Origin of the sequence: Campylobacter sp. W0066.1 (genome assembly GCF_024723635.1) — a bacterium.
In the GTDB taxonomy this organism is placed as follows: Bacteria; Campylobacterota; Campylobacteria; order Campylobacterales; family Campylobacteraceae; genus Campylobacter_D; species Campylobacter_D lari_C.
Genome location: NZ_JANQCW010000015.1, coordinates 1 through 44,194 on the forward strand (window position 1 = coordinate 1; position 44,194 = coordinate 44,194).

Annotated in this window: 42 protein-coding genes, 4 tRNA genes and 1 other RNA gene; 22 read left to right on the forward strand and 25 right to left on the reverse strand. The window is 30.5% G+C overall.

Annotated features, from left to right (window positions below; genetic code table 11):
* On the reverse strand, nucleotides 1-4,627 hold a 4,627-nt coding region (locus tag CAMP18497_RS06305; RefSeq protein ID WP_337213238.1), incomplete at its 3' end, for an MG2 domain-containing protein.
* 72 nt (nucleotides 4,628-4,699) lie between these two features.
* Between CAMP18497_RS06305 and CAMP18497_RS06310 the strand changes: the two genes are divergently transcribed.
* Both CAMP18497_RS06310 and CAMP18497_RS06315 read left to right on the forward strand, forming a co-directional pair.
* Entirely contained in the window at nucleotides 4,700-5,062 is a 363-nt protein-coding gene (locus CAMP18497_RS06310; protein WP_263677494.1) for a hypothetical protein, read from the forward strand.
* Between the two features lie 31 nt (nucleotides 5,063-5,093).
* On the forward strand, nucleotides 5,094-5,408 hold the full coding sequence (locus CAMP18497_RS06315) for a hypothetical protein (RefSeq protein ID WP_337213241.1): 315 nt from the start codon (nucleotides 5,094-5,096) through the stop codon (nucleotides 5,406-5,408).
* Here CAMP18497_RS06315 and CAMP18497_RS06320 read toward each other — a convergent pair.
* Nucleotides 5,405-7,276: a mechanosensitive ion channel family protein gene (locus CAMP18497_RS06320; RefSeq protein WP_337213242.1), complete on the reverse strand. Its 1,872-nt coding sequence runs from the start codon at nucleotides 7,274-7,276 to the stop codon at nucleotides 5,405-5,407. The genes CAMP18497_RS06315 and CAMP18497_RS06320 overlap by 4 nt on opposite strands.
* On the reverse strand, nucleotides 7,273-7,911 hold the full coding sequence (locus tag CAMP18497_RS06325) for a carbonic anhydrase (RefSeq protein WP_337213244.1): 639 nt from the start codon (nucleotides 7,909-7,911) through the stop codon (nucleotides 7,273-7,275). The genes CAMP18497_RS06320 and CAMP18497_RS06325 overlap by 4 nt, the downstream gene beginning before the upstream one ends.
* A 158-nt stretch (nucleotides 7,912-8,069) precedes the next feature.
* Between CAMP18497_RS06325 and CAMP18497_RS06330 the strand changes: the two genes are divergently transcribed.
* The 10 genes from CAMP18497_RS06330 (at nucleotide 8,070) to CAMP18497_RS06375 (ending at nucleotide 15,219) form a co-directional block, all read left to right on the forward strand.
* Entirely contained in the window at nucleotides 8,070-8,771 is a 702-nt protein-coding gene (locus tag CAMP18497_RS06330; protein ID WP_039619421.1) for a Bax inhibitor-1/YccA family protein, read from the forward strand.
* Nucleotides 8,772-8,873: 102 nt separating this feature from the next.
* The gene (secG, locus tag CAMP18497_RS06335; protein ID WP_133319019.1) at nucleotides 8,874-9,218 is read left to right on the forward strand and encodes a preprotein translocase subunit SecG; all 345 of its coding nucleotides are present in this window, start codon (nucleotides 8,874-8,876) and stop codon (nucleotides 9,216-9,218) included.
* Between the two features lie 12 nt (nucleotides 9,219-9,230).
* On the forward strand, nucleotides 9,231-9,788 hold the full coding sequence (frr, locus tag CAMP18497_RS06340; protein ID WP_263677499.1) for a ribosome recycling factor: 558 nt from the start codon (nucleotides 9,231-9,233) through the stop codon (nucleotides 9,786-9,788).
* Between the two features lie 2 nt (nucleotides 9,789-9,790).
* Entirely contained in the window at nucleotides 9,791-10,399 is a 609-nt protein-coding gene (pyrE, locus tag CAMP18497_RS06345; protein ID WP_337213246.1) for an orotate phosphoribosyltransferase, read from the forward strand.
* The gene (locus CAMP18497_RS06350; RefSeq protein WP_337213248.1) at nucleotides 10,399-10,815 is read left to right on the forward strand and encodes an RDD family protein; all 417 of its coding nucleotides are present in this window, start codon (nucleotides 10,399-10,401) and stop codon (nucleotides 10,813-10,815) included. The genes pyrE and CAMP18497_RS06350 overlap by 1 nt, the downstream gene beginning before the upstream one ends.
* Nucleotides 10,812-11,834, forward strand: a complete 1,023-nt coding sequence (locus tag CAMP18497_RS06355) for a ribonucleotide-diphosphate reductase subunit beta (protein WP_173786944.1) — start codon at nucleotides 10,812-10,814, stop codon at nucleotides 11,832-11,834. Before CAMP18497_RS06350 ends, CAMP18497_RS06355 begins: the two co-directional genes overlap by 4 nt.
* A gap of 123 nt (nucleotides 11,835-11,957) precedes the next feature.
* Nucleotides 11,958-12,125 carry a disulfide bond formation protein Dba gene (gene dba, locus CAMP18497_RS06360; RefSeq protein ID WP_039619427.1) on the forward strand — a complete coding sequence of 56 codons (168 nt, stop codon included), beginning with the start codon at nucleotides 11,958-11,960 and terminating at the stop codon, nucleotides 12,123-12,125.
* 10 nt (nucleotides 12,126-12,135) lie between these two features.
* Nucleotides 12,136-13,653, forward strand: a complete 1,518-nt coding sequence (dsbI, locus tag CAMP18497_RS06365) for a disulfide bond formation protein DsbI (protein ID WP_263692707.1) — start codon at nucleotides 12,136-12,138, stop codon at nucleotides 13,651-13,653.
* Nucleotides 13,654-13,743: 90 nt separating this feature from the next.
* Complete coding sequence (locus CAMP18497_RS06370; protein WP_263664091.1) at nucleotides 13,744-14,373, forward strand: protein-L-isoaspartate(D-aspartate) O-methyltransferase; 630 nt, start codon at nucleotides 13,744-13,746, stop codon at nucleotides 14,371-14,373.
* A 105-nt stretch (nucleotides 14,374-14,478) separates the two neighbouring features.
* The gene (locus CAMP18497_RS06375) at nucleotides 14,479-15,219 is read left to right on the forward strand and encodes a carbonic anhydrase family protein (RefSeq protein WP_337213251.1); all 741 of its coding nucleotides are present in this window, start codon (nucleotides 14,479-14,481) and stop codon (nucleotides 15,217-15,219) included.
* Nucleotides 15,220-15,230: 11 nt separating this feature from the next.
* On the opposite strand, the gene CAMP18497_RS06380 is transcribed toward CAMP18497_RS06375, so the two are convergent.
* Both CAMP18497_RS06380 and typA read right to left on the reverse strand, forming a co-directional pair.
* On the reverse strand, nucleotides 15,231-15,863 hold the full coding sequence (locus CAMP18497_RS06380; RefSeq protein ID WP_337213253.1) for a poly(A) polymerase: 633 nt from the start codon (nucleotides 15,861-15,863) through the stop codon (nucleotides 15,231-15,233).
* Nucleotides 15,863-17,671 (reverse strand): translational GTPase TypA, encoded by a 1,809-nt coding sequence (gene typA, locus CAMP18497_RS06385; RefSeq protein ID WP_039629177.1) that lies wholly within the window; start codon nucleotides 17,669-17,671, stop codon nucleotides 15,863-15,865. The genes CAMP18497_RS06380 and typA overlap by 1 nt, the downstream gene beginning before the upstream one ends.
* A gap of 127 nt (nucleotides 17,672-17,798) precedes the next feature.
* Here typA and CAMP18497_RS06390 point away from each other — a divergent pair, with 127 nt between their 5' ends.
* The 4 genes from CAMP18497_RS06390 to CAMP18497_RS06410 are packed head-to-tail and all read left to right on the forward strand — an operon-like array spanning nucleotide 17,799 to nucleotide 22,509.
* Nucleotides 17,799-18,137, forward strand: a complete 339-nt coding sequence (locus tag CAMP18497_RS06390; protein WP_039619431.1) for a hypothetical protein — start codon at nucleotides 17,799-17,801, stop codon at nucleotides 18,135-18,137.
* A gap of 3 nt (nucleotides 18,138-18,140) precedes the next feature.
* The gene (gene fliK / locus CAMP18497_RS06395) at nucleotides 18,141-19,820 is read left to right on the forward strand and encodes a flagellar hook-length control protein FliK (RefSeq protein WP_337213255.1); all 1,680 of its coding nucleotides are present in this window, start codon (nucleotides 18,141-18,143) and stop codon (nucleotides 19,818-19,820) included.
* Nucleotides 19,821-19,871: 51 nt separating this feature from the next.
* The gene (locus CAMP18497_RS08340) at nucleotides 19,872-20,879 is read left to right on the forward strand and encodes a flagellar hook capping FlgD N-terminal domain-containing protein (protein WP_412175268.1); all 1,008 of its coding nucleotides are present in this window, start codon (nucleotides 19,872-19,874) and stop codon (nucleotides 20,877-20,879) included.
* A gap of 4 nt (nucleotides 20,880-20,883) precedes the next feature.
* Complete coding sequence (locus CAMP18497_RS06410) at nucleotides 20,884-22,509, forward strand: flagellar hook protein FlgE (protein ID WP_337213257.1); 1,626 nt, start codon at nucleotides 20,884-20,886, stop codon at nucleotides 22,507-22,509.
* A gap of 10 nt (nucleotides 22,510-22,519) precedes the next feature.
* On the opposite strand, the gene CAMP18497_RS06415 is transcribed toward CAMP18497_RS06410, so the two are convergent.
* Entirely contained in the window at nucleotides 22,520-22,963 is a 444-nt protein-coding gene (locus tag CAMP18497_RS06415) for a hypothetical protein (protein ID WP_337213259.1), read from the reverse strand.
* Between the two features lie 52 nt (nucleotides 22,964-23,015).
* Between CAMP18497_RS06415 and ffs the strand changes: the two genes are divergently transcribed.
* An RNA gene (gene ffs, locus CAMP18497_RS06420) (signal recognition particle sRNA small type) lies at nucleotides 23,016-23,113 on the forward strand.
* Nucleotides 23,114-23,117: 4 nt separating this feature from the next.
* On the opposite strand, the gene CAMP18497_RS06425 is transcribed toward ffs, so the two are convergent.
* The 5 genes from CAMP18497_RS06425 to CAMP18497_RS06445 form a co-directional block, all read right to left on the reverse strand.
* Nucleotides 23,118-24,341 carry an HD domain-containing protein gene (locus tag CAMP18497_RS06425; protein WP_263677509.1) on the reverse strand — a complete coding sequence of 408 codons (1,224 nt, stop codon included), beginning with the start codon at nucleotides 24,339-24,341 and terminating at the stop codon, nucleotides 23,118-23,120.
* 160 nt (nucleotides 24,342-24,501) lie between these two features.
* Nucleotides 24,502-25,110 carry a protein adenylyltransferase Fic gene (fic, locus tag CAMP18497_RS06430; RefSeq protein ID WP_263677511.1) on the reverse strand — a complete coding sequence of 203 codons (609 nt, stop codon included), beginning with the start codon at nucleotides 25,108-25,110 and terminating at the stop codon, nucleotides 24,502-24,504.
* Between the two features lie 62 nt (nucleotides 25,111-25,172).
* Nucleotides 25,173-26,153, reverse strand: coding sequence for an ABC transporter ATP-binding protein (locus CAMP18497_RS06435; protein WP_263677512.1), 981 nt, complete (start codon nucleotides 26,151-26,153; stop codon nucleotides 25,173-25,175).
* A complete protein-coding gene (locus CAMP18497_RS06440) occupies nucleotides 26,153-27,736 on the reverse strand; it encodes an ABC transporter permease (RefSeq protein ID WP_337213263.1) in 1,584 nt (527 codons plus the stop codon). Before CAMP18497_RS06440 ends, CAMP18497_RS06435 begins: the two co-directional genes overlap by 1 nt.
* Before the next feature lie 17 nt (nucleotides 27,737-27,753).
* Nucleotides 27,754-28,758: an extracellular solute-binding protein gene (locus tag CAMP18497_RS06445; RefSeq protein ID WP_337213265.1), complete on the reverse strand. Its 1,005-nt coding sequence runs from the start codon at nucleotides 28,756-28,758 to the stop codon at nucleotides 27,754-27,756.
* 190 nt (nucleotides 28,759-28,948) lie between these two features.
* Between CAMP18497_RS06445 and cgb the strand changes: the two genes are divergently transcribed.
* On the forward strand, nucleotides 28,949-29,377 hold the full coding sequence (cgb, locus tag CAMP18497_RS06450) for a single-domain globin Cgb (protein WP_337213267.1): 429 nt from the start codon (nucleotides 28,949-28,951) through the stop codon (nucleotides 29,375-29,377).
* Nucleotides 29,378-29,400: 23 nt separating this feature from the next.
* Here the strand turns inward: cgb and CAMP18497_RS06455 are convergent, their stop codons facing one another.
* Genes CAMP18497_RS06455 through CAMP18497_RS06495 form a run of 9 tightly spaced genes read right to left on the reverse strand, consistent with a single transcriptional unit; the run spans nucleotide 29,401 to nucleotide 37,916 of the window.
* Nucleotides 29,401-29,874, reverse strand: coding sequence for a GlcG/HbpS family heme-binding protein (locus CAMP18497_RS06455; RefSeq protein ID WP_039619439.1), 474 nt, complete (start codon nucleotides 29,872-29,874; stop codon nucleotides 29,401-29,403).
* 9 nt (nucleotides 29,875-29,883) lie between these two features.
* Nucleotides 29,884-31,512: a multidrug ABC transporter permease/ATP-binding protein gene (locus tag CAMP18497_RS06460; RefSeq protein WP_337213269.1), complete on the reverse strand. Its 1,629-nt coding sequence runs from the start codon at nucleotides 31,510-31,512 to the stop codon at nucleotides 29,884-29,886.
* A 2-nt stretch (nucleotides 31,513-31,514) separates the two neighbouring features.
* On the reverse strand, nucleotides 31,515-32,087 hold the full coding sequence (locus CAMP18497_RS06465; protein ID WP_337213271.1) for a type II secretion system protein: 573 nt from the start codon (nucleotides 32,085-32,087) through the stop codon (nucleotides 31,515-31,517).
* Nucleotides 32,084-33,091 (reverse strand): tRNA (adenosine(37)-N6)-threonylcarbamoyltransferase complex transferase subunit TsaD, encoded by a 1,008-nt coding sequence (gene tsaD / locus CAMP18497_RS06470; protein ID WP_337213273.1) that lies wholly within the window; start codon nucleotides 33,089-33,091, stop codon nucleotides 32,084-32,086. Before tsaD ends, CAMP18497_RS06465 begins: the two co-directional genes overlap by 4 nt.
* Nucleotides 33,088-34,476 carry a M99 family carboxypeptidase catalytic domain-containing protein gene (locus CAMP18497_RS06475; RefSeq protein WP_263727253.1) on the reverse strand — a complete coding sequence of 463 codons (1,389 nt, stop codon included), beginning with the start codon at nucleotides 34,474-34,476 and terminating at the stop codon, nucleotides 33,088-33,090. The genes tsaD and CAMP18497_RS06475 overlap by 4 nt, the downstream gene beginning before the upstream one ends.
* Nucleotides 34,473-35,552, reverse strand: coding sequence for a 1-deoxy-D-xylulose-5-phosphate reductoisomerase (gene dxr, locus CAMP18497_RS06480; protein WP_337213276.1), 1,080 nt, complete (start codon nucleotides 35,550-35,552; stop codon nucleotides 34,473-34,475). The genes CAMP18497_RS06475 and dxr overlap by 4 nt, the downstream gene beginning before the upstream one ends.
* Nucleotides 35,549-36,277 carry a phosphatidate cytidylyltransferase gene (locus CAMP18497_RS06485; protein WP_087700494.1) on the reverse strand — a complete coding sequence of 243 codons (729 nt, stop codon included), beginning with the start codon at nucleotides 36,275-36,277 and terminating at the stop codon, nucleotides 35,549-35,551. Before CAMP18497_RS06485 ends, dxr begins: the two co-directional genes overlap by 4 nt.
* Before the next feature lie 11 nt (nucleotides 36,278-36,288).
* Nucleotides 36,289-36,609: a hypothetical protein gene (locus CAMP18497_RS06490; RefSeq protein WP_263677523.1), complete on the reverse strand. Its 321-nt coding sequence runs from the start codon at nucleotides 36,607-36,609 to the stop codon at nucleotides 36,289-36,291.
* 2 nt (nucleotides 36,610-36,611) lie between these two features.
* The gene (locus CAMP18497_RS06495; protein WP_337213279.1) at nucleotides 36,612-37,916 is read right to left on the reverse strand and encodes an NFACT RNA binding domain-containing protein; all 1,305 of its coding nucleotides are present in this window, start codon (nucleotides 37,914-37,916) and stop codon (nucleotides 36,612-36,614) included.
* Between the two features lie 41 nt (nucleotides 37,917-37,957).
* Here CAMP18497_RS06495 and CAMP18497_RS06500 point away from each other — a divergent pair, with 41 nt between their 5' ends.
* Nucleotides 37,958-38,557: a molybdenum cofactor guanylyltransferase gene (locus tag CAMP18497_RS06500; protein WP_337213281.1), complete on the forward strand. Its 600-nt coding sequence runs from the start codon at nucleotides 37,958-37,960 to the stop codon at nucleotides 38,555-38,557.
* A complete protein-coding gene (locus tag CAMP18497_RS06505) occupies nucleotides 38,520-39,494 on the forward strand; it encodes a phospholipase A (RefSeq protein WP_337213283.1) in 975 nt (324 codons plus the stop codon). Before CAMP18497_RS06500 ends, CAMP18497_RS06505 begins: the two co-directional genes overlap by 38 nt.
* Here the strand turns inward: CAMP18497_RS06505 and CAMP18497_RS06510 are convergent.
* Nucleotides 39,491-40,843, reverse strand: a complete 1,353-nt coding sequence (locus CAMP18497_RS06510) for a Na+/H+ antiporter NhaC family protein (RefSeq protein ID WP_442867794.1) — start codon at nucleotides 40,841-40,843, stop codon at nucleotides 39,491-39,493. The genes CAMP18497_RS06505 and CAMP18497_RS06510 overlap by 4 nt on opposite strands.
* 134 nt (nucleotides 40,844-40,977) lie before the next feature.
* On the opposite strand from CAMP18497_RS06510, the gene ilvD reads away from it, so the two are divergent.
* On the forward strand, nucleotides 40,978-42,654 hold the full coding sequence (gene ilvD, locus CAMP18497_RS06515; RefSeq protein WP_337213287.1) for a dihydroxy-acid dehydratase: 1,677 nt from the start codon (nucleotides 40,978-40,980) through the stop codon (nucleotides 42,652-42,654).
* Between the two features lie 76 nt (nucleotides 42,655-42,730).
* On the opposite strand, the gene CAMP18497_RS06520 is transcribed toward ilvD, so the two are convergent.
* The 4 genes from CAMP18497_RS06520 to CAMP18497_RS06535 form a co-directional block, all read right to left on the reverse strand.
* A tRNA-Ser gene (locus CAMP18497_RS06520) sits at nucleotides 42,731-42,818 on the reverse strand.
* A gap of 35 nt (nucleotides 42,819-42,853) precedes the next feature.
* Nucleotides 42,854-42,927: transfer RNA gene (locus CAMP18497_RS06525), tRNA-Cys, on the reverse strand.
* Between the two features lie 16 nt (nucleotides 42,928-42,943).
* Nucleotides 42,944-43,032 (reverse strand) — tRNA-Leu (locus tag CAMP18497_RS06530).
* 9 nt (nucleotides 43,033-43,041) lie between these two features.
* Nucleotides 43,042-43,116 (reverse strand) — tRNA-Gly (locus tag CAMP18497_RS06535).
* Nucleotides 43,117-43,533: 417 nt separating this feature from the next.
* On the opposite strand from CAMP18497_RS06535, the gene CAMP18497_RS06540 reads away from it, so the two are divergent.
* The coding region (locus tag CAMP18497_RS06540; protein ID WP_442867795.1) for a cache domain-containing protein at nucleotides 43,534-44,194 on the forward strand (661 nt) is incomplete at its 3' end.

Consider the following 44,194-nt stretch of genomic DNA (forward strand, 5'->3'; position numbering starts at 1 on the left):
CTAATAATTCATTATTATCTTTACCATAGATTATTTTATACGCATTTGCAATAATAGCTTCATCTCTTAGAAAAGATCCATAAGTATGAGTATAATTAGCTTTTCCATCAGGCTTTGTGCTTAAATTTTTAGCTATATTTAAAGCTACCTCATCAAAACCTGCTAATTTATAAGCTGCGCTAAGTTGCCAGAGACTTACATTATTTAAGCTTTGCAAATAAGTACTATCTTCATAAATAGCATTCATTATGCTTAAATTTGGCTCTTTAGCTAAAGCTAAAAGATATAAAGAATTTATTCTAATTTCTTTATTTGTTTGAGCTTTTAAAACATAGCGTTTTTGATAATCAAGCCATGCTTTAAACATTCCCTCACTCACATAATAACCTCTTTCTTTGGCTAAAATCATAAACATACCCGCATAATTACTTCCCCAAGCATCAGAATCTTTAAGTCCTTGCCAATAAGCAAAGCCACCATTAGCAGTTTGAAAATTTGCGTATTTACTTAACAATGCATTGATATTGTTAATATTTTTTTGCTCATTTGCCCCTTGATCAAGTTTTTGTAAAAAAAGTTGTGGTAAAACTGCTGAAGTGCTTTGCTCTATACATCCATAAGGATAATTTTGCAAGTATTTTAATCTATGATTTATATTTAAAATAAGCTTAGAACTCACACTTAAAAACGCCACTGGATTAATATAATCTTGTGTGATTTTAAACTCCATAGAAGTATTTGCAGGAATTTTAAAAGATTTACCCTCATAAGTAATGGTATTTAGTGCTTTTATGTCAATTTGCGTATTTTGAGTATAGGTGTAATCTTTTGCATTTAAACTTAACTCTATTTCTTCTACTCCAAGCTTGTTTGAATTTACTTTTGCATTAACATAAATATCTTTGCTTTTTTCATTACCAAAATCAATTAAAATTTCATCATTTTCAAAATTTATGAGTGAATTTTTTGTTTTTAATTTAAGTTTTGCATTTTTTACATCATCATCTACTTTAAATACTTGCACCAAAAGCTTAAACTCATCATCAAGCCTTAAAGCCCTTGGCAAAGTTTCAAGCATTACAGCAGGTGCGCTAACTTGGATATCTTTAGAAGCACTGCCAAAACCTGCTAAGTTGTTTGCCACTACCATAACTCTAACCGAACCTAAGTATGATGGCATATTAAATTTTAATTTTGCATAACCATTTTCATCACTTTGTACTGGCTCTTGAAACAACACAACAGGTTTAAAGCGTCTTGCTTTTTCATCATTTTTGCTTTTATTTGCTCTACTTTCTAAGAAAACATCACCACCCGTAGTTAATACCTTAGAAGCATTAGAAATATTTTTAGCAATGATTTTATCATAGGTATCATATATACTCATGTTAAAGCGTGTTTTTTGGTAAAAATACCCCCAAATATCTGGAGTTTTAAAAGCATTCACATCAAGCAAGCCCTCATCTACAATAGCGACAGTATAAGTATAACTTTGCTTGTTTTTACTTTGAATTTCTACTTCAAAATCTTGTTTTGGCATGATTTTATCCGGTACTTTTAAATCAAGCTCGATTTTACTTTGCTCATCTACTACATTTAAAGGCACCACACCAAAAAGTCTTAAGGCTCTATCGTTGGTATATTGATCATAATCTTGAAGTAAAATCACGCTCGCATAAACATTTGGCATATATTCTTTAAGAATAGGAATTTCAACCTTTGTAATATCTTCATGCGTATCTATCACAAAGCGTTTTAAAACCTTTGCATTATCATTTAAAGTAACAATAGCTTTTGCACCCTTAACACTTTCAAATTCTATAAAAGCTGTTTCATTTGGCTTGTATTCTTTTTTATCACTTTTTATTTTTAAAGAACTCACTATATCAGCATTACTTGGCGCACCAAAACTACTAATATAAAAAAACTCTCCTGTGCTTGTTTTACTTTGTACATCTTCAAGTTCTATGAACATTTCACCATGGTATTCTTTTGGATCAAATTCTATTTTAACCGGTTTATCCTTACTTAAAATACTTCCTTGAGTAATGATTTGTGTGTTTTTATCTTTTTTGAGTGATTTTAAAAAATCATCATAATTATCATAATCCCACCACCAAGAATAATCATTTGCATAAATAGTATATTTAATCTCCCTATTTGCTATCAAATTCTCATCTAAATCACTTACAATGGCTTCAAAATTGATAATAGAACCTGAGCTTAAATAGTGATTTTTTAAACGCTTAATACCTACAAAATACTCATGCAATATTACTTGTGAATTTACAAGTGCTTCAACCAACCTTGAACCTTTTTCAAAAACCCTAGCCCTTATGCTAGCTTCTAAATTATGTGGGGTATTTTTTAAAAAGTCATTTAAAGTAAATTCTTGCTTTGTAAAGCCATTTTCATCTAACATACCTTTTAAATTATCTTGATATTTTTGTACCAAAACACTAGGATTTGAAAAAATGTATTCTGGGTATTTTGAATTTTTATATTCTTTTTTACTTACAAATAAATCAACTTGATATTGTAAATTACTTGCTGGTGTTCCAAAAAGATATTTTGAGCTAATATTAAAATCTAATTTTTCATTTTCTTTTATACTTTTTGGAGCTTGCATGGATACTTTTATACGATTTGGCACTATATTTTGCACTAAAATTTCTTTATCAAAAACCATATTTGCAAATTCAACCCTAGCTAAATACACTCCACTTAAAGCTTGCTGATCGAGTGAAATCTTTTTATAAAAAGTTCCATTACTCAAAGGTTCAAGCTTGATTTTATCCAAAAGCTTTTTATTGCGTGGATCAAAAAAACTTAAAAATATAGGATGATTAACAGCTCCTTTATCATTTCTTGCAACCATAGTTAAATAGATATCATCACCTGGTCTATAAACCCCTCTTTCTGTGTAAATAAATACTTTATTTTGAGAAGTTAAATCAAAACCATCAACATCAAAACCATCATATAATAAAGGTGAACTTAAGCGCAAGATAGAAGCTTGTTTATCTTTTGAAGCAATGATAAATAAAGCTTTTGATTCATCAATATCATCAAAAACAGCCAAACCATTATCATCGCTTGTCTTAGAAGCTAAAACTTGATTGCTTTTACTAATCACATCAACCTTAACCCCACCTAAAGCCTTTTGCGTGGTAAAATCTCTCACATCTACAAAAAGCTTTTTATTTAAATTTTGAGCAATCAAAGCTATATCTGAAAAAATTAAGTTCTTACTTACTTTTGCTTTTTGGTTAAAAAATCTATATTTTTTCCAACTCTCCATTCCCTCATCAAAAACATAATCAACATCTTCTTCTTCTTTAAAATAAAGCTTGACTATAAACACACCGCTTAAATCTTTTAAACCATCTAATACGATCTCATTTTCTTGCCATTGATTTTTAATATTTTTTATATCAAAATCTTTTTTTAACACTATTTCACTAGTATAATCACTCTCTGAAAAAATATCACTATCATAATCGCTTAAATTTTTAGCACCTTGAAGATTTTTATATCTTAAATATTCACTTAAGTTATTTGAAAATACTTGATGAACTTCCAAACGAACTTTTTTAACATTCATACTCTTAAAAGCTATTTTTTTACTCGCCTTACTAGATAAAAATACCCCTTGATTTGTAAAACTTATAGCAGGCTCATAGTCTTTTAAACTTACTTGAGTTTTATAATTTTCTTTTGTACTAATTCCATCAGCACTTTTAATCCCTTGAGCAAGTTGAATTTCATAAGTTTTATTTGGAGAAAAATCACCTGTAAGTTTGATTTTATTTCCAAAAGCTAATGCTTTAAAATCTACTTTAGGAGTAATAAAAATCAATTCTTTTAAATTTTGATCTTGCGAAATGTTTTGAGAAAAAAGTAATTCTATGTTTTTATTAACTATATTTGTATTTTGAAAAACAAATTCGCTCTTTGCAAGCAAAATATATTCTAAATCTATATTGTTTTCCAAGCCTAAAATGTCTTTATTAAAAACCACTTTTACATTAGTATTAGTATTTTTGATACTCAGCGCTTTAGAATACACACTTGCCATATCACCTTGAATGATGATTTTATCTATTTGAATTTCTTTTTCTTGCGCAGTAATCTTAATAGCTTTTAACAATTCATCTTTACTAAGAGTATAAAAACTTTGAATATTTAAAATTAATACACTCTCATCATTTGAAATATTTTGAAAATATCCTTTAATATCTAGTTTTTCAAAAGGAGTTTGGACTTTTAATTGCACTTTTTCATTTGCTAAAATATCATTTAAGTCTATAAAAATATCGTATTTTTGATTTGCTTTTAAAGCTGTAAAAATATTTAATCTTGTAGGCGTTTCAAGCTCATATTTTACTTTTGTCTTTTGATTATTAACAATAATCTCTCTTTCTTTTATAGCACCTATTTCTTGATTAATAATATTAGTATTAAACTCTACAAAAATACTTTGTGTATTTTCATTAAAACCATAAGCTCTTATAGCAGAACTTTTATCCTCATTTTTAGAGCAAGCAAACAATAAACTTGCAAGTAAAAAAGTAAAAAAACAATGTAAAAATCTTCTCATATAAACCTCATTTAGTAAATTTTTCAAATTATATCTAAATTCACTCTTGCTTCACTCAAAAAATTATATAATTCTTGCATAAAAAATAAAGGAGAAAAAATGAAAAAGAAAATCGCTACATTATTAACGGCTTTAAGCCTTTCAAGTCTTGCTTATGCAGATGGAATTTATGGGGTAATTGTAGATGTAAATGATGGCGCAAAAACTATTTTAATTGACACTACTTATGGCCAAAAAATGAATGTAAAAATTCTACCAAATACAGAAATTGACATGGATGATTGTGGTATTTTTGGTATGGATAAATATGGTACTTTTAGAGATTTAAAAGTAGGAACTTTTATAGAAGCTGAAGTTTTCCATGGCTATGCTCAAACAACACCAAATCCACAAACGCCAAATCAAGTTCAAAATATAACTGCCAAAGAAATCAAAATCGAATGCAAAAAAAGAGCTTATTAAGCAAAATAACTCCTAAAAAGGAGTTATTTTAATGCGTTTTTTTCTTATATTAATTTGCATTAGCACTTTTGCATTTGCCTATAAAGTTCAAGGTATCTTAAAAAACACCACAGCTCACACAATAAGCATTCAAACAAGTTTTGACAATAATTTAATCATCACTGTTTTACCCCAAACACGCATTGATATTTATAGTTGTGGAATTTTTGGAAGCAATAAAAAACAAGCTAATGTACAAGATTTAAAAAAAGGAAGTCTTGTTAAAATTAAAGGTAGTAAAAATGGAAGTATTATTATTGCTGAAAAAATTATAGTAGAATGTGATGATCAAAGAAGAGCTTATTAAGATAATAACTCTTCTTTGTCTTCTTTATTGATTTTTTCTATATAAAGACTTTGTGAAGGAAAAGCAAAGCTAAGTTTATTTCTTTCAACAATTTTCATCAACTCAAGTAAAATACTTTGTCTTGCCTCTCTAAAACCTGCAGCATCTACTGCTTTAGTATAAAAATACACTTCTATATCGATAGAACTTGCACCAAAACCACTCACAGCCACATAAGTACTATTTTTATACCCTTCTAAGTCATTTACTGAAACTAAATTTTGTCTATATCTAGCACGCGTTCCACCATGATTTAGCGCACTATCATCAACTTGGGCTATCAAAGGACTAGTTGCTAATAAATATCTTATATCTTCTACGCATTGTTCAAGTTGCTCAGGTCTTGCATCATAAGTTACACCGATAAATAATTTTACATGACGTCCTATTTTTCTTTTGCTCCAATTTTTTATATTTGTTCCCATGATGGTTGAGTTTGGTAAAAATACTAAAGAATTATCAAAAGTCCTAATGGTGGTTTTTCTAAGTCCAATCTCTACTATGGTTCCTTCTATACCTGAAATTTCCACCCAATCGCCTTGATTAAAACTATTATCAAAAAGCAAAAGCACAGAAGCAAAGAAATTTGCGATAATATCCTTAGCTGCTAATGCCACAGCCAAACCACCAATACCTAAAGATGCAATCAATGCTGAAATATTAAACCCTAAATGCGCTAAAACAAATAAAACAGCTATCACTATAATGATAAAATATAAAATTTTAATGATTAAATTAACCACTTCGCGTTTGCCACTTTTTTCAGCAAGCTTTGCAACAATCACCATACCATAACTATCAAAGATATTTATCACAAGCCAAGCGGTTAAAATAACATAAGCGATGGATAAAATATTACTAATTCTTATATCAACAGGTGCAGGATAGTAAAAAATAGTAAAACAAATTCCTATAGCATAAGCAAATAAAAACCAACCCACTGGCCCTTGAAGTTTTTCTAGAAAATGAGTTTTTATCTCCATATTAGCTGAATTTTTTCCAAACAAGCGTATGAGTATAAAATATAAAATCTTTGCTAGATAAAACTTCAAAGAATAAAAAAAGACAATTACAGCGATAGAAATAACTATTTTTCCAACATTTACACTACTAATAGAAGTTTGTTCGTTAATATAATTAATTGCATTTTGCAAGCCCAAGCCTGTAAATAAAAAGTTAGTCTCAAGCAAACTAGCATTGTTTCTTAGATAAACTAAAATTTCATTATAAGATTTTATAGCATTTCTTAAATTATTTTCATTGATTTCTAAGGTTCTAAGCTGAGCAATATCATTAATTTTTTCTTTATCTAAAGTAAAATTAAACACCATATCTTCTTTAAGCACATCAATACTTTTATCAATAATACTTCTTATAGTCTGACTTTGCGCTCCTTCGATAAAAACTTTTTCTAATTCAAAAATACATAAATAAAAATGCTCCGCAGAGGTTAAATTTAAAAGTTTGATTTTATTATCCACATAATCATAATATCTTTTTTTAGCTTGAGCATTTTCAACACTTTTTTGTAAAGCATTTTTAGTTTTTAAAAAGTCTTTTGCTTCTTTATCATCAATTTTTTGAGATACCATTTTTAAAGGCAAAGTGGTTAAAAGCGCGGTTTTTTGTTTTTCTATTTCTTTAATATTATCTTGAAATTCGCTACTATTTGTATCACTATTTTTAAAGCTTTCCAAAAGTAAATTAAGCTCTATATAATTTTGCACTAGGGCAAAAATGCTATTTTTATCCTCTAAAATATTTTTTTCTTGCGCATGTAAGGTATTAATAAATAAAAAAAATAAAACGATACTAATAATCTTTTTCATACTTTTTTTACCCTCTCTTGAATTAAAACAAAATTTTCAAAATTAAAATCATATTCATAAATTTCACCCGTTTCTATGATGTAATACCAAGCATGGAGTTCAATTTCTTTTTTATTTAAAGCCTCTTCAATACCTGGATAAGTTAATAAATTTTGCAAAGAATTTACCAAATTCATTTTTTCAGTCATCCAAGCACGCATAGCCAAATCACTACCTGCAACTTTTAAAACTTTATTTTTTATAGGCTCAAGCAAAGTAAGCCATTTTTTAACATTAGGCATATTTTTTAAATCACTTTCATTTGCATATAAAGCCGCACAGCCACCACAATTACTATGACCGCAAACTATAATATTTTTTATATGTAAAGAATTAAAAGCATACTCAATAGCTGAAGTTGTTGCTAAAAAATCATCTCCTACTCTATAAGGTGGGACTATATTGCCTATATTTCTTACGACAAAAAGCTCCCCTGGTCCTGTATTAGTGATTAAATTGGGTATCACTCTTGAATCAGCACAACCTATAAAAAGCGTGTGGGGATTTTGTTTATTTTTTAAACTTTCAAAAAGCTCTGCATGCTCTTTGAAATCTTCTTGCATAAATTTTAAAGCACCTTCGATCAAGTCTTTCAAGAAAAGTCCTTTTTTGGTTTTAATAAAACATTATACTAAATTATTTTTACTTAAAATAAATCTATAAATTTATTTTTTGTTGCATTTTTATGTGGTTTTAATCTTTCATTTATCTTTTTTTTGTAAATTTTAGTTTTAAAAATTATTGGAGGATTTTAATGAGTCTTTATGATAGAGATTATTCTAACTCTAAAACTCAAGAATTTGAAGGTTATGCTAGAAGTGATTTAAGCATTTTTATAAAACAAACTTATCAGCTTTTTGCTGCTTCATTGTTAGCTGCAACAGCAGGTGCTTATATAGGAATTTTTGCCTTAGCGCATTTATTTGCACAATCTCAAGCAACTTTTTGGATTTTATTTATTGTTGAAATTGGTTTATTGTTTGCATTACAATGGAAAAAAAGAGAAGCTCCGCTTAATTTAATTTTACTTTTTGCCTTTACTTTTGTTTCAGGACTTACTTTAACACCACTTTTATATTCAGTTTTAGCACTTCCTGCAGGGGCTAGCATCATCGCTCAAGCTTTTGCTTTAACAACAGTAGCTTTTGGTGCTTTAAGTGTATTTGCTATGAATACAAAAAGAGATTTTACTATGATGGGAAAAATGCTTTTTATAGCTTTAATCGTTATCGTAGTAGCTTCTTTAATTAATCTATTTTTCCAAAGCTCACTTGTGAGTTTAGCAATTTCTGGTATTGGTGCGATTTTATTTTCTTTTTATATCCTTTATGATACTCAAAACATCATTAGAGGAAACTATGAAACACCAATCGAAGGCGCAGTTGCACTTTATCTTGATTTTATCAACCTTTTCATCTCTCTTCTTAATATTTTAAGAAGCTTTAATAGCAGATAAAAATTTGCGAGATTTTTTCTCGCAAATTTTCTTTACCTCTTTCAAGTTTTTATCAAACTTTTTAAGTTACAATACTCATTTTATTTTCAATAAGGAAAATTCATGACTACTCTTTTAATTATTTTGCAATTTGCAATTGTTGTGATTATTTGTATTGCGGTTTTATTACAAAAAAGCTCAAGTATAGGACTTGGAGCATATAGCGGAAGCAATGAAAGTTTATTTGGAGCAAAGGGTCCTGCGGGGTTTTTAGCTAAATTTACTTTTGTAATGGGTGTTTTACTTATTGCTAATACAATCGCTCTTAGCTATATGTATAATAATGCTAACTCTAACTCACTTGCTGAAAAAGCAGAACAAATTTTACCAAAAGCACCTGAAACAAATACAACTAGCATTCCAGTTGCACCAAGTGCCCCAATTAGCGAAAGTAATACTAGCAAATAAAAAGGACAAACCATGCTAAATGAAATTTATACTAAACAAAAACAACAATCAGATAAAAGCTTAGAAGCTTTAAAAAAAGATTTTACTACTATAAGAACTGGTAAAGTAAATATCAACATACTTGATCATATTCATGTTGATTATTATGGTAGCGCAACCCCGCTTAATCAAGTAGCAACAGTTTTAGCAACCGATGCTTCAACTATTAGCATTACTCCTTGGGAAAAATCAATGCTAAAAGCCATAGAAAGCGCTATAGCTGCAGCAAACATAGGAGTAAATCCAAACAATGATGGTGAAAGTGTAAAATTATTCTTCCCTCCTATGACAAGAGAACAAAGAGAAGAAAATGCTAAAAATGCCAAAGCTATGGGAGAGAAAGCTAAAGTAGCCATTAGAAACATTAGAAAAGACGCAAATGATGCAGTTAAAAAACTAGAAAAAGATAAAGCAATTTCAGAAGATGAAGCTAAAAAGGCTTATGATGAAATCCAAAAACAAACTGATAGCTACACAGCAAAAGTAGATGAATTAGTTAAAAATAAAGAAGCAGAACTTTTAAAGGTTTGATAATGAACTTAGAACAAATTTATAAAGATTGTGGAGCATACCTACAAGGACATTTCTTGCTTAGCTCAGGAAAACACTCTGAGTTTTACCTTCAAAGCGCTAAAGTTTTAGAAAATCCAAAACTAGCAGGTGAGCTTTGTGATAAACTTGCAAAAGTTATTGCTAGTTTTGATATTGAATTTGATAGCATTTGCTCTCCTGCTTTGGGTGGAATTTTAGCAGGTTATGAGCTTGCTAGAGCTTGCAATAAACGCTTTATTTTCACTGAGCGCGTAGAAGGAGTGATGAGTCTTAGACGTGGTTTTGAAGTAAAAAAAGGCGAGAAATTTATCGTTTGTGAAGATATTATTACAACAGGTGGTTCTGCACTTGAGAGTGCAAAAATCATCGAAAGCTTAGGCGGGGAAGTAGTAGGCTTTGCAGCTTTAGCAAATCGTGGTTTTTGCGCGGTAAAAAATTTAAACAATCCAAGAAAAGAAAACGCGAAATTGCCTGAAAATTTACCACTTTTTGCACTAGGAAATTTTGAATTTGATATTTATGAAGCAAATGCTTGTCCACTTTGTGAAAAAGGCACCAAGGCTATCAAACCTGGTAGTCGTGGAAACTAATGAAAACTAAAGCAAAAATAGCTACTCGCTTTTTAAGATTTAAAGCTTTTTTAATTGATCTATTTTTGCTTTATGTACCTGTTTTATATTTATTTTATTTTACACTTGGCTCTAAAGAAGCCTTTTTAAACAATCAACTTATAATTTTTTTATGTTCTTTAATTTTTGGGCTTTTACAAGCCTTATTTTTAGCAAAAAAAGCCCAAAGTCCTGGACTTAAAGCTTATGATTTATATTTAATTGATCTTAAAAATGGCCAAAAACTTAATTTTTTTAGAATACTCTTACGCTATATAATTTTTATCGTAAGTTTTGGTTTATTGATTGGGTTTTTGGTAAGTTTTTTAAGAAAAGATACTTTGGCTTTGCATGATATTTTAAGCCAAAGTGTTATTGTAACAAAGGTAGAAAAATGAATAGAAAAAGAATTTATAATCCAAAATCAAATGAAACTTTAAATGATAGAAAAGTATTTAATGGTAATCCTCATGGGATTTTAAATTTTACTAAAGCAAAATACACTTGGGCTTTAAAGCTTTGGGATTTAATGGAAGCAAATACTTGGTTTCCAAAAGAAGTAGATACAACCAAAGACGCGCTTGATTATCGTTGTAATCTAACCGTAGCAGAAAAAAGAATGTATGATTTAGTTTGGTCTCAACTTATCTCAATGGATAGTTTTCAAACAAACAATCTTGCTGATAATATTAATCCTTACATCACAGCACCTGAAATCAATGCAGTTTTAGCAAGACAAGCTTATGAGGAAGCAAACCACTCAAAATCTTATGCGGTAATGGTTGAAGCAATCTGTGAAAATACGGACCTAATTTATGAAATGGAAAAACACGATGAAACTTTAAGAGAAAAAAATGATTTCATTTCAAGTATTTATGAAGAACTAGCCGGTGAAGTGGATGATAATAAACTTTTACTTGCAATGGTAGCAAATCAAATTTTAGAAGGGGTGTATTTTTACAGTGGTTTTACCGCTATTTATGCTTTAGCACGCGCAGGAAAAATGCTAGGTTCGGCACAAATGATACGCTTTATACAAAGAGATGAGATTACACATTTGTTATTATTTCAAAATATGATTAATTCTGTACGCAAAGAAAGACCTGATTTATTTAATGATACCAATGTAAGTAAAATCTATGATATGTTTAAAAAAGCAGGCGAACTTGAAATTAAATGGGGTAAATACATCACTCAAAATCAAATCATGGGCTTTACAGATGATATTATAGAAGAATATATTCATTATCTTGTTGATCAAAGACTAATTGCTATTAATCTTGATAAAATCTATAATGCAAAACATCCTATTAAATGGGTGGATGATTTTTCTAAATTTAATGATCAAAAGAGTAATTTTTTTGAAAGCAAAGTTACAAATTACTCCAAAGGAAGCTTAAGTTTTGATGACTTCTAAGTCACAAAACTACTCATTTTTTATACTTTTTAAATCAAATCTCTTTTTTAATTTAATATTTTATTTTTATTTATTCTAATATAGTAAAATCGGCGGTTTTTATTTTATTTATAAGGAGTAATTATGGAGTTTTTAGAACTTTTGTTAATCTTTATCGCCATAGTTCTCATGATAGTTAAACCAGAAAAAGAAAAACTAGCTTTTTCTATACTTGTAATTTCATGGGCTATTATGGTATTTGACTATTTAGGTCGCAAATCAGGCGCAATCTTAGGCCTAATGAATCTATAAGGTGGCAAATATGTGTGATATTAACAAAACTAAATTCTTTTACTTTTTAATGTGTTTAGCAGGCTTTTTAGTTATCTTAATGCCTGTTGGAACTGCAAACTTAATTTTTGGCTATATGCTAGGTGATAGCCCTTGTACTTCTTGTTGGGGTCAAAGAGAATCAATGATTTTCATCGGTGTAGCGGCTTTATTTATTGTGCGCTATGGTGTGAAAGGTAAATTTTTAGCTTTCCTTTTAATCGCAACTGCTTTTGGTTTATGGCAATCATTCAACCATGTTAGTTGGCATGCGCATCGTGATCTTGATCAAGGTTTTGGCTTACCTATTTTTGGCTTACATACTTATTTTTGGGCTGAAGTAGTATTTTGGGCTGTAGTTTTATTGCTTGGTGTTATTTTTGCTTTTGCTCCAAAATTTGGTTCTTTTGAAAAAGAAATGGAAGGGGCTAGCTTTAGAAAACTAACCAAATTTAACTTAGCTGCTATGGTTATTGTTGCTTTTATCGTAGCTTCAAATGTATTCCAAGCTTTTGTAAGTACTGGTCCTATCCCATATAGCGGACAAGGCGATCCAGTTCGTTTTAGTTTAAATCCTAAATACATCATTTGGTCTGATTCAGGTTGGAGTAAAAGCTGGAAAAGTTTCTCTATACTTGGGGCACGCGATGTAAAAGAACCTGATTTTGCTTTTGCGCCTGCTAGCGAGAAACTAGGTATTCAATTTGATAATAATATTAGTAATGCTCCATTTGCAAATATCGATGAGAGCTTAAAAATAGCTAGCGAAACCAAAATAGAATTCCCTAAAGCTATCAATACACTTGATTATATCAATGGAGAGTATGTTGCGAGTTCAAAATGGGAAGTATTTTTCCTAGATAATAATTTTAGCACTAAAGTTGATTTTGTTTTAGATCCATATTTTTCAGCTACAATCAACCCTATCGTAGGAATTATCCCTTATTTAGATAACAAATACATCTTAATGGGTTCTAATAAATCTTTCTTAAGATTTGCTCAAAATCCTAACGCAGATGATGCTTTACAATATGCACATTTTATGAAAGGTGCAGATAAATTTGAAGGGACTGGCAAGGATTTGGGTCGTGGTAGAATTGATACAGTTAGAGCTAAATTCCACCATATCTTAAGTACAACTACCGATGGAAAATATATGTACACAGCAACTGTTCCAAACAATAAAGACGCAAAAACTTTTGTAATTTCTAAAATTTCTTTAGCAGATAGAGTTCTTTCAGCTGAATTTACTCCTAAAGCTAACTTAAAAGAAGGAAAAACTTTAGGCGATCTTTATATAACTTCAATGGCATTTAAAGATGGTAAAATTTATGCATTAAGTAAAAAACATAATGTTATTGCTGTAATTGATCTAGATAAAGAAGAAGTTGTAAAAACTATTTCTTATCCAGAAAATATAACTAATGCAAGAAGCTTATTCTTTAAAGATGGCAAAATGCACATCTTATCTTATCAAGATGGATCAAACATCCTTTATACACTTGATTAATCTTAAGGCGTTTTTACGCCTTAAGGATTTTAAAGCTAGATAAATAAAATTTAAGATAAAATAACGCTTTTTATCAAGGAGTGCTTATTGATTCATATATTTGAACAAAAACAATGCCAAACCATGGCAGAAGAAATTCGCAAAAATACTTTCATCAATGAAGAATTATTTGAAGCTTTTTGTTCTACTCCAAGAGAAATTTTCTCACCTTTAAAAATGCATGCTTATAGACTTGATGCGCTTCCTTTAATGGGCAATCAATGGATAAGCTCGCCTTTAACCGTGGCTAAAATGACTATGGCGCTTGATTTTAAAGATGCTGATAGTGTTTTAGAAATAGGTTGTGGTAGCGGGTATCAAGCTGCGATTTTAAGTAAGCTTATTAGAAGAGTTTTTACCATAGAGCGCATTGAAAAACTTGCAATTAGCGCTATAGAAAAATTTAAAAAACTAAACTATGCTAATATTCATGTAAAATTTGATGATGGGCAAAATGGTTGGAAAAATTATGCACCTTATGATAGAATTTTACTCTCAGCTTATATAGAGCATATTCCAAATGTATTATTTGATCAACTTGAAAACAATGGAATTTTAGTAGCTCCTTTACTCATAGGAAATCAACAATTCATCACTAAATTTACAAAAAAAGATGGCGAGATTAGCAAAGAAGTTTTAGATGAATGCCTTTTTGTGCCTATTAAAGATGGTAAAGAATAATCTTGCTAATTTTTAAGATAAATATTTAATTTTAATATAATTATTTTTAAACATAAGCTTTTTATAGGGGATGTTTTTTTATAATTATGCTAAAAAAGGAATATTATGAGTTTTAAAAAAATACTTTTTGGTTTATTTACCACTAGCATGCTTTTTGCCTATGAGCAAATGCCTCAAAATGCCTCACATGGAAATTTCATAGACAAAGACAAATGGAAAAATTTAGATAAAAACTGGATTTATTGTGAAAGTGGTTTAAATCAAGATTTTATCAATATAAACAGTAAAAAGGCTACAAACAAAAATCATTCTTTAGAATTTAACTACTCAAATGATTCTTTTGGCTTAATAAATGATGGTTATACCATAAAAATGCATTTTGCAAGCAATGGAAGCCATATCATGCTAGATAATACAGCTTATAATTTATCTCATTTTCACTTCCATAGTCCATCAAAAATTTCTATTGATAAAAAATCTTATCCTTTAGAAATTCATTTTAGTCATGTAAGTCAAAAAGGCGATATAGTAGTTGTTGCATTATTTTTACAAGAAGGTGCGGAAAATTCTTTTATTAAAAAAATCATTCGTGCTTTTCCTAAAAAAGAAGGCGATAAACTTTATGTTCAAGGCTTAAGTGCTAATGAGTTATTGCCAAACAATCTTCAATCTTTTTATATCTTTAAAAATAAACTCAACAAGCCTTGTAATCAAAAAATCACTTGGATAGTTTTAAAAGATATAAGCTATGCCTCTAAAGAGCAAATCCAAACCATACAAAATTTAATGGGAAAAAATGAGAATTTAAAAATACAAGAAATTAATAATTTAGAACAAAATGATTAAGTAAGCTAAACTTAATCATGTATAAAAGCTTGAATTTTTTCTAAATTAGCTCTAAAAAGTTTAAAATTTAACTCGCTTGAAATTTTTAAATCAGCAAAAAAAGGATTTTTCAAACTTGATATGAGCAAATAATCATCTTTTTTCAAAACTCTTTGTGTAGAAAATTCTTTATCCTTTACTTTTTCAAAAATACTTTCATTTGAGTTAATATCTTCTTTTAATTTCTTACTATAAAGCAAAATTCCACAAAAGAAATTCCCAAATTCATCTTTAAATTTCACATCATAAAGAATAAAATCATCAAAAATAAAAGAATTTTGAGAATGATAAGTTTTTAAAGAAAAATCAAAAGCAATTTTTTCAAAATCTTTTTGATCGAAGCCTTGTTTATGAAATTTAGCATTGTTTTGTTTTAAAAATTCCTCACACATTTTAAATACAAGCTCATTGCGTCCCCACATAAGCTTTCTTCCTAAAATTCTAAAAAACAAAACTCCTGCTAAAACAGCAAAAAACAAAGCTATAATCACATCCTTGCTAAATTGAAAAGCAAGAAAAAATATAACCAAAGCTTCAGCAAATGCTAAAATTTGCAAAGCTTTGAGTCTTTTATTTAAAGCTTGTCTTATGGCTTCAAAATCCATTAAGACTTAGCCTTTTCCATTCTTTTTCTTTGAGTAGGATCAAGATATCTTTTTCTAACTCTAATATTTTGTGGAGTAACCTCTACAAGCTCATCTTCTTCTATCCATTCTAATGCTCTTTCAAGGCTTAATTTTCTAGGTGGCACAAGCTTAATTGCATCATCACTTCCACTTGCTCTAACATTCGTTAAATTTTTACCTTTAATCGGATTAACATCTAAATCATTTGGACGCGAATGCTCACCTATAATCATACCTGTATATACTTTTGTTTGAGGATCGATAAACAATACCCCTCTATCTTGCAAATTAAATAAAGAATATCCTAGTGCAACACCATTTTCCATAGAAATTAACGCACCATTATTTCTTTTTTCAACTGCCCCGCTAAATGGACGAAACTCTAAAAAGCTATGGTTCATAACACCCTCGCCTTTAGTATCTGTTAAAAATTGTGATCTAAATCCTATAAGCCCACGCGCAGGAATTTCAAACTCAAGTCTTGTTTGACCATCTCCAGTTGGTGTCATAGTTTTCATTTCAGCTTTTCTTTTACCTAGTTTTTCAATCACAACCCCGGTAAAATCATCAGGCACATCAATCACTAAATGCTCAAATGGCTCTGTTTTAACCCCATCTTCTACCTTAACGATAACTTCAGGTCTTCCCATACAAAACTCAAAGCCTTCTCTACGCATATTTTCAGCCAAGATAGTTATTTGAAGTTCGCCTCTTCCGCTTACTTTAAATTTACCCTCACCTGTACTTTCATATTTCATAGCAATATTAGTTTTCATTTCCGCTTCTAAGCGTTCTGCGATTTTATTTGAAGTTACATGTTTACCTTCAGTACCTGCTAAAGGACCATCATTTACTGAAAATACTATACTTAAAGTTGGTTCTTCTATATGTAAAGGATCAAGTGGCATAGGGTTGTTTGGATCTACCACACTATCTCCCACATCTAAAGCTTCAAAACCTGCAATCGCTACAATATCGCCTGTCCCTGCTTCTTCAATATCCATTTTTTCTAGACCCATAAAACCAATAAGTTTTGAAATTCTTCCATTGATTTTAGAACCATCTGCCTTAGCAAGCATTACATTTTGATTTTTCTTTACTTTACCATTAAAAATTCTTGCAATTCCTATTTTACCAACGAAATTATCATAACCTAGAGTAAAAACTTGAAGCTGTAAAGGGTTTTCATCGCTACCGCTTGGAGCAGGTACGCGCTCAAGTATAGTCTTAAACAATGGCTCCATATTAGTGCTTTCATCTTCAAGTGCAAGTTTTGCATAACCATTTTTAGCAGCTGCATATACTACTGCAAAATCAAGTTGCTCATCATTTGCCTCTAAAGCCACGAAAAGATCAAAAATTTCATTGATTACTCTTTCAGGATCAGCAGCTGGTTTGTCGATTTTATTAATAACAACAATAGGTTTAAGCCCTAAAGATAAAGCCTTTTTTACCACAAATTTAGTTTGAGGCATAACCCCTTCTTGCGCATCAACTAAAAGCAAAACTCCATCAACCATTTTTAACACACGCTCAACTTCACCACCAAAATCAGCATGGCCTGGAGTGTCTATGATGTTTATTTTGGTGCCTTTATAATTAATAGCAGTATTTTTAGAAAGTATAGTAATACCTCTTTCTTTTTCTATATCGTTGCTATCCATTACGCGCTCTGCTATTTGCTCACGCTCGCTAAAAGTTCCTGATTGCTTTAAAAGCTCATCTACCATTGTTGTTTTTCCATGGTCAACGTGAGCTATAACGGCTATATTTCTAATATTATCCAAGTTTTTCTCCAAAGTCTTAAATTTAAAATCTAATATTATATAAAAAAAATGCTTAAAAATTAAGATTAGTAAATTGGAACACTTGTTGCTTTTGTCTTGGATAAGAATTATTTTTAAGGAGAAAAATATGTCAAACCTAAATACTCAAATCTTTAACGCTAACTTAGAAAAACAAGGAACTTCAGTTTTAAATAGTAAGCATTTTATGGAACTTTTAAATTATTTAGAAGTTGTAAATTCAAACGAAGAAAAAGAACTAAACTATGCAAAGCTTTCAAGCAAAGTAAGTGAAATTTTAGATGATGCTCATAATGAAAATGCAGTTTTAAATGCTAAAAATATAGAAGAATTGTTAGTAATATTTAAAAACTTTAATCTTTCTCATGAAAATTTAAAACTTGATTGTGCAGCACAATTACAAAATTTATTTCCAAATTTAGCAAAAAATAATTTTTTAGTAGGTTAATTAATGTCAAATATCCAAGCAGGCGATGCTTTAAATTTACTAAGCATCGCTCCACAAAATGAAAATCCTAGCAAAGAAAGTACTAATTCACAAAGCGATGGAGAGGAATTTTTAAATTCCTTATTGCAAGCAATAAATGAAAAAGATGGAAGTTTACCAAAAGACTTTAAAGCACCACAAAAAGAAAATAAAAATGAAAGCTTAAAAGAAGCCATTGATGATAAAGCTCAACTAGATGAAAAAGATGCTATAAAGCTTTTTGAAGGTGCAAGTTTTATGCAAATTCTTTCTTTATTAGAGGTTTTACAAAGCGATAGCAAGGATGTAAAATTAAATAAACTTGTCCAAGATAATACTGCTATTTTAGCTCTTGAAAAAAACTTGCACAAGCTAAAAAATATCAAAAATATTAATGAGCTTTTTAATATAGCAAAAGAGCTTGGATTAAATATCAAAAATATAAAATTTGAGCAAATTAAAGATTTAAAAGAAGCCTTTCCAAATCTTGACAAAAAAGGTTTTTTTAAAACACCAAATTTAAATAATAAAGACTTAATTGAACCACAAAAACAAAACAATACTAATGTTTTTCAAGATTTAATCAATCAAAAAATTACCAAACTTTTAAAAGAAGAGCCAAATACAAGCAAAAATGCAAAAAGCAAAGAAAATGAAGGTGTTTCTTTGCTTTCTTCTGCTTTAAAAAATATAGAACTTCCAAAAAAAGATGTAAAAGCAAAAGAAAATATTCAAAACATAGATTTTAAAGAAAAACTAGTAGAAAAAATTCAAGATAACAAAGAAATCAAAGACACAAAAAATATAAAAAATATTAGTAAAAATGATAAACTAAATGATATTGAGCTTATCAATCTAACTCAAAATCCAAACTTAAAAAAAGAAATTAAAAACAAAGAAAAGATAGATTTTAAAGAAATATTAAAAAATGAAAAATTAACTACTAGCGAAGATAATTTTAGTAAAAAAATAAATTCTGTTTTAGAAAATTCAAAAGATTTAAAAACCGAACTAACAAATACAAAAAATATCCAAAATTTACAAAATCAAAATCAAGATTTGAAAATTAACTTAGAAAATTTACTAAACACTCAAGACAAACAATTAAAAACAGACAAAAATACTCAAAACACAGACAGTTTTAGTGATATTTTTAAAAGCGCTAAAGAAGTTATAAAAGATGAAAAAGATCATAGCGAGGAAAATTTAAATTCTTACGTGAAAGAAATGAATAGAGTTTCTAATAATTTTGTAAAAAATCAAAATATTCCTATGAAAGAAACTTTCAATGATTTTGCTCAAGAATTTAAAGAAAAACTAGAAAGTTATAAAGCGCCTATAACACGCTTTAGTATAACTCTAAACCCGCACAATCTTGGAGAAGTAGAAGTAACTTTAGTCCAAAGAGGATCTAATCTAAACATCAGCTTTAATTCTAATCAAAATACTTTAAATCTTTTCATACAACATCAAGCTGAGTTTAAAAATGCTCTTGTAAATATGGGATTTACAAATTTAGAAATGAATTTTAACAACCAAGAAAGAAAAGAGCAAAATAATCCACAAAAACAAAAAAACAATAATAACAAAGAAGATAAGGTGAATTTTGAAAAAGAAATTCAAGAAAAACCAAGCTTAGAGATGGTTTTAGCTAAATATTTTTAGTATGGAATATTTTTTGCTTTAAGCTTTAAAAACATATAAAAAAGGATTTTTATGTCAAATATAAATACACAAACTCTTCAAGGTCCTTTAGCAGCACTTAACACCAAAGATATGCCAAATGCTAAAGGAAATGCTAGAGCTGGGGAAGGCGATAGTGGGTTGATTTATAACCCTGGAGCAGAGCTTGACAAGGATGCATTTTTAAAGCTTCTTTTGATAGAACTTCAACATCAAGATCCAACTGATCCTATGGATACTGAAAAAATGCTTACTCAAACAGCACAACTTTCAGCACTTGAAATGCAAGATAATACTAATAAAACTATGACTCAGCTTGTAGTAGCAATGACTAAATTACAAAATTCTATTGCAGCAAGTACTGGCATGAGTGCATTAGCTGCGGTTGGAAAACTTGCAACGGTTAAGGATAATTATCTTGTAGTGGCAGATGATGATATACAATTTCAAATTAATATGTATTTACCACAAGAACCACAAAAAGGTAAAAAGACTGATATTGATATTGAAGGTTTTGAACTTAAGAAAAATGGTGAAGATAAACTAGATATCACAGGTAAGGTAGATAAAGAAATAGCAGGACCTGGAGAAACTATATATGTAAAATTAGTTGATGATAAAGGCCAAGAAGAAACTGTTAAAGCAGTAGTTGGAGAAGATCAAACCTTTAAGGTTATAGGACATACTCCAAGCGTTGATATCAAAACAGCTAAGATTGATTCAGCTTATAAATCAGATAGTGAACCTGTAACATTTACTATTTATAATGAAGCAGGCGATCCTGTAAGAACAATGAAAGTTAAAGATATGACTGCTGGTATGAAACAAATTGTTTGGGATAGAACCGATGATAGTGGAAATCCTGTACCATCTGGCAAATACTATGTAAGAGCAAGCTATATAGGCGAAGATGGAACGACAGTAAACTCAACTTACGGCGCATACCCGATTACCGGTGTTAAATTTGAAGATGGCGAAGCTCTAGTTGGTATGGGCGGTAGCTGGGTTAAATGGGAAGATATTAAAGAAATTACAGGATAAAATCATGTTTACAGCATTTTATAATGGGGTAAATGGAGTAAAATCCCAAAGTTATGGTATAGATAATACTGCTCATAATATAAGCAATGTCAATACAGTCGGTTTTAAATACTCTGATGTAGCTTTCAAAGATGTATTTTATAGCACCATAACAACGCAATCATATAATAAAGGTCAAACTGGTTATGGTAGTGTAGCAGGAGCTACTAATGATATTTTTGAACAAGGACCATTAGTTTCTACTGACAATGAATTTGATGTGGCTATTGCCGGAAAAGGCTTTTTTGGTGTAAGTAATGGCAATGGAGTTTATTATACTAGAAATGGTGCTTTTAAACCTGATGCAAATGGCTTTTTAGTAGATTCAAACGGAAATTATGTGCTTGGAACTATGAACCCATCATTAAAAGAAATTCAACTAAGTGATAGAGTTTCAAATATGTTTGGTCAAGTTATGGGACAAAAAGTTACCACAGCTTGGAGTGGAACACCTGGACAGAATTTCCAAATGGGTGGAGTTAATACTCAAGGACCTATTTCTGTACCTAAAAATCTTTATTTGCCACCTCAACCGACGCAAAATATCACTTGGAGTGGCAATTTAGACACAAGCACCAAAACAGAAGCTGTAAATGTAGATGTAGATGCTTCTAAATTTGAATTTAGTAAAAATGAAGATGGTAGTGTAAAAATTTCAGGTAGTGTAAAAGATGAGCAAATTTATGGCTTAAAACCTGGCGATACTATATATTTTAAAATTACTGATGAAAAAGGTGCTAGTCAAACATTACAAGCTACTTTAGATGAGAATTTAGCTTTTAGCATTGATAATCAAGAATTAGATAAAGTAGACTTAGAAACAGCCAAATTAGAATCATCTCATTTAAGTGTAGAAAAAGAAGTAGCTGATAGCACAGAACTTTCTGCAAAATTAATTAATCCTGATGGTTCTATTAGTTGGGTAAGAGTTAAATTAGATAGAGTTTTACCACAAAATGGCACAGACTTAGAATACAAAGCCGTTGCTCAAGTATATGATAATGATGGCAATAAAATAGGTGGAACTACTGAGGGTTTAATCACCTTTAATGAAGCTGGAGCTTTAGTTTCTAATACCTTAAATTCAGTAGATAACAACGGTACAAGAGTTAATATAAATCTTGGTTCTTATTATGATCCAAATATACCAAATTCAGGTTATGATGGACTTCATGCCTTACAAAACAAACAACCTTCAGTACATACACAAACAGATGGCAAAGGCGAGGGGTTTTTGAATAATTATTCTATTAACACAGATGGTACTATCATAGCCACTTTTACTAACGGCGATCAAATAGCTATGGCAAAACTTGCTTTGTTTAATTTTACAAACGAGCAAGGCTTAGAAAAGCTAGGAGAAAATCTTTATGGACAAACTAGCAACAGTGGCAATCCAACCTTTTTGCTTGATGCTAATGGAAATTTCAGCACAGCAACTTTTAAAGGCTCTTATTTAGAACAATCTAATGTAGATTTATCAGTAGCTTTTACAAATTTAATCACTTTACAAAAAGCTTACGATTCAAGCAGTAAAAGTATCACAACAGCTGATCAAATGATACAAAAAGCAATCAACATGAAACGCTAATTTTAGCCTTTCATGATGGTTCTTTTGAATTTTTTTCTAAAATATATTTTATTTCTTGCTCAAAAAACTCATAAACTCTAAGTTGTACCAAAGCTTCTTCTTCATTTTTATCCATCAAGCGCTCAAGCCTATGGAAATTAATCTTTTTTGCATATCTTGGATTTTTCTTTAAAAGCAAGGCGATATTTTTAAGCAAAGCATCTAAACTAAGCTCATTTTTTAAAACTCTATCTACGTATTCTTTGGAAGTTTGTACTAAGATAGCTTGTCTGCTTTTATCATTTGGATAAACTTCATTTGCAATATCAGCCAAAACTTGCCAAATTTCTGCTTTTATAGTCTTATTTGCCACGATAATAGCAGCAAAAGATTTTGCTCTAAATTCTAAAGACAAATGACTAGGAACAAAAAATTCTCTAAATTTAGATAAAAAGTTTGCAAATATACTCAACATACTTCACCTCAATGTTTTTTAAGATATTTTAAGATATTATTTCAACTGCCTTCTCTTAGACCTGTGCAATGCTATTTTTAAGCACCGCTTCAGGGTGGGAACACAGCAGAGCACTTAGACTTAGTGTGTGCCGCAGTCATCTGGGAGAGGGTTTTTAAAGTTTAAAATACCCTTTAATATCCTCACAAATTCTAAAGAAATTTACCCCATTAATAGTCGGATTTGTTTTAAAATATTCATACATTCCCACAAAACCACTTTCAAGCTCTTTAGACTTTACTCCATAGCTAATTGACAAAGCTGCTTCTATAAAAGCTGCTAGCTTATCACAATACTTCAAAGCCTTTCCATCAATAGCCTTAAAACGATCCTCATTCACTGCATCTAAACTACCACTATAAACACTTGGCTTGTTATTGAAAATACGATTTTCAAATTCATTTTTTACAAAGGCACTTTCTTCATTTTGTCCTTCTCTAATACCAAGTATATAGCTAAATTCTTCTCTAAAAGATAGTGGTATAAAAGGTAAAATTTTCTCATTAATAAGCTTCATTTCATATTCATTGATGATTTCATTTAAACCATCTATGCCATATTTTACCGGAGAGATGATATCTCTAGTTAAACTTTCAGGCAAATCATGAAACAAAGCACAATAAAAATTACTTTCTATTCTACCATCACATGCTTTTACTTCTAAAGAATAAAAATAAGACAAAATAGCCACCACAAGCATATGTCCTAAAACTGCAGTTTCTGGAATCCTTGGAGTTTGCGCCCATCTTTTTTGAAAACGCAAACGCCCGCTTAGATCGATTATTTTAGAAATTTTTTGATTAAGAGCTATTTTTCTTGCTCCGATTAATTCATAATAATCTTCTAATTCTTCTTCAACCTTAGCCTTAATCTCATCGATATCACTTAAAAACGAGCTAGTTTGATAAACTATATTAAACTCCCACCTTGTCGCAAAATACGAAGCAGCTTTTAAAATAAGCCTTTCTTTCGCATAATCTTTACCTTGTAAAAAAAGCTCATAGCGTTTTAAAAACTCACTATTTTCAATATCTTGAATCATCGGTGCGATTTTACTTAACACCCAAGCACTTACCTGCTCATTTTTTGCACGCGTTATTTCATGGTACACATCAGGGCGTATATCAGTCACTACTACCCTACTTAAAAACTCAAAAATCCCCGCTTCTATGATAAAGCGCATATTGACATCTTTTTCCATTTTAGCAATGAAATAAGCAATGATAAATTTATGTGCTTGCTTATCAAGCTCGACTAAATTTGTCATTCTAGGATAATCATTCCACCTTGATATAGAAGCAGCTTTAAAAATATGCTCTATTAATTCTACACTAATCATTTATTTCCTTTTTTTGCTGTGATTTTACTTTATTTTATAATCTTTAGCAAATTTTATTTTGATATTATGATTTAATGTTTTATTATTAAGTAATGCAATAAGAAGAATTTGAGATTAACAAGCTTATGTCAATAAAAATTATAAAACTAGCTTTAAATCATCAAAAAAGCTCTTTTGTTTTATAGAGTGTATATCCTTCATAATAATAGCTTGCGTCAATCCCTCTTGCAAAAATATTAAAACTATAAATATCATCACTCAAAGCATTTTGAAGTAAAATTTTTATCTCTATATCTTTAATAGGACTTCTTTGCATAGCCATTATATAATCATCTTTATCAATCAAACTCCAATCAATCACTTTTTTCAACTCTTTTTTAAGTATTAAATCAAGCCAAATTCTCATGCTTCTGCCATTTCCTTCTCTAAAAGGATGAGCTACATTCATTTCTACATATTTTTCTACAATTTGTTCAAAGCAAGATTGTTCCATAAGTTCTATTTTTTTAATTGCCTCATGTAAATAAACAGCAGGAGCAAATCTAAAATTTCCTTTTGAAATATTTACCTCTCTTATTTTTCCTGCAAAATCATAAATATCTTCAAATAATTTTTGATGAATTACCCTTAAGCTTTCAAAACTTCCTGCTTTTAATGTATCTAAAAAACCACTTTCAAATAAAGCTTTTGCCTTTAGTTTGCTTATTCTTTCTTCTTCTTTGGCCAATTCTAGTTGATTTTTTATACCAAGTTTATTTGTAAGTATCATTTTAAACCTTTAAAGTTTATATTTTATAAGATATTTAATATAAACTTTATTAAATTTATGACTTAAAACTCTTTTGTTTCGTTTAACTTAAGATAAATTTCATCATTTTTACCAAGTTCTTTATGATGATAAATGCTAAAAATATGTCCTTCCAAACTCACACTTATCTCATAAAAATCCCCATAAAATACGCATTCTAAAACGCTAGCTTTTAAAGGGGTTTGTGAAGTTGAAATTTGTATATCATTAGGGCGCAAAATGCCATTTTTACTTTGCAAATATGCTTTGAATTTCTCATCCAAAATTGTATTTGGATCTATAAAAAATGCCTCGCCCAAAAAGCAAGCACTATCTATATTTTTAGGCTTATAAAAAAGCTCTTTAGCGCTTCCATAGTCTAAAATTTTCCCATCCTTAATCAAAGCGATATTATCTGATAAATAAAAAGCATCGTCTTTATCATGTGTGACAAAAATAGCACTAAGCTTATGTTCTTTCAAGATATTTTTGATTTCTTTGCGCATTTTAACGCTTAAAGTGTGATTTAAATTTGAAAAAGGTTCATCAAAAAGTATGATTTTTGGCCTTGCGACTATGGTTCTTGCTAGTGCTACTCTTTGTGCTTGCCCACCGCTTAGCTCATTTGGATAGCGCTTTAAAAGCGTATTTAAATTTAAAATTTCTAAAACTTCATCAAGTCTTTGTTTTTGCTCGTTTTTACTTAAAGAGCTTATACCAAAGCATATATTTTCTTCTACATTTAAGTGCGGAAACAAAGCATAATCTTGAAACAAAACCCCCACATCACGCTCTTGAGGGGCTAAATACACATTCTTAGAAGCAACTAATTTATCCCCTATATAAATACTACCATCATTTATTTCAAAAAAACCTGCTATACAACCAAGCAAAGAACTCTTACCACAGCCACTTTCTCCCAAAATACTGACAATCTCACCTTCTTTTAAGCTCAAAGAAATTCCTTTTAAAACCTCTGTTTTTCCAAAAGATTTGTAAAGATTGTCAATTTTTAAGATTTCCATTATTGTCCTTTTTGGTTGTTTTTATTTTGCAAATAATGCATTAAAAATGTAGGGATAATCCCAAATAACACTATAATTAAAGATGGCAAAGAAACATTGTAAATTAACTCATTTTCACTATAAGCAAATACAAGCGATGAAAGCGTTTGAAAACCTGAAGGTGAAAGTATAGTCGAAATAGGCAATTCTTTTAAAATATCCACACAAATAATCACCACAGCTAAAGCTAAATAATGCTTCATCAAAGGAAAATGAATTTGAGTGAAAATTTTAAATGGTTTTGATTTTAAGGTTAAATTTGCATAGTCTATATTTTTAGAAATTCGTTCATAGCCTGATTGAGTTGCAAAAATCCCTGAAGCTAAAAACCTCACAAAATACCCAAAAAACAACACCAAAAATCCACCACCTATGGCATATTCAAAAGATAAAAGATCAAAAATATAATTTAACACACCCAAAATCACTAAAATTCCCACAGCTACCACAGCTCCAGGTAAAGAATACCCCAAAGTCGTAAGCCAAAGGATGATTTTAGAAGCTTTTGTATCATTTAAACGCACCACAAAACACAAATAAAATGCCACCCCTACAATAGCAAAAGAACTCATCAAAGCCACGCTAAGGCTATAAAATGCAGGTGTTAAGACATTGCTTAAATTTTGCATAAAATCAAACCCGGCCCAATAAACAAGCCATATAATAGGTACGACAAAGGCTAAAAATGCCACCAAAAAGCACCACAAAAAGGCTAAAAATGCCTTAAAGCCTTTTAGCTCATCTTTTGGAGTAGGCAAAAATACATTTTGATTAAAACCTTTTTTACCTCTTTGAATTTTTTCTAAAAGCATTAAAAGTGCGATAAATACAAGCAAAGCCACGCTTAAAGCCACAGCACTCACTTCATCACCGCCACTTCCCCATGTTCTAAAAATTCCTGCACTAAAAGTATCTACACCAAAATACGCCACCAAGCCATAATCACTCAAAACCTCCATAGCCACCAACAGCAAAGCACCCACTATACCCACACGGCAAAATGGCAAAATCACTTTAAAAAATGTTTTTAAATTAGAAGCCTTAAGTGTTTTAGCACTTAAAATGATATTTCCAAGTCCATAAGCAAAGGTATTTTTAGCAAAAAAATACACATAAGGATAAAGTGCAAAAGATAAAATCACAATCACACCATATGCGTTCATGATATCTATACGCCTATCAACGCCTAAAAGCGTGGGAATTAAACCTTGAAATTCAAACAAATCAATCCAAACAAAACCCATCACATAAGAAGGTATAGCCAAAGGTAAAATCAAAAACCATTCAAAAAATTTCGAGCCAAAAAATTTATAAAAAGCTATCAAATAAGCACTAACTAAACCTATAATCAAACACAGCACTAAAGTACCAAACAATATAAAAGCACTACCAAAAATATATCGTGGCAAGACATTTTTACTCAAATGTTTTAAGGTATTAATATCTATAAAAGGAAGGTGTAAGATAATGGCAAGTATAGGCAGTATGATTAAACTACAGAAAAAAAAGGTGGCAAAAGACCACCTTAGACTTAAAAATTTCAAATTTTATTTTTCCTTAATTATTTCCATTGAACTTCATCAAAGATCATTAAAGATTCTTTAGCATTACCCCAGTAAGCTTCAAAATTTGGTTTTTCGATTTTAAACTCGCCCCATGATTGTAAAATTTTAGCAGGTTTTACTTCTTTATTTACCGGATACTCATAGTTTTGGTTTGTTAAAATTTCTTGTGCTTCTTTTGAAAGCATAAACTCGATAAATTTAACAGCAGCTTCTTTATTTTTAGAAGTTTTTAAAACACCTATACCACTTACATTGATATGCGTTCCTCTATCATCTTGGTTTGGAAAAATCACTTTTACTGAATTTGCAGCTTCAACATCTTTAGAATTTTTTGAATTTGCTAAGTGTCCTAGATAATAACTATTTGATATAGCTACATCGCCTTCTTTTGCATAGATTGCACGAATTTGATCACGATCCCCACCTTTTGGAGTGCGTGCAAGATTATTTGCTATGCCTTGCGCCCATTCTTTTGCTTTTTCTTTGCCCAAAGTATCAATCATTGCACTTAACAAAGAAATATTATAAACATTATTTGAACTTCTTACTAAAACTTTACCTTTAAATTTAGGATCGGTTAAATCCTCATAAGTTTTAATCTCTCCATCTTTAATTCTATCTTTAGAAGCGATGATGATTCTTGCTCTTGTTGTAAAAGCATACCATTCGTTGTTTTTACCTCTTAGCTCTTTTGGAGAAAGTTTTTCTAACTCAGGTGAGCTAACTGATACAAAAAGATTATTTGTGCGAACTTGTTCTAAATTTCCCGCATCAGCAGTCATAAACAAATCTGCCTTTGAATTTTTACCTTCAACTTCTAATCTTTTAGCAAGCTCATTAGCCTTAGCTTGCACCACATTTACACTAATGCCTGTTTTTTCTTGAAATAATTTGAAAATTCCTTTATCAGAATCATAGTGACGATGAGAATAAATCGTAAGCTCTTGAGCGCTTAAACTCATAGCAGCTAGTAAAGATAGTAAAACTACTTTTGCTTTCATTTTATAAATTTCCTTAATTTTAAATTTTGAAATTGATAAGGATTATTATATTAATAATTCACTTTATATTTACTTAAATTGATACATATAATCATTTTAAAATAAAATAATACAAAATTAACATAAATCAAGATATTTTTTCTCTCATTTTTATATAATCATCAAAAATACAATATACAAAGGAGAAAAAATGACACAAGAACAAATTCAAATCATCAAAGATTGTGTGCCGGTTTTACAAAAAAATGGCGAAGTTTTAACTAAAGAATTTTATAAAATCATGTTTGAAGAATATCCTGAAGTAAAACCTATGTTTAATATGGAAAAACAAGCTTCAGGCGAGCAACCAAAAGCTTTAGCAATGGCTATTTTAATGGCAGCAAAAAATGTAGAAAATTTAGAAAATATGAGAAGCTTTGTTGATAAAGTAGCTATCACTCATACAAAATTAAATGTCAAAGAAGAACATTACCCTATAGTAGGCGCTTGTCTTTTAAAGGCTATTAAAGTAGTATTAAATGCAGATGAAACTACACTAAAAGCTTGGGAGGAAGCTTACAAAGCTATCACACAATTTTACATAGACATTGAAAAAGAAATTTATGCAAAAGCTAAGTAATCATAGGCTTTGATTTTCAAAGCCTATTTTAAAAACGCTATCCCTGCTTTAGCTATTTTTACATCCTCATCTAAGTGTGCTCCACCCACACCTATACCACCAACAACAACTCCATCTATAAAAATCGGCACCCCACCAGGCATAATGGAAAACTTATCATCTAAATAACGAATATCCTCAGGTATTTTACCCTCTTTTACACCTTTAAAAATAACTGCTGTTTCTCTTTTTTGTGAAGTGGCTGTGTAAGCTTTTTTATAACTAGCATTAAGCGTATGTACACCCGCTTTATCATCTCTTAAAACCGCTAAAATTTGACCGGATTTATCTACTATGGTAATACTTACATGAAAGCCATTTTTTCTTGCTTCTTTCTTTGCAAGCTCCAAAATCCCTTCAACCATTTGTGTAGTTAGCACAGGCTCTTTTACAAGCTCAAAAGATTTTGCCATCAAACTTACTCCTAAAAATACACATAAAATAAGTAATTTTTTCATTTTTTTCCTTTAAAATTTTTCTACCGCATTTTTTGCTAATTCTTTTATATCGCCTTTTAATTCACAAATTTGACCATTTTGTGCGAGTAAAATTCTATCAGCCATATCAAAATACACATCATCATGAGTTATAGCAAATATAGTAATACCTTTTTGCTTTAAAAGTGGCAAAAGTTTAGTATAAAAAAACTTCCTAAACATAGGATCTTGATCGGCAGCCCACTCATCTAAAATCAAAATATCTCTTTTTTCAAGCAAAGCATTAAGCATAGCTAGACGCTTTTTTTGTCCAGCTGAGAGCTTTATAGTGCTAAAAGTATTTTCTACAAGCTCTACTTTTTCATTAAGTTCTAAAATTTCAAGCCAGTATGCTAAGTCCTCTTTGCTAAATTTTTCATCTTCTAAAACATGCTCAAACAAATGAAAATCACTAAAAATCGCACTAATTAAACTTCTATACTCATACATATTTTCCGAAGTTACTTTTTCATCATCTAAAAAAATGCTTCCTTTAAAATCTGTAAAAAGCCCTGCTAAAATCATAGAAAAAGTAGATTTACCGCTACCATTTTTACCTATTAAAAATACACATTCGCCTTTTTTAAGCTCAAAATTTACAGGTTTTAGTGCAAATTTTTCATTGTATGCAAAAGATACATCTTTAAAAGAAAGTTTTTGCCAAGTTTTTTTATTTTGACTGAGTTTAAACTCATGAGAATAATTTTCTAAATTTAAATTTGAAATTTTATCTAAAGCGATTTTTGCCATCATAAGCGTAGGAAAACTTCCTATCATAGCTCCAAGTGGCGCTCTTAAAAAAAGCACACTTAAAGCAATAGTCGTAGCGCTTTGCAAACTAGCAAGCTCATAATTTAAAGCTATATAAAACTCCACTCCTACTAAGGCTAGCATAGCACTATTGCTCCAGTTGTTAGATAAAATATGCAAGATATTTCCCATAGTGGAGCTTTTTTTCTTTTTCAGAGCATTTTTTTCAAACTCATTTTCATAATAATACTTTGCTCTTAAAGGATTTAAGGTTAGTTCCTTATGTCCTTGTAAAATATTTTGATAGTTTTTTTGCAAAGCATCATCATTTTCCCTAGCATTTTTAAAATAAAAATACACCTTGCTCATCAAAAAATTATCCACCAAAAAAACACACACTATCCACGCTAAACACAAAAAGAAAATTTCTAAAGAAAGATAAGCTATATAAGCACTTACACAAATGATCAAAACACTTGATTGTATAAATTCAGGAAGCCTTAAAAGCCCAAAAGAAATACTACGCACATCATTATCCAAAGAAGCTAAAATCTTTGCTTTAGTAGTGTTTAAAATACTCAAAACACTTGTGTCTAAAATTTGCTTTACAACCCTTCTTTGCATTTTAAAAATAAAACTTTGCCCAAACGAGCTTAGAGTAATTTCTACAAAAGAAGAACTCGCAAAAAATACAAGCAATAAAAGCACAAAATACACGATGATATTTGAGTTTTCAAGGCTAGTTTTTAATAAAAACTCATTAATAAAAACTAAAGTCAATACACCTAGTAAGCTTGTAAAAATACTAAAAAGCAAAAAAAGAATGATTTTAAGTTTATTTTCTTTAAAAAGTATCAATATAAATTGCAACTTTAACTACCACTTAAAAAATACACCCTAGTAGCCAAGTCTTTAAAAGCTTTAGAGTGGATTAGACTTTGACAAGCTTTAGACTTTGAAGTGCTTGAAAATTCGCTTTGACTAAAAGCATTTAAAGCTTCATCTAGTTGAGTTTTTATACTTTGATTTTTAGGATCTTTCAAAACTTGATTTTTTAAATCTGCTATATTTTGGACTTTGCTTTTTTGAGCATTATCTACTATAAGCGCTAAAAGCAAAATGCTTTCTTTATCCACAAAAAGCACCTTAAAACACTGTTCATCATTTCCTACACTAAAATCAAGCTCTTTGGTAGAATTTTGCAAATTTGATAAATCTTCATTTTTTATATTTGCTACATTACTCATTAAAGCTATACTAGAAAGACTTTCATTTTTTAGCACATAAGCACTTATATCATTGATAAAAGTTTTTAAATTTCCCAAAGCTTGAGCTGTGCTTGCTTCATCTTTACTTGTGCTAAATTTTGGCAAAGCAACCGCAGCTAAAACCCCAAGTATGATCACCACAAACACAAGCTCTATAATAGTAAAAGTCTTTTTCATAATACGCCTTGTAAGTTTTTTACTTTAGGGCTTATAAGATCATCTTCAATACTTACAAATTCTTTACGTTCATAAGCTTCACAAGCCGCCCTTGCTATCATCAAAGCATTATCTGAGCAATACTCAAGCGGAGCTAGCAAAAGCTCACATTGATAGCTTTGGCATAAATGCTCTATTTGACTTCTTAAGCTTAAATTTGCACTAGCTCCGCCTACTATGCCAAAACGCTTAAATTTATACTCTTTAAAAATTTTTTCTAGCTTGTTTAAAATATGAGCTATGGCTGCTTTTTGAAATGCAAAAGCGATTTTACTTTTACGCTCTAAGTTTAACTCTTCTTTTAAAATTTCCAAACGCACTTGGTTTTTAAGTCCTGAAAAACTATAAGCTAAGTCTTTAGAACGAAGCAAGGGTATGCTAAATTCTAAATCACTTTCTTTTACATTTTTAGCTAAATTTTCTATGATAGCCCCACCAGGATAACCAAGCTCCATCATCTTAGCTACTTTATCAAAGCTTTCTCCAAAGCTATCATCAGTTGTTCTTGCTAGCTCTGTGATTTTACCTTGCTCATTAATAAAAAGCACCATAGTATGCCCACCACTTACAAGCAACACACCCATATCAAAACTAGCTTTTTTATCTAAAAACATAGAATAAATATGTCCTTTTAAGTGATTAATCGCTATAAGCGGTAAATTTAAACTAATAGCAAGCATTTTAGCCATAGCAACCCCACCTATCAAACTCACACTAAGACCAGGTTCGTTTGTAACTGCTATGGCACAAAGTTTATCAAAGTATTTTTGGCATTTTTCTAAGATTTTAGGTAAAGCCTTGCTGTGTAATCTTGCTGCAAGCTCAGGTACCACCCCACCATAAACACTATGAGCATTTTCTTGAGAAATCTTTGTATGAAAAATGCATTCAAAGCTGTTTTTATCTATGATAGCAATAGAACTATCATCACATGAGCTTTCTATGGCAAGGATTAAGCTTTTCATTGAAATTCCACTAAAATCATACCGATAAATTTGTCTTTTTCTTCTGCTTTTTCTATGGCTTTTGCAGGTATGTTTGCTTTTTTGATTTCTTTAAAATTTGTCTTTTTTTCTAAGGCTTGATCGGCTAAATTTGCATTTTTTAACTCATAAAATTCCACTCTATAAATTTTTCTTTTTTTATCTAAAGAATAACGACTTTGCATTTGATTTTTACTTATTTCTATACCGCTTTCATCATTACCCCTATCAAAACCTATGACATTAACCCTTACACCTACAATAGGAGGAATTTTAAAACTATTTTTTACCATGATTTTTTGAGCAAAATTTGTTTGTATATTTTTTCCATCTACTATCATTTCAACACTATCTAGGGCATTTGAAAACTCAAAGTATTCAGGGTATAGTCTAGTTTGCAAGCGATTTCCATAATTGACTGAGTATGAATTAGCATTTGAAATCACTGCTGTAATTTCATTGCTTGCTTCATAATTTAAAGCTTGGTTGGTGGGAAAAGGTAAAAAATTCACTCTATTAGCGGGTTTGTCAAGATAAAGTAAAATTTTATCATTAAAAAGTCTTACTTCCAAAGGCTTTTCAATGGCTCTATAAACCCCATTTGGAGTTAGATCAAAAGTTCTTTGAAATTCTATATTTGCCTTTTTTAGATAATACTCCACCGCCAAAAGATGATAATACACTCTTAAATGTGTTGGTAAATTTTTGCTCGCTTCATTAGCAAAGGCTGCTTTGTGATTTGACACTACAAAATAAGTTAAAGCCTTTAGCATATCTTTGTCATTGCTTTCTTGGGTTTTGGTGTTTTTTAAATGATATTGATGTTCTTCTTTTACCAAGGCTTTATTGATATTCTCTACCGCTTCTTTAGCTATGCTTTCTAAGTCTGCATATTTTGTAGAATTTACCTCACTTTGATCGATAATGCTAGTGTTACCCCAGCGGTTTGGGTTTTTATCTTTGCTTTCATATTGTGGTCTATAAAAACCACTTCCATCGTGTAAATTTATGACCATATTAACTTCAGGATCTAAAATAAGCTTTTTTATACGCTCTATGGTGTGAAAATCAGGATCGTTTTCATCTATATGGGCAAATTTTCTATTTAAATCTCCAAAATTTCCCCTATTTCTAGCGATAATACTTTCAAAAGCCAAATTTGGCGCAACGATAATTTTACCTTTAGTGATATTATAATCACTCAAAAGCAAGCTAGCTGCATGAAACCCACCTGGCTCATCTCCTTGTATGCCTCCAAGGATTAAAACTGTGTTGTTATCATCTAAACTTTTTCCATTTTCTTTCACACTAAATTCTAAAGCAAAAACTGCATTTATAAAAATCAAAATACTTAAAAAATATCTCACTTCATTTCCTTATCTAAATAAAGCCTTACTTGTTTATCGTACTCAAAAACATCTTCAATTTGGTTAATCTTTGGCACACCAAAATGATCTAATGCTTTAAAAATTCCTTTAGCTATGTCTAAAAACTGTGCTTTTTGGGCTAAAAATTGATACACCATATACTCATTTGCACTATTTATAATCACACCCAAGTCAGGCTCTTTCAAAAGTTCATCTTTGAGTGAAAATATAGGATATTTTTTTAAACTAATTTTTTTAAATTTTAAACTTGGCATAGCTAATAAATCTAAATTTTCTATAAAGCTTTGATCATGCTCATCTAAAATCGCTTGAGCTATAGACAAACGCATATTTGCATGAGAAAAATACGCACTTATACCACCATCTTTAAATTCACATAAAGCATGCACTAAAGATTTTCTTTCTATCAAAGCATCTATTTGCTTAATGCCATAAAGATGATAAGCTTCGATGATTTCAAAAAGCTTATTGCACATACTAGCACTATCTATGGTGATCTTAGCCCCCATGCTCCAGTTGGGGTGCTTAAGGGCTTCTTTTACGCTAACATTTTTTAAATCTTTGATTTTATAATTATAAAAGGCCCCGCCACTTGCTGTGATGAAAAGTTTTTTAATGTTTTTTCTTTTATCTATCAAACACTTTAGTGCTGCGTGTTCGCTATCTATAGCTTTAACCTTAGAAGTGTCAAAAAATTTCCCTGCTACTACTAGGCTTTCTTTATTTGCTAGGGCTAAAGTTTTACCAAGTTTTTGTGCCATAAGACTTGAGTTTAACCCTGCAAAACCTACTATAGCATTTATCACCAAAGAGCTTTTACACTCAGCTATCATCGCTTTTAAGCCCTCTTGGCCACAAAAAATCTTATCATGATCAACCAAGGTTTTATCTTTTTCATCTTGGATACATACAAATTTAGGTTTAAAAAGAGCTATTTGCTCATTTAAAAGCTTGATATTTTTACCACAAGATAAAGCTTCTATGCTTATGTTTTTTTCTTTAGCAATAAAAAGAGTATTAACCCCTATACTTCCCGTGCTTCCAAGTACAATCATACTAAAGTTGCCATTGCAAATGCTGCAATGATAACAGCATCAATTCTATCTAAAACTCCCCCATGCCCTGGGATTAAATTACCGCTATCTTTAATGCCTGCTTGTCTTTTAAAATAGCTCTCAAGCAAATCCCCTATCACAGCAAAAATAGCTACGATTAAAGATATATAAATACTTTTTACTAAGCTAAATTCAAAAGAGCCTATGATAGTTCCTAAAATCCCTGCACAAACTATGCCACCTACTACACCTTCTAGAGTTTTATTTGGACTTGTTGGAGAAAAAGCTCTCTCGCCAATGAGTTTTCCTATAAAATACGCCCCACTATCACAAGCAACAACAATCACTATAAGCCAAAACAATACAAACATACCCTCATAGCTTAATACTTGATAAAGCATTAAAATAGGTAAAGTAGGATATATATAAGGCATAAGCTCATTTAAATTTTCACTTTTTTTATAAACTAAATATCCCAAAATCAAAATCAAAGCCATAAGACCTATAAAGAAAGGTTTATCTAAAAATGCTCCTATTGCAAAAATACACAAAGCCACAAAAGCACTTGCGTGTTTGCTTTTAAACATAGCTTTTGCTTCATTAAATGCCAAAAACAATAAAACACCAAAAATAGCAAAATTAATCAAAAAATTATCCACTAAAGCAACAACAGCTATCACAGCTATCATCACAATAGCACTAAGAATTCTTGTCTTTGAAAACATTTTTATCCTTTCTATATACTTAAATCAAGCAAATGAGAGCTTTTTTTAACTACTTCTTGCTCTTCTTGTTCATCTTCATCTTCTTGCTCTTGTTCTTGATGATGTTTAGAATGCTTTTTTTCTTCCTCTTGTCTTTCTTTTACCTCATCGCTTACTTCGTGAGTTTGATTGACTTTTTCAAGTTTTTCAACTGTTTTTTCTTTTGCTTGAAACTCACTCATATTCACTAAAGTCGCAAAAGAATCTTTTGCTAGCTCATTGCTTACTTGTGCTGAATGTACCGGTGTATTTTGGTTAGCATAATTAACGCCACCTATGGGACTTATAGGCATATTCACTCCTTTAAAATGCTTATAGTCTTATAATTTGTATAATTTACAAAAGCCTTTTCTCTAACCTTAACAAAATTCTTACTCGTATAATCGACCAAATAAGCTCCAGAGCTTAGCTTGGAAAATTCCACACAAAGTTTTGCTGCAAATTCTAGCACTAATTGACTTATTTTTAATTTATTTGAAGTAATGATCACATGCGCACTAGGATAATCTTTTACATGCAACCAAATATCATCTTTTTTAGCTATTTTTAACAAGTATTCATTAGCTTTTTCATTGCACCCTACACTGATTTTAAACTCATCAAAATAAAAACTACTAACCCCTGCATTTAACTCTTCTTTTTTGGTTTTTTTACTTTTTTTAGGCATTAAAACTTCTAATTCTCGCAAAGAAGTGCTTTTAGTGATTAAATCTTTTAAATTGATTAAAAAATCAAGTTTTTCACTTAAAATTTCTCTTTCTATATTAATATTTTTAGCCTTTTGTTTTAGCTTTTTAGCCATTTTGTAAAATTCATTTGCACTATTTTTAGGTGTATCTTCGAGTTTAAAAGCAAGTTCATTTGCATTAAAATCTTGCAAAATAAATTCTCTTTGATAATCTTTTAAAGAATTTAAATTAGCAAATAAAACATCTGCTTTTTGGCTTAATTCTTGAGCTTTTTTTAACAAATTACTTTCTTGCTCTAAATTTTCTATACTCTCTTTAAGAGTAAAGATTTTTTTATCTACATTTAAAAGTTTATTTTCTTTTATGTCTTTTAAACGATCTTGTTGTAACTTTTTAGCACTTTCTTTAAAATACACATTAAAATCATCAATCTTTACAAATTCTTCTTTGATCTCATAAGCTTTTAAAGCTTGAAGTTTTTCGCCTATTTTTACAATACGGTAGCTTTTATCTATATGACGCAAAGCTTCTATGATAATATCATTAGTGTCTGTGATGATTACATTAGTGTTTTTTCCTGTAAATTCAAAATAAATCTTAGCCCCATAAGCTTTGTAAGATTTTTCTGATAAAACTTCAAAAGATAAAATTCTATTATTTTCTAATACTTCTAAATTTAAAATCTTTGCGTTTGAAAAGTATTTTTTTAACATAAAATCAAAAGGTGCGTTATAGACTTTTGCTTGGAGTTTATCTTGGTAAATTCCACTTTTTCCACGCGTTAAGTCTAGTATAAAAGCTTGATGATCTAAACTAAGCTCTAAGATATTATCATCAAGGCGTTTGAGATAATTTAGTCTTTGAAATTGTTTAAAATAATCTTTTATTTGTATTAAATCTGTATATTTCATAAATGTATTATAAAATATTTTGATGAATTTATGAGGTTTTTATGAATGAAAAAATTCCCTATCCTTGTGTGATTTTATGTGGCGGAAAGTCTTCACGTATGGGAGAAGATAAAAGCTTATTGCAAGTAGATGATAAAAACTTAACTCTTTATCAATATGAAAAAATGTCAAGAATTTTTAATCAAGTTTTTATTAGCACCAAAAAAGATAAATTTCATCAAAAAAACTTAGCTCTTATTTTAGATGAGGATTTAAACAACTATTCTCCACTCATTGCCTTAAATTCCATACTTAAACATTTTCAAAACACCTATGTATTTATCCTTAGTGTAGATACTCCAAACATAAGCAAAGAAAGTATTTATAAGCTTTTTCATCATCTAAAAGCGCAAAACATACTCTTAGCAAGCACAAAAAAACACAAGCATTATTTATGTGGATTTTATCATAGTAAAATTTTTGAAAAAACTTTGCAATTTTTACAAGAAAATAACCACAAACTAGCCCTTTTTTGTGATACAATGAAAGCAGAATTTATAGAATTTGAAAATGAAAATGAATTTATAAATTTAAATTATTTTAACGAATATAAAAAGTGGCTTTATGAAAAAAACAATTCTACCCATACTATGTGCTTTTAGTGCCTTAGCAAATGAGGATTTAATCAATCAAGCCTTAGAATATGAAAGGCAAGGTAAGTATAAAAAGGCTATGCAAATTTATAAAAGCTTAGCTTTAAAAGATACAGCAAAAACAAAAAATTTAGAACTTTCTCTTAATAATGAGCAAAATACAACAAAAGAACGTAAAATAGATGATTTTAACCCAAGAAGTGAAGCTTTGGCAAATTACCTTGGCACAGAAAAATCATACAATCCTTTTGGCATTAGCACGCATAATCTTAGTTATTTTATGCCTGTTTCTTATAGTTTTAGCAAAAGAGATTATAAAAGCACTGAAACTAAATTTCAAATTAGTCTTAAAAAAACTCTTTTTGAAAATCTTTTAGGTTTAAACGAAAGCTATAACATAGCTTATACACAAATTTCGTGGTGGCAACTTTATGAACATTCATCGCCTTTTAGAGAAACTAATTACTTGCCTGAATTTTTCATCAATTTTCCTATAAGTGGGCATGGGACTTTTGAAAATTTAAAAAATATACGCGTTGGCTTATTGCACGAATCAAACGGGCAAGATGATCCAGATTCAAGATCCTGGAATAGAATTTATCTAAGCAATGCGTGGTTTTTTGGAGACTTTGTGTTTATACCTAGAGTTTGGCTAAGAATTCCTGAAAAAAGCTCAGAAGATGATAATCCTGATATAGAAAAATATTTGGGCAACTTTGATATCAATCTTGCTTATACCCAAGATGATTATTTTATCAATATCTTATGGCGTAATAATTTAAATTTTGCTAATAACCGCGGTGCAGTAGAAATAAGCGGAGCTTATAAAATTTCTAACAATGGCTTGTATATTTACACTCAGTATTTTAATGGTTATGGTGAGAGTCTTATTGAGTATAATAAATCTTCAAGCAGACTCTCAAGTGGAATTTTGCTAATGTATTAAAGCAAGCAAAATGCTATAACACTACCTAAAATAAGCAAAGAGCCATTAAAACATAAAAAGGTTGGTACGCAAGTATCTTTGATGTGATCACCTTGCTTATCTGCATTAAGCCCTACACTCACTCCCAAAGTCGTTTCACTAGCAGGCGATCCTGCATCGCCTAAAGCTCCGGCAACACCGATGATAAAAATAATCGCAGCAGGCGAAAAACCAAGCTCTATACATATAGGACAAAACAAAGCAGCAATGATAGGAATAGTACCAAAAGAACTGCCTATGCCTATGGTGATTAAAAGACCTATAGCTAGCATGATAAAAATAGCTAAAAAGTGACTTTGCTCCATAAAAGGCACGCTTGTTTTTACAAGCTCAGCTATACCCCCACTTTGTTTTAAAACCTCTCCATACCCTGAAGCAACAAGCATTACAAAGGCTATATAACCCATAATCTTAAGCCCATCATCAAAGACTAGATTAACTTTGTTATACTCTACTCCACCCAAAATCACCATCAACACAAAACCCAAAAGCCCTGATAAAGGTAAATTGTGCGTTAAAATTTGCAAAATCAAAGTCAATCCAAGGCCAGCTAAAACACCCCATTCTTTTTTACTCATTTTTAAATTTTCAAAATCCATTTTGGCAATTTGCTCTTCTTGATATTCTCTTGGTTTAGCATAAAATACAAACACAGCCAAAAACAAACCAACTAACATACAAATAGCCGCAAAAGCCATAGTTTGAGAAACTTCTCCTAGGCTAATTTGCACTCCATTTGAATTTAAATTATCCACAAGCAAAGTTTGAAAAATAAGCCCAAATCCCAAAGGTACCACCATATAAGGAGTTGTAAGTCCAAAAGTTAATGCACAAGCTATGGCTCTACGGTCTATTTTTAATTTATTAAAAAGTTTTAACAAAGGTGGAATCAATAAAGGCACAAAAGCCACATGGATAGGGATTAAATTTTGTGAAAAACAAGCAATAAATGCCAAAGAAAGTATAAGTAAATATTTTTTATGTGAAATATAATGCGAAACTATTTTAATCAAATATGCCGTTAGATTAGTTTTTGATATAGCAGCAGCCACTGCTCCAAGTAAAATATAACTTAATGCTGTTTGTAAATTTCCTTGCATGCCATCAATTAAAACTTTCATAGAATCCATCATAGCTTGCGGAAGTTGAGTAAAAAACTCCATCAAAGTTAAATGCTCTACATTCATAAATTTAGACCAAACACCTACAAAAAGCCCAGAAAGCAAAACACTAAGTAAAACATTAAACCTAAAAAAACACAAAAGCGTCATTAATACAACGCCTATAAATACCGGATTAGTTAAAAGCATTACATTCCTTAAATTAAAATAATTGCACATTTTAAATAATTTTCTTTAAAATACCATTTAAGTTTAAAAAATTTAAGCAAAAATTGCAAAATAAAAGCATAAAATGATAGTTTTTACTTTAAAAAAGGATACAAATGAGAAGTGACGCGATCAAAAAAGGACACTTAAAAGCACCAAATCGTTCTTTACTTAGAGCATGTGGCTTAAATGATGAAGATTTTAACAAGCCTTTTATAGGTGTGGCAAATAGCTATATAGATATCATCCCGGGGCATTTTTTCTTAAATGAATATGCAAAAATCATTAAAGATGAAATTCGCAAAAATGGTTGCATTCCTTTTGAATTTAATACTATAGGTGTTGACGATGGTATAGCTATGGGGCATGATGGTATGCTTTATTCTTTGCCAAGTCGTGAAATCATCGCAAACTCTATTGAAACAGTGATGAATGCGCACCAACTTGATGCACTAATTTGTATCCCAAATTGTGACAAAATCACTCCAGGTATGCTCATGGGGGCTTTAAGAGTTAATGTGCCAACTATTTTTGTGAGTGGTGGGCCTATGAGAGCAGGAGTAAATAAACACGGAGAAAAAATCAGCCTAAGTTCTGTTTTTGAAGCAGTGGGAGCCTATGAAGCTAAAAAAATCAATGAAGAGGATTTAAAAGATATAGAATGCAAAGCTTGTCCTAGCGGTGGATCTTGCTCGGGTATGTTTACTGCAAATTCTATGAATACTTTATGCGAGGCTATGGGCATAGCACTTGAAGGAAATGGAACTATTTTAGCACTTAGCAAAGAAAGAAAAGAGCTTTTAAGAAAGGCTGCGCGTAGAATTTGTGAGATTGTCCTAGATGAGCGTTTTAAAATTCGTAATATCATTACTAAAAAGTCCATTAACAATGCTTTAGTTGTTGATATGGCTATGGGTGGAAGCTCAAATACTATCTTACATATGCTTGCCATTGCTTATGAAGCAGGTGTAAATTTGGATATAAAAGAACTCAATCACATCAGCGCTAATGTAGCTCATATAGCCAAAATTGCTCCATCTTTAAATACTGTTTATATGGAAGATATACACAAAGCAGGTGGGGTAAGTGCGGTAATGGCTGAAATAGCTAAAAAACCAGGCCATATTTTAGAACTTGACACTCTAGATATTAGTGGAAAAACTTTAAAAGAACGCATTGAAAATGCTAACATAAAAGATGAAAACATTATAAGAAAAATAGACAATGCCTATTCAAATGTAGGTGGGCTTGCTATACTTTTTGGGAATTTAGCCAAGCAAGGCTGTGTGATAAAAACCGCAGGTATCATGGGCGAGCGTAAATTCAAAGGTAAAGCAGTTTGTTTTAACTCTCAAGAAGAAGCCATTAAAGGCATTATAAAAGGTAAAGTTAAAGAAGGCGATGTGTGTGTGATACGCTATGAAGGGCCAAAAGGCGGACCTGGTATGCAAGAAATGCTTAGTCCGACTTCATTACTCACGGGTATGGGGCTTGGTGCTAAAGTTGCACTTATAACAGATGGTCGTTTTAGCGGAGCTACAAGAGGACTTAGTATAGGTCACATTTCTCCTGAGGCTGCCGAAGGTGGGCTTATAGCGCTTTTAGAAGATGGCGATGAGATAGAAATTGATGTGGATACTTACAGCATTAATGCAAATTTAAACCAAGATGAAATCACCAAACGCAAAGCAAACTTTAAAATGCCCCATAAACAAATAAATTCAAGATGGCTTAAAATGTATCAAAAGCTTGTAAGCAATGCTAGCAAAGGTGGAGTTTTAGACTTAGAATAATTTTCTTAATTTCTTTAAGAAATTAAGAAATATCTTTTTAAATGTGAAAACAAAAATATGAAAAATTATGTTAAAGTGGCCGGGAGAAAGGGATTCGAACCCCTGGAGGTGTGACCCTCAACGGTTTTCAAGACCGCCGCTTTCGACCACTCAGCCATCTCCCGTAAAAGAATAAAAATATCAAGTATTAACATCGCATTGGAGGCGACATCCGGATTCGAACCGGAGATCAAGGCTTTGCAGGCCCATGCCTTACCGCTTGGCTATGTCGCCTTGAGTTACCAAAAAGTGGTGCCCGAGGCCGGACTTGAACCGGCACGGAAGAAAAATTCCGAGGGATTTTAAGTCCCTTGTGTCTACCAATTCCACCACCCGGGCGGGTGATAATGGAGCGGGAAACGAGATTCGAACTCGCGACCCCAACCTTGGCAAGGTTGTGCTCTACCCCTGAGCTATTCCCGCATTAAAATTGAAATTATATCTATTAAAGCTTAAAGATATATAAAAAATAATTTAAAATAATTTAAAAAATTACAATAAACAAATAAACTTATTAAAATTAATAATATTTTTATAATCAATATGATATAAAACGAGGTTTAATTTAATCAATATTAAAATATTGCAAAGGAGGTATTTATGTTCAGCTTTAAAAGCTTATCAAGTAAAATAACATTTATTACTTGTTTACTAATTGCAGTAATCTTAATTGTAGTTAATGTTATAAATTATTATGAATCTAAAAAAACAATTAATGAATATTTGTATGAAATACAAATGAAAACGATGTCAGATGTTGCAAAAGTATACGAGTTGTATGGAAGCTCAAAAAGAACAGCAATAAATTCTCTTGGACATTCAATCTCTTCCAAACCAAATATGCATCAAGACGAAATTATAGATATTTTAGGCACTCTAAAACAATCATCAGATTTTGAACTTGTTTACATTGGATTTGAAGACACTGGTAAAACTTATAGATCTAACAAAGTTATTAATGATATCACAAGTGGATATGATACTAAAAATAGACCTTGGTATAAAGAAGCAAAAGCCGCTGGCGAATTAATCGTTACTGAGCCTTATGTCTCTGCTTCTAGTGGTCAAGTGACTGTAACATATGCTGCACCAATTTATTCAGATGGCAAATTTATAGGTGTTGCAGCGGGAGATTATGATCTTTCAAGATTCTCAACCGATGTTTTATCACTAGGACACTCTAATAGTTCTTATGTTGCAGTTTATGATAGAGAAGGTGTTATAACCTTCCATGAAGATAAAGAAAAAATGCTTACTAAAAACGATTTAAGTATCAACATAGCTAATGCCATCAAAGCAAATCCTGATTTAGTTGATCCAAATAAAGAAGAAACCTTATTTTATGCTAAAGATGGAGCAGGTAAAACTCAAGTTGCAACATGTACACAAAGTTTAAACCCTAAATATATAATCTGTTCTATCACAGAAGAATCCGTATATACTGACGCAGTAAACAGATTGTTATTTCAACAAATTATAATTGCTATTATAGCTATAATAA

Bases quoted from the DNA above. Each gene is read 5' to 3' on its own strand.
- CAMP18497_RS06355 (WP_173786944.1), top strand. From the start codon at position 10,812: ATGAATAGAAAAAGAATTTATAATCCAAAATCAAATGAAACTTTAAAT.
- CAMP18497_RS06390 (WP_039619431.1), top strand. From the start codon at position 17,799: ATGTCAAACCTAAATACTCAAATCTTTAACGCTAACTTAGAAAAACAA.
- CAMP18497_RS06485 (WP_087700494.1), bottom strand. From the start codon at position 36,277: ATGTTTTCAAAGACAAGAATTCTTAGTGCTATTGTGATGATAGCTGTG.
- tsaD (WP_337213273.1), bottom strand. From the start codon at position 33,091: ATGAAAAGCTTAATCCTTGCCATAGAAAGCTCATGTGATGATAGTTCT.
- pyrE (WP_337213246.1), top strand. From the start codon at position 9,791: ATGAACTTAGAACAAATTTATAAAGATTGTGGAGCATACCTACAAGGA.
- CAMP18497_RS06380 (WP_337213253.1), bottom strand. From the start codon at position 15,863: ATGGATTTTGAAGCCATAAGACAAGCTTTAAATAAAAGACTCAAAGCT.
- CAMP18497_RS06500 (WP_337213281.1), top strand. From the start codon at position 37,958: ATGAATGAAAAAATTCCCTATCCTTGTGTGATTTTATGTGGCGGAAAG.
- fic (WP_263677511.1), bottom strand. From the start codon at position 25,110: ATGATACTTACAAATAAACTTGGTATAAAAAATCAACTAGAATTGGCC.
- frr (WP_263677499.1), top strand. From the start codon at position 9,231: ATGCTAAATGAAATTTATACTAAACAAAAACAACAATCAGATAAAAGC.
- CAMP18497_RS06375 (WP_337213251.1), top strand. From the start codon at position 14,479: ATGAGTTTTAAAAAAATACTTTTTGGTTTATTTACCACTAGCATGCTT.
- dxr (WP_337213276.1), bottom strand. From the start codon at position 35,552: ATGATTGTACTTGGAAGCACGGGAAGTATAGGGGTTAATACTCTTTTT.
- CAMP18497_RS06465 (WP_337213271.1), bottom strand. From the start codon at position 32,087: ATGAAAAAGACTTTTACTATTATAGAGCTTGTGTTTGTGGTGATCATA.
- dba (WP_039619427.1), top strand. From the start codon at position 11,958: ATGGAGTTTTTAGAACTTTTGTTAATCTTTATCGCCATAGTTCTCATG.
- ilvD (WP_337213287.1), top strand. From the start codon at position 40,978: ATGAGAAGTGACGCGATCAAAAAAGGACACTTAAAAGCACCAAATCGT.
- CAMP18497_RS06510 (WP_442867794.1), bottom strand. From the start codon at position 40,843: ATGCTTTTAACTAATCCGGTATTTATAGGCGTTGTATTAATGACGCTT.
- CAMP18497_RS08340 (WP_412175268.1), top strand. From the start codon at position 19,872: ATGTCAAATATAAATACACAAACTCTTCAAGGTCCTTTAGCAGCACTT.
- CAMP18497_RS06410 (WP_337213257.1), top strand. From the start codon at position 20,884: ATGTTTACAGCATTTTATAATGGGGTAAATGGAGTAAAATCCCAAAGT.
- CAMP18497_RS06415 (WP_337213259.1), bottom strand. From the start codon at position 22,963: ATGTTGAGTATATTTGCAAACTTTTTATCTAAATTTAGAGAATTTTTT.
- cgb (WP_337213267.1), top strand. From the start codon at position 28,949: ATGACACAAGAACAAATTCAAATCATCAAAGATTGTGTGCCGGTTTTA.
- CAMP18497_RS06320 (WP_337213242.1), bottom strand. From the start codon at position 7,276: ATGAAAAAGATTATTAGTATCGTTTTATTTTTTTTATTTATTAATACC.
- CAMP18497_RS06495 (WP_337213279.1), bottom strand. From the start codon at position 37,916: ATGAAATATACAGATTTAATACAAATAAAAGATTATTTTAAACAATTT.
- CAMP18497_RS06455 (WP_039619439.1), bottom strand. From the start codon at position 29,874: ATGAAAAAATTACTTATTTTATGTGTATTTTTAGGAGTAAGTTTGATG.
- CAMP18497_RS06425 (WP_263677509.1), bottom strand. From the start codon at position 24,341: ATGATTAGTGTAGAATTAATAGAGCATATTTTTAAAGCTGCTTCTATA.
- CAMP18497_RS06435 (WP_263677512.1), bottom strand. From the start codon at position 26,153: ATGGAAATCTTAAAAATTGACAATCTTTACAAATCTTTTGGAAAAACA.
- CAMP18497_RS06350 (WP_337213248.1), top strand. From the start codon at position 10,399: ATGAAAACTAAAGCAAAAATAGCTACTCGCTTTTTAAGATTTAAAGCT.
- secG (WP_133319019.1), top strand. From the start codon at position 8,874: ATGACTACTCTTTTAATTATTTTGCAATTTGCAATTGTTGTGATTATT.
- dsbI (WP_263692707.1), top strand. From the start codon at position 12,136: ATGTGTGATATTAACAAAACTAAATTCTTTTACTTTTTAATGTGTTTA.
- fliK (WP_337213255.1), top strand. From the start codon at position 18,141: ATGTCAAATATCCAAGCAGGCGATGCTTTAAATTTACTAAGCATCGCT.
- CAMP18497_RS06330 (WP_039619421.1), top strand. From the start codon at position 8,070: ATGAGTCTTTATGATAGAGATTATTCTAACTCTAAAACTCAAGAATTT.
- CAMP18497_RS06490 (WP_263677523.1), bottom strand. From the start codon at position 36,609: ATGCCTATAAGTCCCATAGGTGGCGTTAATTATGCTAACCAAAATACA.
- CAMP18497_RS06315 (WP_337213241.1), top strand. From the start codon at position 5,094: ATGCGTTTTTTTCTTATATTAATTTGCATTAGCACTTTTGCATTTGCC.
- CAMP18497_RS06445 (WP_337213265.1), bottom strand. From the start codon at position 28,758: ATGAAAGCAAAAGTAGTTTTACTATCTTTACTAGCTGCTATGAGTTTA.
- CAMP18497_RS06310 (WP_263677494.1), top strand. From the start codon at position 4,700: ATGAAAAAGAAAATCGCTACATTATTAACGGCTTTAAGCCTTTCAAGT.
- CAMP18497_RS06505 (WP_337213283.1), top strand. From the start codon at position 38,520: ATGAAAAAAACAATTCTACCCATACTATGTGCTTTTAGTGCCTTAGCA.